Source organism: Flavobacterium sp. HSC-61S13 (genome assembly GCF_024171535.1).
Lineage (GTDB): Bacteria > Bacteroidota > Bacteroidia > Flavobacteriales > Flavobacteriaceae > Flavobacterium.
Genome location: NZ_JALJZV010000013.1, coordinates 1 through 57,671 on the forward strand (window position 1 = coordinate 1; position 57,671 = coordinate 57,671).

Here is a 57,671-nt window from a genome sequence, read left to right on the forward strand (position 1 = left end):
TTGTAGACAATGATTTATTGTTATCGTATAACCCTATAGGGGTGATATAATTGTAGATGATATATCGTTTTCGTAAAACCCCGTAGGGGTGACATAATTGTAGACAATGATTTATTGTTATCGTATAACCCTATAGGGGTGATATAATTGTAGATGATATATCGTTTTCGTAAAACCCCGTAGGGGTGACATGATTAAAGAATCCCGATTTTCGAACAACGACTCACGAACAACGATATTTATCTAATTACGTAGATCCATCCAGTAATTTTATCACCATTATCGACAAGCAGGGAATAGAAATATGTGGACGAAGGTAAGGCTGTGCCGCTGTTGGACTGTCCGTACCACTCTTGTTTGTAATTCTTCTTAGAATATACTAAGGTTCCATAACGGTTGTAAATTTTTATCTCAGCAATATTGAAGTGTTGTAAGTCTAGAAAATCATTGACGTTGTCGCCATTAGGAGAAATTCCTTTTGGTATATAGATTCTTTGCATATCATTATCGATGCATTCCAGACAGATCGGATTCGGGTCATGTACGTCGCTAGTTACATGAACTATGTTGGTCAAATTGCCTTTTCTCTCTGCAGGGATGTCTATTTTAGCTTTAATAGTTATGGTTTCGGATACTCGTAAGTAAGGCAGAATAATGTTTACTGGTCCAGTTCCTTCGTGTCCTCGGTCGCTACTCCAGTGCATGACTTCAATTTCACGGGGAAGTGGATCTGTTATTTTTACATTTAGGGCAGTGGTTGGACCTTTATTAATCACGATTATGGTGTATTCGGTTTGCGTTCCAGGGGTATAATAGATCTGGTTATTGGTCTTTTCAGCATTGAGATCTGCCAAACGTTTTATTTTTACGATGGTGGGATCGTCTTTTTCCGCTGTAGAGGGGTCGTCAGATACTTGTACAATGTTTCCGCTGTGAGTATCCGCATGGACTGTCGCTTGGTTTACGACCTGCCCTGAAATATAATCATCAAAGGTGACGGTATGTTGGGCGCTGATAACAACTTCTTCTCTTGGTGCTAAGACGTCTACAACTGCTGGTACAATACTACCTGGATCTGCATTGTCGTCGAGTATCTGGATATTTCTTAGAATACCGTTTCCTTTATTGCGAATACGGATTTCGTATTGTATTTGATCGCCAATGTCGATAAAGGTGTGTTCGAAAGCTGTTTTTGTAACTTGTAGATCACCAAGAGCGATTCGAATCTGTGCAGTGTTGTTGTCTAAATCTGGGTCAATATTATCTCCTGTTATATTAACAACATTGAGGTATTCACCTTCCGGTAGTATGCTTGCATGGATAGTTAGGCGTGCAGTAGAGTTCTTAGCTAGTAAGGGGATGTTCCATTGACTTGTTACGGGATTAAATGTACCTAGGGTTGCAGTGGCGTTTACAAAGGTATATCCCGAGGGTAGAAACTCGTTGATAATAACATTGGTATCGTCGTGTTGAGTACTGTGGTTGATGGCGGTAATGATAAAGGTAACAACGCCATTCTCTATTTTATCGATTTCTTTTGTGATCGCGAGATCACTACAAGGAGGGATTTCGACATACAATGGTGATGAGAAATTGGTTTCCCCGCAATCTCTTGTTCCCTTTACTGTGTAGTTCCCCGATAATAAGGCTTCATAGCTGTCGTTATTTGCTCCTGCTATGGGTTGCCCGTCTCGATACCATTGATATGGAGATAAGCCCGATGTAGTCTGTAATGTCGCTGAACAGGGATTTTGGTTGTCTATTTTAGTTGGCGGTTCTGGGCTGTCGCCATGAGAGGAGAAGAATCCTGACATAGAATAGCCATCACCTTGTTGAATCAAACAAGTAGTCATTCGAGCGGTTGAAGTTAGTAGAATGTTTTGAGGAGAATTAAGGCTTAAATTGGTAAAGTTCAACATGTAAAATCCGGTATTGCCAATGGGGATTCTACTGTTTCCAGTAACGGTCTCGAGATCTTGACCGTTAATGAATACTGGTGTTGTGGCATTTTCAACGATGGTATATCCGAAATAGGGTAAGTTGTTATTAAAGTAGTCAATGAATTTGGTAGTTTGAATATTGGTGGCTCCCGCGCAACCACCTATGGGTAATACGGTGGATATGTCGGTTTCACAAGCTACAGCTGTTCCAGAATATACAACTATGGGCTTGTTTGACGTTATAAGTGAAGAAGATAACATATTGGTAGCGTCGCCGTGATGTATTGAAGCAAAGCTACCCGCTGTAATCAAGTTATAATTGTTTTGATTGATTAGCACTCCTAGTGGACTGTAGTTTTTTACGGTAACCACAGTACTATCTTGTGCCGCGATAAAAGTGCTTTGTTCTGGATGGGTCGGTCCCGTTCCAGTGGCTCCATTGCCGCGTACAACCAGATATTGCTGGCCTAGTGCTGTAACTGGAGCGACTTGGTCGACCGTGCCATCTTCCCCGTTTCCACCACAAGCTTGTGGTGTGTCTCCATAACTCCCAACATTAGAAACAACCGGTTTATTAGCGACTAATAAAGATCCTGTTGGAGCATTAAATAGCATACTTTGTCCGGCATTTAATACAGTGAGTTGTGATCCGTTCAAATGGACGGTTGTATTGTCTTCAATGGCCATTACGGAATATACGGGGTTTTGCAAGTATAAACCGGTAAAGTTTGTTCGGTAATATCCCAAACGGAATTCTAATCCCATACCTTCATTTCCAAAACTGACCAAAGAAGCATTTCCTTTGATGGTGGTATTGTCTAGTCCATTGGCATCGGAAGCGATATTTCTGAGGTTAACCAAAACTGGCGCTGTAGCTTCAACAATAAGTCCGCGATCGCTATACGTCGTGTTCGTTAGGTTGCGTGGTAGTGCGCTACCAGACCCTGCAAAGCGATGGGATATCGGATTATTCGCAGTGACGGTAAGTGTAGTTAATGAGGTTTTATCGCTCTTATATAGTTTTACAGTGACTGGGCTTGGCGATAATGTTGAAAGTACAATTTCATTGGCTGTGCTCCAATACTGCCAGGGAGAAGGGGCTATGTGGTGTGCTACTGAATACTGTGAAAATGCAGTCTGTTGACTGAAGAAAAGACATAGTATCAATAAGATTTTTAAGAAGTATAGTTGTTTCATAATACGGTTTTTAAGGATATAGAAAATATTAGATATCCTTATAAAACGCAGAAATAAAAAATTATTATTCTAAAATAACATATTTAACATTGTTTTTCTTAGTTATTAAACGTTTTTAGTATTTTAAATTGAAGTGACACTGTTTTAATTAGAGCTGAGATCTTGTATTTGTTGGTAAATCAATTCTGATTCATAACCTTTGCGAAAGAGGAAATCCATTACCTTTTTTTTCTTACTCATCAGGTTGGAGTCTGTTGTAGATTCCCATTTTGACACGCTGATTCTTTCGAATGTGGATAAATACAATTCATCGGGAAGCTCCTGCATGGCTTTTTTAATGTTATAGGACGAAATTCCCCGGAATTTTAATTCGGAGAGAATTCGATTTTTTCCCCAAAAACTCATACGATGTTTGCCTCTTGCAAAACTACATGCAAAACGTTCTTCGTTGAGATAATTTTCTTGGATCAGATGTACGACAATCTCATCTCGATGATGTGGGGATATACCTAAATTATCGAGTTTATTAATGACTTCTGAATGGCAACGCTCTTGATAACTGCAATAATATTCAAGTTTTTTTTTAGCGTCTTCCGTAGAAATAAATAATTTTGATGTGTTTTTCAAATGACTTATTATTTTTGTTGTCTATTTTTAATGTCTATTACGGCCTTTTTGTTTTTATAATCAATCCATTTTTGGCCTCTCAGTCGTCTCATACAATTGTCATAATGACGCATGATAAAGATATTGTAAACCGCTTTAATGATATGCGTTGGTTTTCTGGGTAAAGAGCGTAAGCTCATTGAAAAACCAGGCGTTATATATTTCATATAGTGCCAATAGCCCTCGGGCATATAAAGCATTTCGCCGTGATTTAATTCGGTAATATATCCCTGTGCATTTCTAAGGGCCGGCCATTGTTCAAAATTGGGGTGATCAAAATCAATGTCTTCTCGAACTATTAGAGAGTGCGGTATTTTGTAAAGGTAAGGAGTTTGGTCGGGATCGAAAAGCATACACTGTTTTTTACCGTGAAAGTGAAAGTGTAATATATTAGAAAGATCAATATCATAATGCATAAAGACTTTTGAATTCTCACCTCCAAAAAATAACATCGGTAATTGTTTGACTAATTTAAGGCCTAATTGTGGCCAGCGGAAATCATTTTGGAGGGAGGGAACTTCCTTCATTAAATTATAAAGAAAGATTCGGTAGTTGGTCGGTTTTTGTTGCAATAAATCGATGTAGTCAGACATTTTCATTTGAGCATGAGCTTCATTGAACCCGTCCTTGTGGGTGACGGGTCTATCGTCATACAAAGGGACTGTTTTTTCTCCAGCGATACTCTTTATATAATTTAGGTGCCACTTTTCATTAGCAGACCAATCTTCAGTTAGTTTTTCTATGACTAAGGGTTTTTGCTTTTTTAAATAATTTTCAATAAAATCTTCTTTCGAAATTGTGGAAACACGATCAATCGGTTTTAGTTTTAAAGCATCCATATAAACAAAAAATTGAGGGTTCGATTGTTATAAAGCTTAAAATAGAGGTAGAATAATCAGTACTATTTATAAAACCTTGTAATAAATTTACTTAAAAATAATGAATTGATCATATATTTTCTTTTGTTGTTTAAAAAGGAGATTTTTAGTTCATCGGATTGTGTGTTTTTTTTTGGATAAGGATCGGGAATCTTAATGTTTTTTTCTTAGGTTGTTTGGATTTTGTATTGACAAGTTAATGTGACATAAAAAAGATAGCCCAAGATTTCTAATCTCGGGCTATCATCACCAGTCTTTAGATGGTGTTCAACAGGGTTTTACACTATAAAATTTACATGGAGAATTAATGACGCATGTGCTGAACTTTGCTTGGCTCGTTCTCGTATATTTCTGAAAGTAATTTTTTTAGTTCATGGGTGTCTTGCGGACCAAGTTGCTGCAAAGGTGTTCTTAGTTCTCCTCCTTGTTGTCCTAAGATATTTAGGCCTGTCTTAATTGCCCTTGGTAAACCTTTGTCTACTATGAATTTTAAAAGATCAAATTGTTTGTAAAACAGTTGTTGTGCTTTGCTTAATTCATTGTTTTGAATCGCCTCATAAAGTGCTATGTTCAAGTCTGGTATTAAATTGGGCGCAGCAGTACACCATCCTTGTGCACCTGCTGCAAAGGCGGCGAGGGCTAAGGGGTTTGATCCGTTGTAAAAGGCTACTTCTTCGCCTAGTGTCTTTCTAAGGAAATGCATCCTTTGGATATCGCCAGTGCTTTCTTTGATCATGGTGACATTTGGAATTCTGAGTAAACGCTGAAGTAAGGCAGGTGACATATCAATTCCACTCGTCGCGGGATTGTTGTAGGCCATAATCGGGATTGAAATTTTGGATGCAACGCGATCATAATGATCAAATATTTCATCATCGGTTAACTTCCAATAGCTCATAGGGATAATCATTACCGCTGTTGCTCCTGCTTTTTCGGCAAATTGCGCATGATAGATGGTTTTTTCAGTGGTCAGGTTAGAAACCCCAACCAAAGTAGGTACTCTATCGGCAACCTGATCGATGGTGGCTTCGGTAATCGATTCCTTTTCTTCATCTGATAGATAAGGTAAAACTCCAGTGCTTCCCAGTGGTGCAATGGCGTGAGTTCCACTTTCAACCAAGCGTTCAACCAAGGTTTTAAAGAGTTTAATGTTGACTCTTTCTTCTGTATCAAAAGGAGTAATTGGGTAAGCAATCACTCCTTTTAGAGGAGTATGTTTCATATTTGGAAAATGATTTGGATTTATAGATCTCTACCTTCTTCTTCTCGAAGTGCTACACCAAGATTTTGCAATTGTGGTGCATTTTCACAAGCGACGTACTTGGCAGGCTCACTGTCGCTCATATTTTGATGTCTATGCCATGCCCATGACGGTATATATACCGCGTCGCCAGCTTCCCATTCAATGCGTTGATCTTCGACCTCGGTCCAGCCTTTGCCTTCAATGACATAAAGAACCGTTTCGTAGGTATGTCTGTGGCGATTGGTCAGCTGGCCTGGTAGTAAGCCCCCAATGGTCATGCTAACGTTTTTGCTGGGTAGATCGACAAAAAATACCGGATGCTTGCGCTCTGTTGAGAATTGATTGTGTACGCCTGCATCCTCGACATTTTTATGGATTAAATGTGTGGGTTTTACAAAAACCGGTCTAGCAAAAGTTTGATGAAAATCTTTGGAGCTGAATGTAGTGGTCTCTTTTTGATCCACTTTTTTTTCTTTTAGTGTTTTCATAATATAAATGTATTTAGTGTTTGGTGCATTATTGCAAGACAAAAATAGCGTAACTTAGGACCAGTAAACTGATACAGATTTTATAAAAACAGCTAGTCCAGATGTTGAGACCGTGGAAATTAGAGATTAGAATAGATAAGCATTCGGATAAAGCGATTTATATGCAGATTGCCGATGCAATTATTGCTGACATACAAATTGGACGATTAGCTACAGGAAGTGTTTTGCCTGGAAGTAGAAGTATGGCTGAGTATTTAGGAGTTAATAGAAATACCGTTGTAGAGGCTTTACATGTTTTAATCAACGAAGGATGGTTGGTTACCAAAGAGCGAAAAGGCAGCTTTGTCAGCGATGTTTTGCCGGTTTTAAGCAAACAATCAATTGGATTGACTGGTGTAAAAGTACCAATAATCGAGAGAGAACATTATCAGGTTTCTTTTGATGATGGGCATCCAGACAGTCAAATAGCACCTGTAGCTGCTTTGGCTCGAGCGTATCGACAAATATTTAATCGAAAGAGTAAGTGGCAGATGATGGGGTATGCAAATGAATTTGGTGATGAGTCATTTCGAAAGGCTATAGCGAATATGTTAAACCATCAACGCGGCATGCAGGTCGACGAGCAGGAAATGTGTGTGACACGCGGTAGTCAAATGGCGATGTATCTGACCGCTCAATGCCTTTTGGGGTCAAATGATTATGTGATGATAGAGGATCCGGGATATAAGCCGGCTTGGAAAGCTTTTGAGAGTGCTGGAGCGACACTATTGCCGTTGCGTATAGATCAGGATGGTTTGTTGATAGAAGACGTTGTGCGCTACTTGGAAATCTATGATACCATCAAAGCTATTTATATCACGCCTCATCATCAATATCCGACTACGGTGCCTTTGAGTTTACAACGTCGTTTAGAGTTGATTCGGTTGTCCAATATGTATGGTTTCACGATAATTGAAGACGATTATGACAATGAGTTTCATTTTGGATATCGACCGATACTGCCTTTGTCTAGCTATAGGGAGTTGGAAAATTACGTATATATAGGAACGATGAGTAAGGTCGTTGCTCCAGCTTTGCGTATAGGCTATTTAGTTACTAAAAATGTGTCGTTAATCGAAAAAATAGGTGCGTTGCGAAAAATTATTGATGTTCAAGGGGATAGTATTATGGAGCAGGCCGTTTTGCAGTTGATTGAAGATGGTACGATAAAGCGGCATTTAAAAAAGGCGCAAGCTTATTATAAAGACAAACGAAATTTTACCAACGGCTTGCTGGAGAAATACTTGACAGAAAAAGTCGATTATCTGATTCCAGAGGGGGGTATGGCATTTTGGATCGTTCCGAAACGGGAAGTAAATTGGGCGGTTGTTGATAAGCAGTTGCGATCGAAGTCCGTTAAGATTATTTTACCCGACGCCTATAGTTTTGATCGACCGGTAAAAGGACTGCGATTGAGTTACGGCTCTTTGACAGAAGAACAACTTGAATTGGGTGTATTACGGCTTGCGGAGGTACTGTCATGAGGTTATATGTTATTTTGTGCTTGAGTTGTGAGAGTAGCGGCGGTAAACGTCGTAGTTAAAAAAAATAAGCCACTCGATAGGAGTGACTTATTTAATTCAGATTTTATATCGATTTTAAACCTCTAAAGCATCTGCGCGAGCGGCTTCCTCGTTTTCGGCCCATTGCTCTGTTTCGGGTTTAGAGTTTTTTAGGGTATTGAATCTTTCTAATTTTTCAACATCGCCTTCTTCTCCGCTAAAATAGGGGAATACATCCATAATCGGTGATTCAGATACCGCGGGTATGTTGTATTCACCCATGGTGTTTTTCATCACTACGATCGTATTGTCGTATGCTTCTTTTACATCGTTGGCTTGTACTAGTAGGGATAAGGTCGTTTTGCGTTCTTTACCGCTCTCTTCGTCGTAGGCCAATAGGGAAACTTTGGATTTAAACCAGCGATCAGCATTTTCAAAGGGATGTATTTCTGCATAATTGGCTATATTAATGGCTGTGATTTTAAATTCCTCACTAATATAGGCTGTCATTTCTTCATTAATTCTTTTTTCAGCTTCAGTATAGGATAAAGCATCTACTAAATACGGTTCAGTGACCACTTTTTGTTTGCCCGTATCATCTAATTTCCTGTATTTTACTTTGCATTCATACCATGTTGCGCTCATCTCTATTTTTTTTAAGACGCCAAAGATAGTTTTAAAAGGGAAGAGATTAGGCGGTTTTCCAATATAGATATCCACAATTTTAAAGGCGATTTTCAAAATGGTCTCGTTTTTCTATTGACGAATGCCTTGTTGATCTGTAATGATACTGTGGTCTACATCTTAAAACTCAACGGATCATTATGGTCAATGCGGTCGCTTTACTATTGGAATAATGATAAAATAACGTAAGCCTAAGTCGGATTTACGAGAAACCTATAGTCGGTTGATATAGCGATGTGGATTTGTTGTTTGAAATGATTTTGACAAAGAGGAAGTTGTGCTAAAAAAAAACAGGAAAATCGATATTTGCATATCTATTTTCCTGTCTAGTACCCGGAGTGGGAATCGAACCCACACTCCAAGGAACACGAGTTTGAGTCGTGCGCGTCTACCAATTCCGCCATCCGGGCCTCAGTGTTTCTCTGTATTGAGATTGCAAATTTAGACAAATATTTTTTAAAACAAATAAAAAATGTAAAAAAAATCACTTTCTAAAATATAATTTATAAATTTGCACCAGTACAAAAGGGACACGACAAACTAACTAACTACAAAACAACAAATTAAATGACACACCTCGAACCGGATGCAAAAATTTTTGCATGTTCACAAAGTGTACATCTTGCTGAGAAGATTGCAGAACATTACGGAGTAGCATTAGGTAAGGTTACTTTATCACATTATAGTGATGGGGAATTTCAACCTTCCTTTGAAGAATCGATTAGAGGAATGCGCGTTTTTTTGGTTTGCTCTACTTTTCCAACTTCAGATAATCTGATGGAATTGCTTTTGATGATTGATGCGGCTAAAAGAGCTTCAGCAAGACATATAACAGCAGTAATTCCTTATTTTGGATGGGCTAGACAAGACCGAAAAGACAAACCTAGAGTGCCGATTGGGGCAAAATTGGTAGCAAAATTATTGGAGTCCGCAGGAGCAACCCGTATTATGACTATGGACTTGCATGCTGATCAAATCCAAGGATTCTTTGAGAAACCGGTAGATCATTTGTTTGCATCGACTATTTTCCTTCCTTATGTGAAGAGTTTGAATTTAGAGAATTTGACGATCGCTTCTCCAGATATGGGAGGTTCCAAAAGAGCTTATGCGTATTCGAAGTTTTTAAATTCAGATGTAGTTATTTGTTACAAACAAAGAAAAGTGGCCAACGTCATAGATACGATGGAATTGATTGGCGAGGTTAAAGGGCGAAATGTGATTTTAGTCGATGATATGATTGACACAGGCGGTACTTTGGCTAAGGCAGCAGAGATGATGATGGAAAAAGGAGCTTTAAGTGTTAGAGCCATTTGTACACATGCTATTTTATCAGGTGGAGCGTACGAAAAAATAGAAAATTCTCAATTGGAGGAATTGATAGTAACCAACTCTATCCCATTGAAAAAACAAAGTCCAAAAATTAGAGTTATTGATTGTGCACCTTTGTTTGCAGATGTTATGCAAATGGTACAAAACAATAAATCGATTAGCGGCAAATTTATCGTTTAGGAATATTAATAATTAAATATAGTTCAATGAAATCAATTACAATTAAAGGATCAGAAAGAGAAAGCGTAGGTAAATCGGCAACGAAAGCGGTACGTAATGCTGGATTGGTTCCTTGCGTGTTATACGGAGGAGTTCAAGAAGCAGTTCATTTTACAGCAGAAGAAAAAGCATTCAAAGGCTTGGTTTACACTCCAAACGTACACACAGTTGTTATTGAATTGGAAGGTGGTAAATCTTTCAACGCAATTCTTCAAGACATCCAATTTCACCCAGTAAGCGGAAGCATCCTACATATGGATTTCTACCAATTGCATGAAGACAAAGAAATTACTATGGAAGTTCCAGTAAAACTTTTAGGTAATTCTAGAGGTGTTATGGCTGGTGGGGTTCTTAACCTTAACTTGCGTAAACTTAAAGTTAGAGCTTTGCCTGCAAATCTTCCTGATTTTGTTGAAGCAGAAATCACTAACTTAGAAATGGGTAACAAATTGTATGTAACGGATTTAGTTACAAGCAACTATAAAGTTTTGCATACAGATAATACTGTAGTAGCTCAGGTGAGAATTTCTCGTGCAGCAATGAAAGCAGCTCAAGAAGCAGCAAAAGCAGCAAAAACACCTGCAAAAGGAAAAAAATAATTCTATTCGTAGAATTTTTGATCAAGCACCAGTTTTACTGGTGCTTTTTTTTTGATGTAATTCCTTGTGGTGTAAATCGGTTTCGTCTATTTTTGTAGACATTGGAAAATTGTCCTATTTGTAATTCAAAGTAAAATGAAGAAGTTCCTTATCGTAGGTCTGGGCAATATCGGGCCGGAATATGTGAATACCAGACACAATATTGGTTTTAAAGTAGTTGATTTTATAGCACAAGAAGCAGGCGTTTCATTTGAAACCGTAAAACTTGGCGCTCTTGCTGAAGTCAAGATTAAAGGTAGAACGCTTTTGTTGTTAAAGCCCAACACTTATATGAATCTCAGTGGTAAAGCAGTCGCTTATTGGATGGAGAAAGAAAACATCCCTGTCGAAAATTTATTGGTGATTACCGATGATTTGAATTTACCTTTTGGTGCCTTGCGTATCAAAGCAAAGGGATCCGATGGAGGACATAATGGACTAAAGAGTATACAGGCTACCTTAGAATCTGCGAATTACTCGCGTTTTCGTTTTGGAATCAGTGATGAATTTAAGAAAGGACAGCAGGTTGATTATGTTTTGGGCAATTGGGATGAAGAGGAAAAGAAAGTGCTGCCAGAGCGTTTAAAAACAGCTTGTGAGGCTGTGAAGTCGTTTGCCTTAGCCGGATTAAACAATACGATGAATGAATTTAATGGTAAATAATAAAATATAAACCGGATCGCGCCGTTACTGTTGTGTTGACTAATGCGAATAATCTCAGTAAATAACGTGTTTGGTTGAAAAATAAATCTATTTCTTATATGAAAAAAATACTTATAGTGCCCTTGGTAATGTTGTTGATCTCTTGCACAACAGTGAAACGGACTTTAAAAGAAGACCAAGCCGAAGCAGCTTCAAATAAGTTTAAAATCACTTCCTATTGTCCAATAGAAGGGGATTGTAAGGTCAGTAGAATACCAAATGTGTCTTTGGTAGTTAAAAAGGATGTCGACGGAGGTGTTGCTGGTGGAATGTATTATGAATTGGTTGAAAATGCCGGTACAGAAGTTGTCATTTATACCTATGAAAAGGCAACAGACGACGTATTGCTAGATGGTTTTTACAGAGAGGAGATCATCTTTGAAATTCCTTCTGAATCCCAACGATTGATTTTAGAAAACCGCGTGCTTCAAGATGTAAAAATGCTTTTCGGGCGTTTTTGCTATTGTAAAGGCCAAGCGGGATACTTTCAAGTAAAACAGGGTAAATTGGATTTGAGAAGAACAGATAAAAAGATAAAAGCAGCTTTGACTTTTAAAGTACTTGAGGTGCCACAATTAATCAATACCGTTTCGTTTACAGTCGAATAATACTCAGGTATGTCAATATAAAAAGGGGAAATTAAAAGCTAAATACTTTTAATTTCCCCTTTTTTAATCTGTATTATTATTGAGAATTACGCTTTTAAAACAAGACTTAATTCGGTCAATTGCTGTGCGTCAATTGCAGCAGGAGCGTCGATCATCACGTCTCTTCCCGAATTGTTCTTAGGGAAGGCGATAAAATCGCGGATGGTTTCTTGACCTCCTAAAATCGCTACCAAACGATCCAATCCAAAAGCCAATCCACCGTGTGGGGGAGCGCCATATTGGAAGGCATTCATCAAGAAGCCAAATTGTTCTTCTGCTTGTTCTGGAGTAAATCCAAGATATTTAAACATCAATTCCTGCGTGGCTTTATCGTGAATACGAATCGATCCACCACCGATTTCATTTCCGTTTAATACCATATCATAGGCATTGGCACGAACCTTACCTGGATCTGTTGCTAAAAGCGCGATATCTTCTGGTTTCGGAGAGGTAAATGGATGGTGCATAGCGTGGAAACGTTGACTTTCTTCATCGTATTCAAACAACGGGAAATCCACGACCCACAACGGTGCAAATACATCCGATTTTCTCAATCCCAAACGCGTAGCCAATTCCATTCTCAAAGCGCTCAATTGAGCACGAGTTTTATTAGCCGGTCCCGAAAGTACCATAATCATATCGCCCGATTGAGCTCCGGTTGCAGTAGCCCAAGCTTTTAAATCGTCTTGGTCATAGAATTTATCTACAGAAGATTTGTATGTTCCGTCTGCTTCAACCTTACAATAAACCATCCCAGTTGCTCCAACCTGAGGGCGTTTTACCCATTCGATTAAAGCATCGATTTCTTTTCTGGAGTAGCTAGCCGCTCCAGGTACTGCAATACCAACCACCAATTCTGCCGAGTTGAATACCGCAAATTCTTTATGCTGTGTTACTGTATTTAATTCTGCAAATTCCATACCGAAACGGATGTCCGGTTTGTCGTTTCCGTATTTTCTCATGGCTTCGTCATAAGTCATTCTCGGAAAATCTGCAGCATCTATATTGTGAATCGATTTCAATAGGTGTTTGGTCATGCCTTCAAAGGTGTTCATTACATCTTCTTGGTTTACGAACGCCATTTCACAGTCGATTTGTGTAAATTCTGGTTGTCTGTCCGCGCGTAAATCCTCATCTCTAAAACACTTAACGATTTGGAAATAACGATCCATACCACCCACCATCAACAACTGTTTAAAGGTTTGTGGTGATTGTGGCAAAGCGTAAAATTGACCTGGGTTCATACGAGATGGAACCACAAAGTCACGAGCTCCTTCTGGAGTGGATTTGATCAAATAAGGCGTTTCTACCTCACAAAAATCTTGTGCCGATAAATAATTTCTAACCTCTTGTGCTACCTTATGACGAAACAATAAGTTGTTTCTAACCGGATTTCTACGGATGTCTAAGTAACGGTATTTCATACGAATATCTTCTCCACCATCCGTTTCGTCTTCAATGGTAAACGGCGGCGTTTTGGACTCGTTTAATATCGTAAGTGATGTAACTAAAAGCTCAATATCTCCCGTTGGGATGTGGTTGTTTTTTGCTTCGCGCTCAATAACTTTTCCCGTTACCTGAATCACAAATTCACGACCCAAGGACTGAGCCATTTTAAAAACCGCTTGCTCCGTGCGATCGGCATCAAAAATCAATTGCGTAATTCCGTAACGGTCGCGCAAATCGACCCAAATCATAAACCCTTTATCACGGTTTTTGGCAACCCAACCCGATAAGGTGACTTCTTGATTGATATCGGCAGCTCTTAAAGCTCCACAATTATGAGTTCTATACATTCTTATTATTTTTAGACAAATTTAATAACTTATAGCGAATACAAATAAAGTTTAGACAAATAGTTCCACAACATTTGTTTTTTTCTGCTATTTCTATGTTTTTTTGGGCAATACCTTCGGTCCGGGCTATCCATTCTATCTTTGGTTTCGCGCGCTCCACCAAAGGATGCCATTCCTATCCCTATTGCAATCGATGAACTTTCAACTCCTTTTTAAAGGACTTTTTAGGCTATTTTTGCTTTGGCGCTGCGTTGGGTAAGCAAAAGGGCAAATGCCATCAAAGCACCACAAGCAGCCATACCGGCACCAACTAATTCTGGGGAGTTATATCCGAATCCCATAGCGATTGGTAAACCGCCTAAATAAGCACCCAAGGCATTTCCGACGTTAAAACTCGCTTGTCCTGCCGATGCAGCTAACATCTCTGAACCCTTGGCAGAATTGATTAAAATCATCTGTAGCGGCGAACCTATCGTAAAAGCTACTAGTCCGGTGACAAACGACATCAGATACGCCATAAATTCAATGTGAACCGTAAAGTAAACGATAATCAAACAGATGGTCATAGCTGAAAAGGAATAAATTGCCGCTTTGGTCGGAGAAAAGGTATCGGCTACTTTTCCTCCGATCAAATTACCCAATACCATACCCAATCCTACTAATATCATGATAAAGGGAATCTTTCCACCTTCAATTTTGGCTACATTGGTCATCAACGGCGCAATATAACTCATCCAGGCAAACAAACCTCCGGTACCGATGGAGATTAAAGCTACGAGTAACCAGGCTTGCCAGGTTTTAAAGAAAGACAATTGACTTTTGATATTGGTATTTTCTTGAGGTGCGATTTTAGGAACCCAAAAATACAAGGCCAGTAAGGTGATCAATCCCATCAAACTGATGATCGCATAGGTGTATCTCCAATGGAAGTGATGTCCGATATAAGTTCCAATCGGGACACCAAGTAAATTGGCCACCGTAAGTCCGGTAAACATAATGGAGATCGCTTGAGCTTCCTTGCCCTTTTGGGCGAGTTGGCTGGCGACAACAGAACCGACTCCAAAAAATGCTCCGTGTGGTAATCCCGACATAAAACGCGTAATCAGTAAGCTATTGTATTCCGGTGCGATTACAAAAAAAGCATTAAATACAAAGAAGATCAACATCAAAAACATCAAAACGTTTTTGGGAGGATATTTACTGGAAAGTAGGACCAATAAGGGCGCACCGATGACTACACCTAGGGCGTAAGTCGATATAAAGTGTCCTGCAGTCGGAATGTCGATTTGAATGTCTTTGGCGATATCGGGTAAAATTCCCATCATCGTAAATTCGGTCATTCCAATGGCGAGTCCGCCTATGGCTAGGGCAACTAAGCTTTTATTCATAGTGTAGAAGTGGTTGTTTTGGGTTTATGGTAATCACCATAAAGTTTAAAAGCTTCATCGTTTATAGAGAAGCGGAATTATTTTTGTGCAATAAGTAGTACTATTAGAGTTGAGCGCGTTCGTATGGTTTTGGCCATTCGATGGCATAATTCAAAGTTTTGGCGGCATTTAAGACAAAATGCGGATCTCTTAAAAAAGCTCTAGCAATGAAAATCAAATCGGCTTGGTTACTTTGGAGTATGTCTTCGGCTTGTTGTGCCTCGGCTATTAGACCAACGCAACCCGTAGTCATTTCCGTTTGTTCCTTGATGGCTGCGGCAAAGGGCACTTGATAGTTTGGACCGGTCGTTATCTTCTGATGCGCAACCCCTCCGCCAGTAGATACGTCAATTACTTCAACACCGCGTTCTTTTAAGGTACGAGCTAATCGAATCGACGATTCTAAATCCCAACCACCTTCAGCCCAATCCGTTGCAGAAATGCGAACCCATAAGGAGGTTTCGTCGGTCATTTTCGGTTTTACGGCGTCAATGATTTCTAATAAAAAACGAATTCTATTTTCAAAACTGCCTCCGTATTCGTCCGTTCTATTGTTGATGAGTGGTGAAAAAAATTGGTGAATCAAATAACCGTGTGCTGCGTGCAACTCTATAATTTGATAACCTGCTCGTATCGCTCTGTTTGCTGCTTTTTGAAATGAAACTACCAAAGCTTTGATTTCGGTTACACTCAAAGGTAGAGGAGGATGTTCGGATTCTCGAAACGGAATTTCCGATACCCCACGGGTTTGCCATCCGTTTTCGTGATCCGGGGCTATTTGTTCGCGACCCAACCACGGTTTATCACTACTAGCTTTTCGTCCAGCATGTGACAATTGAATACCCGGTATACTGCCTTGCGATTTGACAAAGGCGGTAATTTCCGCTAATTTTGAAATATGATCGTCTTTCCAAATTCCCAAATCACCATAAGAAATACGGCCATCAGCCGTTATAGCTGCTGCTTCCTGTATGATAGCTGCTGCTTGTCCAATTGCAAATTGTCCGGTGTGAACCAAGTGCCAAGAAGTAGCAAAACCGTCTTCAGAGGAATACTGACACATCGGACTGACAACAAATCGGTTTTTAAGTTCTAGATTTTTAAGACTTAAAGGTTTGAATACTAAGGGTGTGCTCATAAATAAGATGCTCCAAAATTAGATTACAAAGGTACATGCTATTTTTTTGAAAAGGTAAAAAGGATTCATAATTTAAATAATACGAAACTTAGTTACTTAAAAGTTTTTGGGTTTGCGACCAAGTTCTTTGTGTTTTTAATTCAATTGGTAGGGATAAAGCTCATAAACGGCATTGGCTTCATTGATGGTATAGCCTTTTTTATGCCATTTTAATGCCACTTCGTACAGGGTGAGATAGGTGTCGGGAGACTTTCCTTGTTTTTGCAGAATCAGGGCTTTATAGTACATCGCCTCGGAAAATTCTGGATATTGTATCAATGCTTGATCAAATAGGGTTATGGCTTCATCGTATTTTAGTTGTTCCATTTTGGTTATCCCTAAATAAAATAAATCGATATGGTGGGTATCCTTAAAGAATTTGGATTGAGTACGAATCGCTTCGTTAAAACTGCTTACAGCCATGTCGAACTGATTCAATTGCAATTGTGATAATCCAATATAAAAAGAGTAGGTATGATCCATTTCAAAGTTATCACCCCATTTTTCCTTACAGTCAGTAAAATCGGCTATGGCATCTTGGTAGGTTTTGAGAAATACACATTTTATAAAGGCTCTATAGGGTTGGTATCGTTTGGGATTATACAAAACTGCTTGGTCTAAATAGGCCATTCCTACCTCATACTTTCTCGCTTTAAAATAGGGCATAGCTTTTTGTTGCCATAAATAAGCTATAGTACTGTCTTGTTTTAAACCCTCATCTAGGCAGTTTTGCCACTCGTTCATGTGAGTATTATAGTTATAATTATGAGCGCAATTCGTTGCATATACAGTTATAAGAGAGTCTTGTTTGGCGGTGTTTGCCGTAAAGTCTCGGAATTGATCTTTTGTATGACTACAACCGTAGAGGGTTAAGGATAGTAGTAGGGTATATAAAATCGTTTTTAGCATTATCAATTTGTTTTTTGTCAGAAATGCTAATATAAAGATATAAGATGATTTGTGTAAGAATGAATAAAAGTGGTTTCACTTACATAAGTACAATTTGAACCGGTGTAAAAAGGAATCTTACTATTATCGTTTTATGCGATAAATCTACGATTGAAGATCTTTTGTGTTCGAATTATGCAGTTAAAGTGGTATTGCAGCTACTGGGCTAAGACTTTGTAAGTTGTTCTTTGAGGTAAGAGATAAGCTCGTCTTTTTCCTTTATTTGATTTTCGAGGTTTTGAATTAAAGCATGCAGCACCTTGTCAATAGCTTTGTGGTCTCTATGATAAGAAGGCAGTTCGTCTGAAAACCGCAATAAGTCTTGGGGTTGTATTTGATAGATTTTACAAAAACTTGTGATGTGGTTGACCCAAGAATTGCTTCTGCCATTTTCTATACGGGCATAGGTTGATTGTGATATGTGCAACATATCAGCGACAACTTCCTGTGTTAGGCATCGCCTCATACGTAAGGCCTTTAATTTTTGACCTATCAGCTTGTTCATAAGTAAATATTTTTTTGGATGATACTTAAGTGCTTGATAGAAGTGTTTATAATCAAGGAGTTAATATAGTTAATGAGCGGTGATTTTCCAATTTTTGAGTGGGTTTTTATGTGTTAAATTTCTGTGTAGTATAAATCCTTGTGTGGTCAACTAGAGTTGTTCTGGTAATTCACAATCTTAGAGGTCTTTAAACTTCAGGTAAAACCGACCTTCAATTTTCTCAAGTCCGACGATTCGCTCGGCGATTTGCTGTTGATTAAATTGGATAGTCATGGACTCTAATATATCGAAGTTTTCGAGAGAGAATCGTTTTTCTAACAGAAGCTGTGTCATAGCGGGGTCGTATTGCTGGAAGATCAATTGATTATTGGTGTAGTCGGCAATCAATACACAAAGCTGTTGATTGGCATCAATTTTAGCATCCCATATAGCGCTTGCTGTTATGATGGGATTGTATGCTGTGAGTTGGTTTATCTTGGGGTCTTCAGCATTTAATTGGGGCTCATAATCATCGATTTGTGTCAGTTTCTCTGGAAAAAGCTGGACAATTGTGAAGTTTTTTTCTTTGTTTTCTATTGTATTTTTGTCAAAAATCTGTACCTCTCCTAAATATTTGTCTAAGACGTATAGTTTGTCCGTTGAAGCGGAGTAAAGGGAAATTTTAAAGTAGTAACCCAATTTATTTTTTTTGAGGGCGATGGGTAAACTGCCAATATCGGTGTATTCCTCGTTGTTTTTATATACGCGTAGGACTTGAGCATCTCGATAGAATTTGGGGTCAAAGGGATTGTTGTCAAAATCACTTTGATCGAGTTCATAGCCTCGGGTTGGCCAACCCTTATACAGTGGGAAAGCAAAATAGTTTTTAAAAAACGGTTTATAAAAACTGTGAGAAACAAAAAACGGTGAAAGGGGTTGTAGTGTATCTTTAAAGTCTACTTTGGACTCAAAACGAATAAGGTCTGAAGGGCTATTGGTACCAAGTTTTTTTTCGATGAATAGGGGTGCATTGGCATAAAACGATGCTTTGCCCTCATACCAGATATCGGGAATGGATGCTGGTATACGCGTATTCCCGCTTTCGTCTACATAGGCATCTAAGTAGATTACTTTAGCAATACCCGTATCTATAAAGTCGCGCTGTATTTTTTTTCGATATTCGTTATCTGCGTCCACATCGATAAAAAGTTCTTCTTCTTCGGGATAATATTGCTGGATTAATAGTCCCTGACGATCATAAATCAGCACGTGATTCGTCGTTGCGTCTGTAAAATAAATCAGCTTAGTATTGGCATTGACATGGCGTGGACTGACAATTTTTTCAGCGCTTAAAAGCCATTGGTCATCCCAAAACGTATTGGTTGTGGTAGTATCTGTTTTTTTTATCTGATCCACTTCTTTGCAAGCGTGTTCGTCCTTATTATCAATAATAGATTGTATCCATTCGGAGGTGATAGCAGTTCCGGCAAGGGTGTTGATACTATAAAAGGTGCCTTTCGCAAGATCGATTTTATACAATTGCGGATAAGCGAGTTCAAAGGAAGCTTTGTAGTCGATGATTGTGTGATAAAAGCCGTCGGTATCGTATATAATGTGGGTATAATCGCTGATTGTGATTCCCTTGATTTGGTTGATATATTCAATACTCTTTTCATGGTTGTCTCCATCGACTACGAGTATTATCTCTTTGTTTTGTTGTTTGAGTAGGGTAGTGGTTGCCCAAATAGCAGTTTCACATCGCGGGCACGCACTGGGACGAAAGTGTAAGACATAGACCTCTTTTTGCTTTAAATCCAATGAGGAGAAGAGTTGTTTGATATGGCTTTCTTGTCCACAGCGAGGAGCAACCTGAATAATATGATCTTGGGCTGCAAGCGATTTGTGAATTAACAAGAAGACTACAAAGAGAAGTATTCGTATCATCAAGTGTTTTGTTAATTGATTAAAGTATAGCTGAATAGCTTGTAGTTCTGCTTTTTTAGATTATTGTTTAACTCTTATGAATTCAATATCAGCACCTTGTATGTTTCCATCTTTATCAAATGGTCCTTTAATGGCAGATACTTGTAAAACGTATGTTTCGGAATTCCTGGGTGTCGTTATTTGTACGATGGACCCTACGGCTAATTGAGGTTCCTTTGGAATAGTAAAGTCCGTACAATCGCTCCGGTCTCGATTGGGACAGTCTGTCATTTTTGGTGGAGAGATTAGCGTTTCTTGAGCCTTATATATTCTTGTTGTTTCGCTTGCAAACAATGTCAGGCTCATCAAAAGTGTTGTTAAAACAACGGTCATTCTTGTTTTCATAATATATATAATTTAAGGTTACAATCCTTTAAATTATCGGTTATGAGTCTATATTATAAAAATAGGAAGTGGCGTAGTTGATTGTTATCTAATAATTAGATAATTTAAGTCGTTTTTTGAATAAGTAGCTGAGGTACAAAATTTAGAAAAAAAAAGACCGTCTCTTTCGAAACGGTCCTTTTCAGTTGTTAATCTGTTTTTGTTTATTTTATCATATCTAAAATAATCGAAGGATAAATTCCTATAACGATATTGATAGTTATGGATATAATTCCGACGGCGTAATAAGCCATTGGAACTTTGATCGGTTCTGTTTGTTCGGTTTCCTCGTTTTTAGAGTAAAGTACTGCGATTACTTTAAAGTAGTAATAGATACTGATGAAAGAGTTGATCGCTCCAAAAATCACTAAGGTCAATTGGTTGTTTTCAAGCGCTTGAGAGAACAAGAAGAATTTACCAAAGAAACCGGCAAAGATTGGAATACCTCCCATAGAAAGTAGTGAGGCAGTTAAAATACCAGCCAATAGTGGGTTGGTTTTACCCAATCCTTTAAACAACGACAACAATTCTTCGTCTTTGTTTTTGGTAACCAAAATGACTACGGAAAATGCAGCAATACCCGCGATAGCATACGCTACTGCATAGTAGAATAAACTCGGAGCAGAGTTGCCCAGGTTTACCAAAGCCATCATCATAAAACCAGCATGTGAAATACCTGAATACGCCAATAAGCGTTTGATGTTATCTTGACGTAGCGCCATGATATTACCAACGGTCATGGTCAGTATGGCGATAACAACTATGGCAGTCATATAATTGCTAGGCATCGTAACCGTAAGGCTTACGCTTAGCTTGTATAAGGTGGCAACAGCTACTACTTTAGCCAAAGTACTCATCATCGCTGTCGTTAAGCTTGGAGCGCCTTGATACACGTCTGGAGCCCAGAAGTGGAAAGGAACGGCAGCAATTTTAAACAACATTCCGATGATCATCATCAGTACGCCAATTTTATACCATGCAGGAATAGCTCCTGTCGCAATAATGCGGAATATTTCGTGTAGATCAAAAGAACCAGTTGCACCGTAAATCAATGCGATACCGAATAGAATTACCCCTGAGGCAAACGAGCCCAAAAGAAAGTATTTCATACCCGCTTCATTGCTCTTGATGTGGGTTCTGTTACTACCAGCTAGAATGTATAAGGTTATTGATAGAATTTCTAATCCCAAGAAAAACATGGCCATATTACCAAAACTCACCATAGAAACAGCGCCTAAGAGCAGGAATAGTTTTAGGGATACATAATCGGAAATCTTTAAGGCGTCTTCATTTTCGTAGAAATCCGTACTTAAGGCAACCAAAAAGGTGGTTAGTACAATAAACAAACTAGAAAAAGCTACCGAAAATGAATCTACAACAATCATGTTGTTGTAAAAAGATTCGGTGACGTTTAGGTTATTTAGCGTGATACCCAGTATGGCTAAAAGCCCGATGACGGTCATAGGGACTATTAATTTTCTCAAATTAACAATCTCTACTACCAGTACTAAAACCGCTAATGCTGCAATCGCTATTATTGTGTTCATTGGTGTTATTTAGGATTTATGATATTCGGATTTTATCCGAGTTCCATTATACTGTTACTTAATTTGTGATACGATTTCTATCAAACTCGGCGTGATTAAATCAGTGATTGGTTTTGGATATATACCCAAGAACAACACTACTCCTGCTAAGATTACCAATACAAATCCTTCATTAAAGTTTAGATCTGCAAAAGGTTTGCTGTTGGTTTCACCCAACATCACTTTTTGGAACATTCTCAACATATAAAAAGCACCAAAAATGATACTACTACCTCCGATTACCGCATACCAAATATTGATTTGAGATAGACCGAATAACAAAGAGAATTCACCTACAAAACTAAAAGTTCCCGGTAGACCCACAGATGCAAACATCAAAATCATAAACAGTGATGATAAAACAATTGCTTGCTGACGAATACCGCCCAACTCACCTATATTTCTAGTTTGGTATCTTCTGTATATGATTTCTGCAATAAAGAACAAACCTACTATAACAAATCCGTGAGCCAACATTTGGTAAACGGCACCGCGCAAACCGTCTAGTGTCAGTGTATAAGTTCCCGCAGCGATTAAACCAACGTGGGATAACGAAGAGTAAGCAAAGAAACGTTTGATGTTCGATTGTCTTAAGGCTACGATAGCACCGTAAACCACACCGATCAAACTCAAGACGATGATGGTACTCATCAAATCTTTAGCCGCTTGTGGAGCGATTGGAATTTGCCAACGTATAATCGAATACAATCCCATTTTTAGCATAATACCCGACAAAAGCATGGTTCCTACAGTAGGAGCTTTTTCATAAGTAGATGCCTGCCAAGTATGGAAAGGAAAAATAGGAATCTTGATGGCGTAAGCCAAGAAGAAGGCTAAGAAAATCCAATACTGTTCGTTGGCAGTAAGCGATACATTATATAAATCTTGTAATAAGAAACTGCCGGCTTTTTGGTATAAGTAGATAAAAGCTACCAACATAAATATCGAACCTGCAAAGGTATAGATGAAAAACTTAAGTATAGCTTTTTTGCGTTCTTCAAAAGTATCATTACCCCAAAGTAAGGCGATGAAATAGATCGGAATCAAGGCCAATTCCCAGAAGATATAATATAAGAAACCATCGGAAGCCAAGAATGTTCCGGTCATGGCAAAGGACATAAAAACAACCAAACCGTAAAACGATTTTGATTTTTCAATAGCAGTACCAAATGAAGAAAGAACAATAAGTGGCGTCAATAGCGTCGTTAGTAAAACCAAAGCCAAAGCCAATCCATCTGCTTTTAAAGCAAAGAAGATGTTGGGTTTATTCATCCATTGCACTACATATCCAGCATCAACCCCTTGAAGGTGTTGATTGATCAATAGTAAAGTTTCTGCAAAAGCGATAACTCCAACAAGAAGTGCTACTTTCGGAGCCATTTTGTTACCGGAGAGATAAGTTGCCAATGCGCCAACTAGTAAAGTGATTAATAGTATCGTTACGTTCATTTTTATAAATTAACTTGCAATGAATAAATAGTAAAATAAGAAACAAATCCCGAATACAAAGGCAAATAAATATAAGCCAATATTTCCGTTTTGCGCTCTTTTTCCTTGTAGGGATAGTCCGTCTGCAATTTTAGCTAAGCCAAATACCGTTTGTGAAATACCCACTTCAACAAAATCTTTAAAGAAAGTCGCCAAACCGTAAATAGGGGCAACAATCACTTTCATATAGATTTCATCGATATAATACTTGTTGTAAAGTGTTTTGTGGAAACCGCTGATTTGCTCATCGGCAACGGGCACTTCTGATTTTTTGATATACTTGTTGTAAGCAATACCCAATCCGATTAAAGCACCGATGATCGCTAAAGCCATTAAGATATATTCGGTCATTCCCATTACGTGAGGATGTGCCGCTGCATTGTTTTTAATCACTGGAGCTAAGAACCCGTTTAACCAACTGTTTCCAGGTAAACTGATCGCACCCCCAACTACAGACAATACTCCCAATACAATAAGCGGAATCGTCATCGAAGAAGGACTTTCGTGTAAGTGATCTTTTTGCGCTGCTGTTCCTCTAAAATCTTTAAAGAAAGTAAGGTACAACAAGCGGAACATATAAAATGCAGTGAATATAGAGGCAACAGCTCCTAATACCCAAAGGATGATGTTTTCATGAAAAGCCACCATTAAAATTTCGTCTTTAGAGAAGAAACCTGCAAATGGAGGTATACCTGAAATAGCCAAAGTAGCCAATAAGAAAGTGATATAAGTTACTTTCATATATTTTCTTAAACCACCCATTTGTCTCATATCCTGTTCGCCACCCATAGCATGAATAACCGAACCAGAGCCCAAGAACAAACAAGCTTTAAAGAAAGCATGCGTAATTACGTGGAATACAGCAATTTCATAAGCACCAAAACCGATAGCCATAAACATCAATCCCAATTGAGAAACGGTAGAATAGGCCAATACCTTTTTTATGTCGTTTTGAACCAAACCAATTGAAGCGGCAAAAATAGCGGTACAAGCACCAACGATGGCGATGATGTTTTGAACTTGAGGAGCTAAGTCGAATAAGAAGTTTAAACGGGTAATCATAAAGATACCTGCGGTAACCATGGTAGCCGCGTGAATTAATGCGGATACTGGAGTTGGTCCGGCCATCGCGTCTGGCAACCAAGTGTATAGTGGAATCTGCGCACTTTTACCTGCAGCTCCAATAAATAGAGCCAAGGTAGCATAGCCGATCCAAGTGTTTACGTGATGTGTAGTTCCGTTAACCAAAGCTTCTTTAATGGTCATATAATCCAAAGTTTGGAACAAATAACCTAAGATAAAAACTCCGATCAAAAAGCCCAAATCCCCAATACGGTTCATGATAAAAGCTTTTTTTGCAGCGTCGTTATACGATTGGTTTTTATGCCAAAACCCGATTAGTAGGTAAGAACAAAGTCCAACACCTTCCCATCCAATAAACATGATTAATAAGTTGCTTCCCATGACCAACAGAATCATAAAGAAGATAAATAGGTTTAGATAAGCGAAAAACTTATGGAAGTTCTCGTCTCCCTTCATATAGCTTGTAGAGTATAGGTGAATCAAAGTACCGATTCCCGTTACGAATAACAGCCATAAAATAGACAATTGATCGATTAAAAAACCAAAGGAAATAGAGAATTTCTCTAAGGCCATCCAGTCAAATAAATGAATTTGTATTGCTTGCTGTGTTTGGTTGATTTGAAAAAACAACATCACACTGATGATAAAGGAAACGAATACCGAAGCCGTTCCTATAATTCCCGAAGCACTACCTAATTTTTTTCCGAAGAAAAAGGTCGTTAGAAACCCCAGTAAAGGGACTATTAATAAGAGTAAAATTACGTTTGTATCCATTCGGGATTATCCTTTTAAGTTTTTTAAATTGTCAATGTCGATAGATCCGATATTTCTGTATATCGATACCAAAATGGCTAAACCTACAGCAACTTCCGCCGCCGCTACAGCCATAGTGAAAAATACAAAAACCTGCCCCGAGGCATCTTGATGTAAGGTTGAAAAGGCAACCAATAATAAATTGGCAGAGTTCAACATGATTTCTATAGACATAAACATGACTATGGCATTTCTTCTATATAAGATTCCAAATACGCCTACGCAAAACAGTATAACTGATAAGTAGATATACGATTCAATTCCGATTATTTCTAAAACTCTTTCCATAATTAAGTGGTTTTATTATCTTTTTTAGAAATTAATACAGCCCCAATCATTGATAATAACAACAAGACTGCTGCCATTTCAAATGGAACTACATATTCATTAAGTAGTACTTGTCCCAAAACTTTAATCGATTGAAAGTCGTCACCGGAGTTTTGATAGGTTTCAACAATTGGATTGGCTTTCATTATAGCCGCAACAAACACCAAACCGATTAAGCAGAATGCTACGGTAGCGGTTAATTTTACGACGATTGGTTTTTGAATTTCCGTACTGATGTTGAGGTTCATTAACATGATGGTAAACAACATCAAGATCATGATAGCACCTGAATAAACCATAATGTGTACCATACCCAAAAACTGAGCATTTAATAAAATATAATGACCAGCTATAGAGAAAAAACTTACCACTAACCAAATAGCGCTGTGGATTGGGTTTTTACTCAAGATGGTTAAAGCTGCACTTCCGATGGTTAGGGTCGAAAGAATATAAAATAGAATTTCTATCATAATTACGCTTGATTCTGTTTAGTGTTTTGAATGGCTGCATCTAAAGGCATCACCAACTTATCTTTTCCATAGATAAAATCTTCGCGATTCATGCTTGATTTTACGATGGTTTGTGATTTCGTCAAGTAAATCGCTTGTTTTGGACAGGCTTCTTCACACAAACCACAAAATATACAACGCAACATGTTGATCTCGTAGATCTCAGCATATTTTTCTTCGCGGTATAAGTGTTTTTCTTCTGCAGTACGCTCAGCAGATTTCATAGAAATGGCTTCTGCTGGACAAGATAGGGCACATAGGCCACAAGCCGTACAGCGTTCACGTCCTTCTTCGTCGCGCATCAAGGTATGGCGTCCTCTGTAAACAGGACTAAATGGACGCGTCATTTCTGGATAACTGATCGTTACTTTCTTTTTGAATAAATGTTTAAAAGTAACCATCATCCCTTTGATAATCGCCACAAGGTAAATTTTCTCCGACCAGGTCATGGTCGTGTTGGTTACCTGTTTTTTTCTGCCTGATAATGAAATAGTATCTAAAGCCATGTTTTTTATTTTAAGAGTAAGATAACTACTGCTGTAATAATAATATTAAATAGTGCCAATGGAATCAGGTTTTTCCAACCTAAATTCATCAATTGATCGTAACGGAAACGCGGTATAGTCCAACGTACCCACATATATACAAAGATGAAAAAACAGATCTTGATAAACAAGACGATGATTCCAATGATATTAGCTGGATTTACTCCCCAGTTGGTCACTGCCCAATCCATACCCGGATAGTTGTATCCACCGAAATATAAAACAGCTATGATCGTTGACGAGATAAACATACTGGCGTATTCCGCAAATAGGAAGAATCCCATTCTCATCGAAGAATATTCAGTATGGTATCCACCGATTAACTCTTGCTCACATTCTGCAAGGTCAAAAGGAGTTCTATTGGTTTCTGCAAACGAACATACCAAGAATATTAGGAAACCTAAAGGTTGGTAAAATACGTTCCAGTTCATGCCCGATTGTTGTAGGGAAATTTCTCTTAAACTCAAGGTTTGCGTCATCATCAATAAAGCGATGATCGAAAGTCCCATAGCTACCTCATACGAAATCATTTGCGAAGCGGCACGCATGGCGCTCATCAAAGAGAACTTATTGTTGGAAGCCCATCCACCAATCATAATTCCGTATACACTAACTGATAATACGGCAAATACATAAAGCATGGCCACATTGATATCGGTTACTTGTAGGAGAATATCTCTGCCGAAAAGGTGTAAACGGTCTCCCCATGGAATAACAGCACTAGTCATCAGTGCGACAGTCATAGAAATAGTTGGTCCTAAAATAAATAAAAATTTATTAGGAGTGTCTGGAGCATACTCCTCTTTGGAGAAAAGTTTAAGTCCGTCAGCAAGAGGTTGTAGAATCCCGCCTTTACCAGCTCTGTTAGGGCCGATACGATCCTGAATCCAAGCGGCGATTTTACGTTCCGCTAAGGTCGAATACATAGCCATAACCATAGTGATGGCAAAAACGATAAGGATAATCACACCCTTTTCAATGATGATAGTATTGTCCATTTTTGAATGAAATTATTTTTTAGATTCCTCTGCTTTATAAGGGATGTTTTTCATACTAATCTTATAACGATCTTGATCACGTCCTTTTAAGATTTGCGCTTCTGTATTGATCACGACTTTTTGTAAAGGTTGTGTATAGTTATTTTGGTTGATGACAGAGAATTTTTCGAATTTTCTCGGTCCTTCAATAACCCAATCTTTAGTGTCTTTATGGTCGAAGCGACATTCGTTACAGATGAACTCTTCGACTTCGTGATAGATGTCTTTTCGGGCAGTAACTCTTTGAATTTCGTCACCAAACATCCAAAGCGTTGTTTTACCACAACATTTATCACAATCTCTGTGGGCATTAAATGGTTTGTTAAACCAAACACGTGATTTGAAACGAAATGTTTTATCAGTCAAAGCTCCAACAGGACAAACGTCAATCATGTTTCCAGAAAACTCATTGTCTATCGCTGCCGACACACAAGTTGAAATTTGGGAATGATCTCCGCGATTTAATACCCCGTGTACACGTCCATCGGTGATTTGGTCTGCTGTCATTACACAACGGTAGCACAAAATACAACGATTCATATGCAGTTGAATCTTGTCGCCGATGTTCTCGGGTTCAAAGGTTCTTTTTTCCTCTTTAAATCGAGTCGCTTCTTTTCCGTTGTTGTAACTGAGGTTTTGTAAATCACATTCCCCTGCTTGATCGCATACTGGGCAATCCAGCGGGTGGTTGATCAACAAAAATTCAGTAACCGACTTTCTGGCTTCGACAACTCTCGGTGAAGAAATGCTTTTTACTTCCATACCGTCCATAACTCCTGTTACACAAGAAGCCATTAACTTAGGCATCGGACGAGGATCTGCCTCGCTTCCTTTGGCCACTTCGACCAAACAGCAACGACATTTTCCGCCACTTCCCTTTAATTTGGAATAGTAACACATAGCAGGAGGAACTGATTCTCCTCCAATCATTCTGGCTGCTTGTAGAATAGTTGTTCCTGGTTCTACCTCAATTTCATGTCCGTCTATTGTAACTTTCATAACTATATGTTTTAGGTTCAAAGTTTGCGAACAAACCTTTAAACGTAGGCTTAAATTTATATGGTTTGTTTCGAAATCAGGTGCTTCACACTTTCAAAGGGTTCTGCAACATAATGATCTCTGTTTTTAATCTTTTCAGGGAATAAAATATGGTATTCAAATTCTTCTCTGAAATGACGTATAGCCGCTGCTACTGGCCAAGCTGCAGCATCACCTAGAGGACAGATGGTGTTTCCTTCAATCTTACCTTGGATGTCCCATAGTAGATCGATATCCTCCATGTTTCCTGTTCCCGTTTCGATACGGTGCAATACTTTTTCCATCCAGCCGGTTCCTTCTCTACACGGCGAACATTGTCCACAGCTTTCGTGAGCATAGAAACGAGCAAAATTCCAAGTATTTCTAACGATACAAGCCGTGTCGTTGTATACGATAAATCCACCAGAACCCATAGATGACCCCGTTGCAAATCCACCATCGGCTAACGATTCGTAAGTCATCAAACGATCTTCTCCCGTTGCGGTTTTGTATATCAAATGCGCGGGAAGTATCGGTACGGATGAGCCTCCTGGAATTAGGGCCTTGATGGGTCTGTCGTCAATCATACCTCCAAGATATTCGTCGGAGTTGATAAACTCTTCTACTGTAATTCCCATTTCAATTTCATATACTCCAGGATTTTTAACATGACCAGAAGCAGAAATTAATTTAGTTCCCGTTGAACGACCTACACCTATTTTAGCGTATTCCTCACCGGAATTCATAACAATCCAAGGCACATTGGCAATGGATTCCACGTTGTTTACCACCGTAGGGTTTTTCCATAAACCACTAACAGCAGGGAAAGGAGGTTTAATACGTGGATTTCCTCTTTTTCCTTCTAACGATTCAATCAACGCGGTCTCTTCACCACAGATATATGCACCCGCTCCACAATGTACATGTAGGTCTAAGTGATAATCGGTTCCCAAGATGTTTTGACCCAACCAACCCGCGTCATAAGCTTCCTTAATCGCGCGTTCTAATATTTTATAAACCCACATATATTCCCCTCTGATATAGATATAAGAGAGATGTGCGCCTAGAGCATAACTCGAGGTTATCATTCCTTCAATCAATAGGTGAGGAATGTATTCCATTAAAAAACGGTCTTTAAAAGTTCCCGGTTCAGACTCATCAGCATTGCAAACCAAATGTCTCGGGTTGCCCGATTTTTTGTCGATAAAACTCCATTTTAATCCTACGGGAAATCCTGCTCCACCACGACCTCGCAATCCAGAAGTTTTGACCTCTTCCGTAATTTCGTCGGGTTGCATGGTTTTTAAAGCCTTCTCTACAGAGGCATAACCTCCATTTTGACGGTAAACTTCATAAGTTTTTATACCCGGAATATTGATCTTATCTAATAATATTTTCTTTCCCATGATACTATTTGTCGTGAAGAATTATTTTACCTGCTTTGCAGTCCTCTATAATTTGATCGATTTTTTCTTTGGTAAGGTGCTCTTGGTAGAAATCTCCCAATTGCATCATTGGTGCATATCCACAAGCGCCCAAGCATTGAACACCAACAACGGAAAACAGACCGTCAGCTGTGGTTTCTCCTGGGGCAATTTGTAGTTTTTCACAAGCATACTCCAGCATATCGTCTGCACCACGCAAACCACAGCAGGAAGTAAGGCAAAATTCAAACATATACTTACCCATTGGTTTTTGATTGTACATGGAGTAGAATGTAACTACTTCATATACTTCAATAGGGCGGATGTGTAGGATTTCGGCTACAGTATCCATCAATTCGGTACTCAACCAATTGTCGTGAGCATCTTGTACTTCGTGTAAAACGGGAAGTAGGGCAGATTTTCTCTTATCGGCTGGGTAATGGCTGATCAATTCGTCTAAACGCGCTTGAAGAGCCGGTGTGATATTTATAGTTTGTTTGTAAGCTGTCTTTTCCATATTCTTAAGCGTCTAATTCTCCTGCGATAACATTCATACTCGATAAGGTGATGATGGCATCGGACAACATCTGTCCTTGAACCATATCGTTATACGCTTGATAATATATAAAACAAGGTCTTCTAAAGTGAAGTCTATAAGGCGTTCTACTTCCATTGGTAATCAGGTAATACCCCAACTCACCGTTTCCTCCTTCTACGGGTTGGTACACTTCTGTATTTGGAACGGGTATCTCTCCCATCACAATTTTAAAGTGGTAAATCAAGGCTTCCATGTTTTGGTAAACATCTTCTTTTGGAGGTAGGTAATATTCTGGAACATCTGCGTGATAAGGGCCTTCTGGCATTTTGTCCAACGCCTGTCTGATGATCTTTAAACTTTCCCATACTTCGGCATTACGAACGGTAAAACGGTCGTAACAGTCTCCGTTTTGTCCAACAGGTATATCAAATTCGAAATCTTCGTAGGAGCAATACGGTTGCATAACTCTGATGTCGTAATCTACACCTGCAGCACGTAAGTTTGGACCAGTAAAACCGTAGCTAATCGCTTTTTCGGCAGTAATGCCCCCAACGCCTATGGTACGATCCATAAATATCCTATTTCTTTCGAGTAGGCCTTCAAACTCTTTCCAAATCGCTGGGAATTCCGCTAAGAATTCATCGATTTTACGGAAAGCAGCAGGGCTCCATTCTCTTTCAAATCCACCTATACGTCCCATATTTGTAGTTAATCGGGCACCACAGATTTCTTCGTAAATTTCATATATTTTTTCGCGGTATTGGAATACGTATAAGAAACCGGTTAAAGCTCCGGTATCTACGCCCATTACCGAACTACATATAATGTGATCGGCAATACGAGCCAATTCCATAATGATGACACGTAAATATTGTACGCGTTTAGGGATTTCGATTCCCAATGCTTTCTCCACAGTCATCCACCAACCGGTATTGTTGATTGGAGAAGAACAATAGTTTAAGCGGTCTGTTAAAACATTGACTTGATAAAAAGGTCTGTTTTCTGCAATTTTCTCAAATGCACGGTGTATATAACCTACGGTTCCTTCTCCATCGATGATTTTTTCTCCATCCATCAATAGGATGTTTTGAAAAATACCGTGGGTAGCGGGATGCGTAGGGCCTAGATTAAGAATAGATAGTTCCGTTCCGTCCTCTTTTAAACGTTGTTCGATGAGCTTCGCATATCGATGCTCTGGTGGTAATAATAGGTCTGACATAGTTTGGTTGCAGTCTTATTTCAGGTTTCTATTAACAGTTGTGTACAGTTCTTCCGAAGAATCGATCGTCTTTGTCGGTTCTTCCTCCGTCTTCTAAAGGATATTCTTTTCTCAGTGGAAAAGAAACCATTTCATCCATGTTTAAAATTCGTTTTAATTGTGGATGGTTTTTAAATATAATACCGTAGAAATCGTAGGTTTCTCTTTCTTGCCAATTGGCACTTAGAAATAGATCAGAAACCGTGTTTACTTCGGGTTTTTTTATGTTTAAATAAGTCTTGATTCTGATTCGAACATTGTCAAGCCAGTTGTGCATATGATATACGACAGCCAATTGTCTGTCTTCGGTATAGTCTGGATAGTGAATTCCACAAACGTCGGTTAAGAAGTTAAAGCGTAAAGTCTCATCATCTTTTAAAAAGGCCATTACATCATGCAAAGCATCCGGTGCCACTTCAAAAGTAAAAATATCGTGTTGCTGATAAAATTCAGTAACCGATAGCCCGAAGTTTTCAATCAACATATTTTGAATAACAGCAGTCTCTAAAGCCATTTTATTTGATTTTATAAGAATTTAATAAATCTGTATATTCTTCCGAACTTCTTCTTCTAACGGATTCTGATTTTACGATATCTTGTAATTTCAAAATTCCATCTAGAATTTGTTCTGGTCTTGGAGGGCATCCAGGTACATAAACGTCAACAGGGATTACCTTATCGATACCTTGCAGTACTGAATAAGTGTCAAAAATCCCTCCTGAAGAGGCACAAGCACCAACGGCAATTACCCATTTTGGTTCAGCCATTTGTTCGTAAACCTGTCTTAAGATCGGAGCCATTTTTTTAGCGATGGTTCCCATGACCAATAACATATCTGCTTGTCGAGGCGAGAAACTCATACGTTCCGAACCAAAACGAGCCACGTCATAATGCGCAGCCATAGTAGCCATAAACTCAATACCACAACATGAAGTAGCAAAGGGAAGTGGCCACATCGAATTGGCTCTAGCCAATCCAACAACCGTATCTAGTTTAGTAGCAAAAAATCCTTCTCCAGAATATCCATCCGGTGCATCGGCCATTTTATATTTAGATTTATCGTCCATAACTTGCCTGTTTTAGTCCCATTCGAGACCTTTTTTCTTAAATTCATATAGAAGACCAATGATCAATAGGAACATGAATATCCCCATTTTCCAAAAACCTTCCCAGCCCATTTCCTGAAAATTGACGGCCCAGGGGTACAAAAAGATTACTTCAACATCAAACAATACAAAAAGTATTGCGACAAGAAAGTATTTTACATTAAAAGGAATTCTCGCGTTTCCTACCGATTCGATTCCACACTCAAAATTGATATCTTTGTTATGAGATTTTCTTTTAGGCCCTAATAGACCTGATATATATACAGTTAATACAACAAAACCAGCTGCTAAGCCAAGCTGCATTAAAATCGGTATAAAATCTAATTGGGTTGATTGCATAAAAAAACATTTTTAATATAAATTACACAAATATACTCTGAAGGGAGATTATATCAAATTATATAGAGATACACTTCTCCTTTTCTAGGTAAGTAGGGCTAATAAATAATTAGACTAATTATAAATAACAAGATGTTAGAACAAAAAAAACCGCTCTTAAAGTAAGAACGGTTTATAAGCCAATGGAAAATAATATATAATTAATCTTCTATTACCTCTACTTGTGCGGCTACTTTGCCTTTTCTTCCTTCTTCTTCAACATAAGAAACGCGGAAACCTTCTTGAAGTTCACTTCCGTTTAATCCAGTAGCATGTACAAAAATATCATTCCCTGTTTGATCGTCTGTGATGAATCCGTAACCCTTTTCTTCGTTGAAGAATTTAACTTTGCCTGTTCGCATTTTAAAAAAAAAAATATTAATAATGCTCAAAGATATTATAATTATTGACATCTACAATTTTTAAGATAAAAAATGTAGGTTTTTTTTAAGGTGATTTTAGAGCAAAAAAAAACCGCTAAAATAGCGGTTTTTGGTTTATTCTTGTGGTGCTTTCATCGTGAAATCTTCCATAAATGCTGTGGTATAATTACCAGCAACATAATTTGGATCGTCCATTAATTGTCTGTGAAAGGGTATCGTTGTTTTGATTCCTTCAATAACGAATTCGTCTAATGCGCGTTTCATTTTGTTAATTGCTTCTTCTCTGGTTTGAGCCGTGGTAATTAACTTAGCGATCATCGAATCGTAATTTGGTGGAATCGTGTAGCCTGAGTATACGTGAGTGTCTAAACGAACTCCGTGGCCTCCTGGTGCGTGTAGGGTAGTGATTTTACCCGGTGAAGGTCTAAAACCATTATAAGGATCTTCCGCATTGATTCTGCATTCGATAGAGTGCAATTGAGGAAGGTAGTTCTTTCCGGAAATAGGTACTCCTGCTGCAACCAGTATCTGTTCGCGAATCAAATCGTAATCGATGACTTGTTCGGTAATAGGGTGTTCTACTTGGATGCGAGTATTCATTTCCATAAAGTAGAAATTTCGGTGCTTGTCTACCAAAAATTCAATAGTTCCTGCTCCTTCGTATTTGATGAATTCAGCGGCTTTAACCGCAGCTTCTCCCATTTTGTCACGAAGTTCATCGGTCATAAATGGCGATGGAGTTTCTTCGGTTAATTTCTGATGTCTTCTTTGGATGGAGCAGTCACGTTCTGATAAGTGACAAGCTTTTCCGTAAGAATCTCCGATGATTTGGATTTCGATATGTCTTGGCTCTTCAATCAGTTTTTCCATGTACATACCGTCGTTTCCAAAGGCCGCAAGGGCTTCTTGACGAGCATCTTCCCATCCTTTTTGAAGATCTTCTTCTTTCCAGATCGCGCGCATCCCTTTTCCTCCACCACCTGCAGTGGCTTTGATCATTACGGGATATCCGGTTTCTTTGGCTATAATTCTAGCGTCTTCTAAGCTTTCAATGATTCCATCAGATCCAGGTACCGTCGGTACACCAGCTAATTTCATAGTCGCTTTAGCGCTTGATTTATCTCCCATCTTGTCTATCATATCTGGTGAAGCTCCGATGAATTTGATTCCATGTTCTTCACAGATTCTTGAAAACTTAGCGTTTTCTGAAAGAAATCCGTACCCAGGGTGAATAGCATCTGCATTGGTGATTTCTGCCGCTGCAATAATGTTTGATATTTTTAAATACGATAGGTTGCTTGGAGGTGGACCGATACAAACCGCTTCATCTGCAAATCTTACGTGTAAACTTTCGGCATCGGCAGTCGAGTATACGGCTACGGTTTTGATACCCATCTCGCGACATGTTCTAATAATTCTTAGAGCAATCTCACCTCGGTTTGCGATTAATATTTTTTTAAACATCTTTTGAAATTTTAAATTTTACTTGGGTTTAAATCCTTGTTCTAAAGGTTTTTAGAAATGATTTAAATTTCTTAAGATGGATCAACTAAGAATAAAGGTTGGTCAAATTCAACTGGTGAAGCGTCGTCAACCAATACTTTTACGATTTTTCCTGAAACTTCTGATTCAATTTCGTTGAAAAGTTTCATAGCCTCAATAACACAGACAACATCTCCGGTTTTGATGGTAGTTCCAACTTCTGCAAATGCCGGTTTATCTGGCGATGGCTTTCTGTAGAACGTACCGATGATTGGAGATTTAACAGTGATGTATTTAGAATCTTGATCAGCAACTTTGGCAGCCTCAGTAGCAGCAGCTGACTCAGCCGTTGGAGCGGTAGGAGCTGTTGGTTGAGCGGCAGCAGCTTGAGGAAGCGCAGAGTTAACGGGAACTTGTTGGATATAAGTTGTTTCTGTGCTTCCAGCATCGGTGGTTTTGATGGTGATTTTAAAATCATCCATTTCTAATTTTACTTCAGTAGCACCTGACTTTGCTACGAATTTAATTAAGTTTTGAATTTCTTTAATGTCCATACTTTTGGTATTGGTTAGTTGTTTTATTTGTTATATGCCCACTTGAGGTAAATGGCACCCCAAGTAAATCCTCCGCCAAATGAGGCGAATATGATGTTGTCACCTTTTTTTAATTGGTTTTCGAAATCACAAAGTAATAGTGGAAGTGTAGCGGAAGTGGTGTTTCCGTATTTTTCAATATTGATTAGTACTTTGGACTCGTCTAAATTCATTCGATGTGCTGTAGCATCTATAATGCGTTTATTCGCTTGATGAGCTGCTAACCAGTTAACGTCGTTATGTGTTAGATTGTTGCGCTGCATGATTTTCTCGCTGACATCAGCCATGTTGGAAACGGCATATTTGAAAACGGTTTTACCATCTTGGAAAACATAGTGTTGTTTGTTGGCAACGGTTTCTGCTGATGCGGGAAGTATTGATCCGCCAGCTTCGATTTTTAAGTAATCCCGTCCAACGGCATCGCTTTTTAATATTTCATCTTGAAGACCATAACCCTCATGGTTGGGTTCAAAAAGAACAGCGCCTGCTGCGTCACCAAAAATGATGCAGGTGGCGCGGTCGGTATAATCAATTATGGAAGACATTTTGTCGCTTCCAATAAGTAATACTTTTTTGTATTTGCCGGATTCGATATACGCAGAGGCAACCGACATCCCGTATAAGAAACTTGAACAAGCCGCTTGAAGGTCAAAAGCAAAAGCATTAGTAGCGCCAATTTGAGTCGCTACAAAAACAGCAGTGCTTGCAACGGGCATGTCTGCAGTAGCCGTAGCTACAATAACTAAATCGATTTCCTTAGGATCAAGACCCCTTTTTTCGATTAGGTTTTCAGAGGCTTTGATAGCCATGTAAGAAGAGCCTTTTCCTTCTCCTTTGAGAATTCTTCTTTCTTTTATTCCAGTTCTTGTCGTGATCCATTCGTCGTTGGTATCAACCATTTTCTCTAACTCTTTGTTGGTTAGTACATATTCTGGTAAATAGCATCCTACGGCGGTAATGGCAGCGTTTATTTTTGTCATATGGGGGTGCTTTGTATTAAAAACATTCCAAAAAGTGGTGGAAATTACAAAAAAAAAATGAAAGCAACTGTTATTTTCAGTTCGGAATCAAATCGCGATTTTAAATAACAAAAAAAACTCTCACACATTGTGAGAGTTTTCCCTTATTTTTCTTGATAATTATGCTACAGCTACGGCTTTGTCTACGACAACTTGCCCTCTGTAATATAATTTTCCTTCATGCCAGTAAGCTCTGTGGTAAAGGTGAGCTTCACCTGTGATTGGACATGTAGCAATTTGAGGAGCAACCGCTTTATAATGCGTTCTTCTTTTATCTCTTCTTGTTTTCGAGGTTTTTCTCTTAGGATGTGCCATCTTACTGTATTATTTATCCGTTAATAGTTTTTTTAATTGATCCCATCGAGGATCAGTATCATTATCTTTGTTACTTTCAATTTCTTCGTTCTCTTCTTCTTCCTCTTTTTCCTTGCTATAACCTAAATAGTCTAAAGCTTCAGAATCTAAACTCCCGTCTAAAACTCCAGGGTGAACCCTTTTGTGCGGAATAGATAAGGCAATCATTTCATAAACATATTGAGCCACATCAATTTTGTGTTCATTAAAAGGAATGACAATGTATTTGTCGTGATCCTCATTAAATTTGTCGCCAAACTTAACGATGATCTCTAATTTTCCTTTTAAGGGCATATCAAAATCCTGAGCTGTAACGTCACATGGAACATTTACATGGCCTTCAAACGAGAAGGAAAACTCAAGATGTGTACTTTTTTTATTTAAAAGAACGACAACGTCTGCTTTAATATCGTTGAAATCATCAAAATTATAAAGTTCAAAGAACGATTTATCTATTTGATTTTCAAACTGGTGTTTTCCTAATTTTAGCCCTATAAAAGGAATCAAGAATTGTTTTTCATTACTCATGAGAACATGATTTGAGCGTGCAAAGATATAAAATAATTATAATTACAAGCAGGTTATCAATATTTTTTTGATGTAAAATCTTTTTGTCGTGTAACTAACGGCTCTTTAATGAGTTCTGCATTGATTTTTCGGTTCTTAAAAACATCTATAGCTAAATATATCGCTTCTCTGAATGAGCTAGGATCAGCCAAGCCTTTTCCGGCTATTTCATACGCAGTTCCATGATCTGGCGAGGTGCGTATTTTATTAAGTCCTGCGGTGTAATTTACTCCAGTTCCAAACGCGAGTGTTTTAAATGGTGTTAGGCCTTGGTCGTGGTAACAAGCCAGGATGGCATCAAATTTTTCGTACTGATTGGAGCCGAAAAAACTATCAGCAGCAAAAGGTCCTGTTATTAAAATGCCTTCGCCAAAGAGCTTTTTAACAGTTGGGTTGATGGTTTTTAGTTCTTCCTGCCCAATAACGCCGTTATCTCCACTATGCGGATTTAATCCCAAAAGGGCAATACGCGGTTTTAAGATGTTAAAATCTTCTTTCAAACACTTATTCAGTGTTTTTACTTTGCGTATAATCAGTTCTGCTGTGATTTCTTTGGCAACGTCTTTTAATGGAACGTGATCTGTTAACAAACCGATGCGTAGTGAATCGCTAACCATCAACATCATCGCATCACCTTCTAGCTCTTGATTGAGGTAATCTGTGTGGCCAGGATGTTTAAAGTCTTCATCCTGAATGTTGTACTTATTGATGGGGGCGGTCACTAAAACATCAATCAAATCGGCTTTTAACGCCGCAGTAGCTTCGGTAAATGATTTAATCGCGTATTTTCCGATCAAAGGATCGTTGGTCCCAAAGCTTACATTGACAGTCTCTTTCCAGAGGTTTAATACGTTTATTTTTCCTTTAACGGCTTGTTCTAAATGGTCTATTCCGTGTATGGCAGCATTGTTGCCTAATATTTTCTTTACAAAAGAGAAAGGCTTTGAATTGGCAAAAATTATTGGGGTACACAATTCGAGCATGCGGTTGTCTTCGAAAGTTTTAAGGATGATCTCGCTTCCGATTCCGTTCATGTCTCCGATTGAAATGCCAAGCTTTATGTTTTCTTCTTGATGGTTCATAATAAGCTGTAATTTATTGCTAATTTTGTAAGCAAATTTAATGAAAATAAATCGAGTTATGTTTACAGGAATTGTGGAATCCTTCGGGATCGTCGAAAAAATCATCAAAGAGGGAGAGAATTTACATCTTACTATGACGGCTGCCATGGCGGGTGAATTAAAAATTGATCAAAGTGTTAGTCATAATGGGATTTGTCTAACCGTAGTGGATTTGACCGATTCATCGTATACGGTGACAGCGATTAAAGAGACCATAGAGAAAACGGCTATCGGAAATTGGAAAGTAGGGGATCGGGTCAATTTAGAACGTGCGATGATTTTGGGAGCGCGATTAGACGGGCATTTGGTTCAAGGACATGTTGATCAAACGGCGCGCTGTGTATCGATAGAAGATTCAGAGGGTAGTACCTATTTCGGTTTTGAGTACGATGAAAAACTTGCAAATTTAACCATTGAGAAAGGATCGATAACCGTAGATGGTACGAGTTTAACCGTAGTGGATTCAGGTCGAAATACTTTTAAAGTAGCTATTATACCATATACTCTGGCGCATACTTTGTTCGGTACTTACCAAGTAGGGAGTTTAGTAAATTTGGAATTTGATGTCATCGGCAAGTATGTTTCTAAAATGATGTCCTTGCGCTAAAATCTGCTGAAGAAATCCAACGGATATTAAAATTTTAACTGTTATAACGGGTGGAATATCGATGTGTTTTTTGTCTAACTCCTTAGAATACATTATATTTACTAGGTTGTGCAATCGTAAAAATATAATATTATGGAATATGCTTCAGAAACTTCAGGATGGAAAGACGATTTTTATCGCAAATATAGATTAACTACAGTACCAGAGCATTTATTGATTATAGGTAGTTTTTTAATCGAGGCCAATTACAAAAGCGACAGCAGTACTTTGAGGTCGAGGTTGGATCCGGCAAAGATTGAAAACATCTTGAATCAGGCTTGGTGCGTAGTAAGTTCTAGAAATGCCAAACAGCTTATCGAGAGTCTTTTAAACCTTCCGAGCGTTCACAATTACAAAGACGTTGCTGAGTCGGTCTTGATTCAACAAAAATCACATCCCAAATATCCCGTAGCCTCAGTCTTACTTGCAGAGCAGGGTAAGTTGTACCATTTTATTGATAAAAAATGCGAGACGAGGTTTTTTGATTGTGGCTACTCATTTAATCTAGAATCCTATGCTAAGATTACGAATATAGCAAGCTGGGACATTGAAAGAGCTGGGCTGATTATCCGATATGCTTTTACCATTGGCTGGCTTACCGAAGAAGAATCTGTTAATTATCTTAAAAGAGCCTATGCCGTTGCGGAACTGAATTATTCGAATTGGTGTCAATATTTCATCGGTTATCTAAAAGGTCGCGCCTTATTATTTGATACTTCAGAGGACGAATCCAGTAATTATATCTTGGTTTTAAATGAAATCATGCAACAGCCGGAAATTTATTTCCACCATTATCCCTTAACTCAAAGGAATTAATAATGGTAGTTTAGGTTAGATGGATGTTAAAATTCGTATAATGTGTGACTTTTACTTAAATCTGGTGTCTAAATTCTATTTGACCATTAGATAACGTAGTTATGGAGTTAGATTCGATAGGACATATTAATATTGAAGATGAAGAACTGGTGGCCTTGGTCATAGAGACTGGTGATACGTCCTATTTCGGGATCTTATACGACAGATATTCAAATTTAGTTTACAATAAGTGCAGGAGTTTTTCTGGATCTGATGCGATGGCTCAAGACTTGACACACGACATCTTTATACAATTGTTTGTTAAGTTGGATACTTTTAAGGGGAATTCAAAGTTTTCGACATGGCTGTTTTCTTTTACTTATAATCATTGTGTCAATTTTTATAACCGCGATTTAAAAAAGAAAAACCTAGAGACCGATTTAATAGACGAATATAATTACAGTATTCCCGTAGGGGAAACCGATATAGCGGATGAGGAAATTCTCGCTATGAATGCGGAAAAGTTGCAACGCGCACTAAAAATTGCTGAACCCGAAGAAAAAGTGGTGTTGCTTATGAAGTACCAAGATGACCTGTCTATAAAAACCATTGCTGAACAAGTTGGTATCGGTGAAAGTGCCGTAAAGATGCGGTTACATAGGGCAAAGAAAAGGGTTTTGGAAATCTATAATTCGTTGTAAAAATGGCAAATCCTTTTAAAAAAATTTTACATGATAAAAAGTTGCCCGAAATCATTAAAGTTCGGGTCACAGATAATGTTGCACTTATAAAATTATCTTTAGAAGTGGCGGAATTATTTGCGATAAAATTGCCAAATGTTATGGCAAGTTTACTTAAAGACACTCATACGGAAGACACAAAAACGGATAATTTTAACAAAACAACAAATGAATAGTTTCTCACAAACTTTAAACATAGACGACCCTTCTCAATTTATTGGTTCTTTGATTAATACCTTAGCTACCGGAGTATTAAAAGCTTTGGTTATTTTTCTTTACATTTTCCTGTGTTGGGGCAGTATTAAGTTGATTTCACTACTGACGAAGAAATTGTTCGTTTGGACTAGAATCGAAAAAATACAACATAATTTTAACGATAATGAGTTTTTAAACAAAGCTAAAATCAAGTTGAACTTGATGATGATTATTGATGCTTTTATAAAAGTTTTCTTCGCATTAGTTTTTATGGTTATCGGTGCGGATATGTTTGGATTAGAAATCGTTTCTGCGCAGGTAGGGAACTTTGTAGCATTAATTCCTCAATTCTTTATTTCCTTGCTGATTTTTATTTCGGGTTTATATTTGGCTTCTTGGCTAAAAAGAGCCATGATAAATTTTTTAGCTGTAGTAGGTTTTCGGGGAGCCAAGTTGTTAGGTCAGCTAGTTTTTTACGTGATGTTTCTCTTTGTTACTATTGTTGCGTTAAATCAAGCCGGAATAAATACCGATATAATTACTCATAATATATCAATCATTATAGGGGCTGTTTTTGTAGCAATCGCTTTATCACTTGGTATGGGATCCAAAGAATTGGTAACATTATTATTATATTCATTCTATGCGCGTAAGAACCTTAAAGTGGGTAAGCGAATTAGAATTAATGAGTTGGAAGGGATAATACTTTCCATTGATAATATATACCTATGTTTGGATATTTCAGGAAAAAACACCCTGATTCCGATAAAAAATGTTTCCTATAGTGTGATTGAATTTCTAGATAATTAGACTCGAATTCTTGAGTATGCATGGACTCTTAACGAAACAGTAGATTGATTACTGAAGTTACTGTCAAATCCTGATTTTTGTTGCTTGATGCCTCTGTAACGGTGGCTGTTTTAATTCTTGGTAGTGGTGTTTTTTTTTTTAGAACGGTGACTTTTTAAAGCTATAGTGTCTAAATAAATACAAACTAACTGTAAAGAAAAGCAAAGCCGTCTCTTGTAATATCTTTTAAGGGGATATGGCTAGGTAATTAAGAATCACAATACTATGAGCAAAATAACTTTTATCTACTGTGTTTTATTAATGGGATGTCCGATGTTGATTTTTTCTCAAACAGGACTGTATACTGTGACGCCTAAGGCAACTCTAGATGTCTCAAAAAACGAGAAAGTTTCGTCAGAGAGAGGAGTGATTATTCCTCGTTTATCTGGAGAAGAATTAGCAGAGAACGACGCCTTTTATGGAAGTGACCAAGAAGGTACTTTGATCTTTGTCACCGAAGGGGTTTCAAAAGAGAAGTCTACTCACAAGACTGTAGAAGTTACTAAAAAAGGAATGTATGTTTATCATCACGAGCCACATAGACAATGGAAACCTACAATTCGTGGTAAATCGCAGATGACTGATAATAAAGTCTTCGTCATTATTAATAGTGCGGGAACAAGACTAATGACGTCAGATACAGAGGCCATTAGATGGAGTTCGAGTTTTGATGGAGCTAATTCACATTTAATTTCCCTCCAAAATAATGCGACAGATATTGTTTTACCTCCTTTTAAAACCTTGAAAATACATGGGAGTATTCCTATTGGATTTGGCAGTGGCTCTGAAAGTCAGAAAAAAATAGCCTCTAGCCTGAGAAGTGATTTGATTTTAATAAATCAGCAGCCGGGTGTTGAGTTGTATAGCTCAAGCCCGGGTTTTGCCCGCTCATCCAATTATACAGCAACTAACCAAGGTGGGGCAACGCCAGCCGTGATGATTTTGTATACTGGAATAACTGGAGCTACCCTTAGAGCAAATGCAACGAGAGAAGGAAATAAACGGACTAATATAGCAGGTGGTGCCGCACATAACACCATAGGCACATATTTAATTATTGAGGAAATTTAAACTGAATTGTTTTCGTGTTCACGATAGTTCTTTACATGAAGTCATTAAAAAATAAATATTATAGATATATGAAAAATGTATTTATCGCATTTCTACTATTATGTTGTTGTAATCTCAATGCACAAATCGGAATAAATGAAAGAGAACCTAAAGTATCTCTACATATTAATAAACAGACTTCTGATGATCAGGCGGTGGGAGTTCTTTTTCCTAGACTGCCCGCAGATCAATTATCAACCAGATTAGCCGGGGAATTAGATGGGGTCTTGGTTTACGTTACGGAACCCGCTTCCAATCTGACCGGTGCTTTAAGAGAAGTTGTTCAAAGGGGGTATTATTATTACGATGCAAACTCTAATATATGGTCTTTATTAGGAAGACGTAACACTAATATTATAGAAGAGGACGGACTTATTTATGCTAAAATTTCGAGAAATGGTAGATATGCTTTAAAATATCCATCAAACAATAATAATACTAATTTCGTTGATAATTTTTTGACATGGCACGCTATCCAAGGAACCCCAAAATCCAATCTGATAAGCATCGATGCCGATCAAACTACTATCCGGTTTCCCAAAGGTCATTTGTTTAAAATTACGGCGATGATTAGTATTGTCTCAGCTAATAAGCCGGGATATGTAGTTACCCGATTTGAATCTCAAAGTTCGAAACCCCTTGAGGTGTCGTCATGGGGCTATCTTGAAACAAATAATGAAGCCTATCAAGACGGCGGAGTTGCGCACGCTACAACGGTGATTGATACGCATAGTCAGGAAATGGCTATACGATTAAATGCGCCAGTATATGGACATCGGTCAGGAAATCGTTTTCTGGAAATTGCAGGTAATGAAAACGAAGATCCATATTATTATACACATCTTATCATAGAAGAATTGTAATGGTTAAAACCCTAAAAAATGATAAAAACTACTATTCAGATTTTATGCTTATCTCTTTCATGGAGTGGATTTGCTCAAAATGTCGGGATGTATACTCATCAACCCAATGTTGATTTAGAAATTGCCACAAATGTTGACGACTTAATTCCGAATGGACTTATGGTGCCTAAGATTAGTGGAATGGACTTAAAAAACAAAGATCTTCTCTATAATAGCGATCAAGACGGAATCATGGTTTTTGTATTTGATCCATTATTAATCCCAGATATCGGTGGAAAAACAGAAAAAGTAACAGAACAAGGTTACTTTTACTACGATGCAATGAGAACCAAATGGGAAAAATTGGATCGATATACTAATGTGGTTGCAGAAAAAACAATTCTAAAAATTGATAAAAACGTGCAGCAGCAGGTCATGAATACCGGTACAGCAGTAAGCTGGAATGCAATCTCAGGAAAAAAGAATAGTGATAATGATGTTCTGCTCACAGGTGTGAATCAGTCGGTTATATCTATTGCGCCTGGTAAATCTTACAAATTGATGGCGATGGTTGGAATCGGATCAAATTCGGAAAGCACTTATTTAAAAACCCAATTTAAATTAGTAGAACCCTTAACTGCCAATGCACAACTTTACTTCAGTAGCCCTGGAACTAGTGAATCGAGCTCCTTAGCAAATTCCAAGGGAGCGGGAACGTATGCCGTGTGTTATTTGTATTCTGGTGATCTAGGCATTAAGTTAATGTTAGAAGCCCGCGGTCCAGTAGGTGGAACTGTAACCTATGTTGCTGGTCAATCAACTGGACAGCAAGAAGGAACACTAATAGTAATTCAAGAATTGTAGAGATAGGGAAATAGTGAGCGTCAGGTAATCTATAGTTGTTGTTCCTATTGTCTAAAGAAAGTTGATTAAGGTTTTACAACTGTTGAGCCTTTCCATAAAAAACAGGATTTAGTTATAAAAAATAACTAAATCCTGTTTTTTATTAAGTTAGATATCTGCCTTTTAGTGGAATAAAAGCGCCTCTGATTTAAAAACTCTCATATTTTTATTCTTTTAGTATTTTTAATTTTGGTGCGCTAAGTGTTTAATTGTTTTTTTTGAATTTACCTTATGTTTTTTAATAAAAAAACAGCAAGATAAGATCGTTTTTTGGCTTTTTTAGGCCTTTTTTTGTGACTTATTCTATATGACGTGTCTAAACGATTGAAAGAACGTTAAAAATAGATATTATGAAAAAAAAATTACTTTCAGTAGTTTTCTTATTAGGTATTGTAGCAACCGGGTATTCCCAAGTAGGGGTCGGAACGCAAATACCTAATGAATCATCACAATTGGATGTTGTAGCTTCGAATAAAGGGGTTTTAATACCGAGAGTTTCTCTAGTAAGTACTACAGATGAAACTACAATTAGTGCTGGGAATGTTAATAGTTTGTTGGTGTTCAATACCAATACTAACCTAGGGGCGGGCTACTACTATTGGATGAATAGTAAGTGGTTGCGACTGGTAAGTTTAGAAGACATCGAGGCTTTGCCTGCTCATAACACGGTAAATACAAAGTTATCCGTAAATCATACGGATAGTAAATTGGTTTTGGAAGATAGTGATGGAAATCAGGTAGAGGTGCTTCTAAGTGAGATTTTTAACCATGCTGATTTTGTTACGGCTATTACAGAAACGCACCTTACTGAGATTTTCAACAATCAAAACGTGATTAATGAGATCATCACCAATCTCAATAAAAAGTACGGATATGTGACTTACAATCCTGTGACCAAAAAATTTCAATATTATAATGATGATGGTTTACCGATCGATATAGATTGGAGTGATTTTAATACGACCAACGAATCGTTTACTATAGTTGGATCGGATTTGGTGATTACAGACACAGAAGGAAATACGGTAGCCGTAGCTCTAAAGGATATCTTCAGTCATGCTGATTTTGTTACAGCTATTACAGAAACGCACCGTACTGAGATTTTCAACAATCAAAACGTGATTAATGAGATCATCACCAATCTCAATAAAAAGTACGGATATGTGACTTACAATCCTGTGACCAAAAAATTTCAATATTATAATGATGATGGTTTACCGATCGATATAGATTGGAGTGATTTTAATACGACCAACGAATCGTTTACTATAGTTGGATCGGATTTGGTGATTACAGACACAGAAGGAAATACGGTAGCCGTAGCTCTAAAGGATATCTTCAGTCATGCTGATTTTGTTACAGCTATTACAGAAACCCACCTTACTGAGATTTTCAACAATCAAAACGTGATTAATGAGATCATCACCAATCTCAATAAAAAGTACGGATATGTGATTTACAATCCTGTGACCAAAAAATTTCAATATCACGACCCTTCAACTGGTTTAACCGATATCGATTGGAGTGATTTTAATACGACCAATAGAGATTTTGACGTCGATGATACGGGAACGCAGTTGGTGATTACAGATACTGATGGGGCTACAGTTCAGGTGGATTTAGAGGATATTTTTAGACATATTGATTTTGTTACGGCTATTACAGAAACGCACCTTACTGAGATTTTCAACAATCAAAACGTAATTAATCAGATCATCACCAATCTACATGAAAAGTACGGATATGTGGTTTACAACCCTGTAACCAACCAATTCCAATATTATAACGATGCGGGTGTATTGACCGATATTGATTGGAGCGATTTGAATACGACCAACCAATCGTTTACTATAGATGGATCGGATTTGGTGATTACAGATACAGCTGGCAATACGGTAGCGGTTGCGCTAAAAGAAATCTTTAATCATGCTGATTTTGTTACGGCTATTACAGAAACGCACCTTACTGAGATTTTCAACAATCAAAACGTGATTAATGAGATCATCACCAATCTCAATAAAAAGTACGGATATGTGGTTTACAACCCTGTGACCAAAAAATTCCAATATTATAATGATGATGGTTTACCGATCGATATCGATTGGAGTGATTTTAATACGACCAACCAATCGTTTACTATAGTTGGATCGGATTTGGTGATTACAGACACAGAAGGAAATACGGTAGCCGTAGCTCTAAAGGATATCTTCAGTCATGCTGATTTTGTTACAGCTATTACAGAGACGCACCTTACTGAGATTTTCAACAATCAAAACGTGATTAATGAGATCATCACCAATCTCAATAAAAAGTACGGATATGTGATTTACAACCCTGTAACCAACAAATTACAATATTATAATGATGATGGTTTACCAACCGATATAGATTGGTCGAGTATAAATACCACCAACGTTTCTCTTACTGTTGATTCCACAGGAGAATTCTTGACACTGAAGGATTCCGATGGGAATAATGTAGATGTTGCCTTAGCAAGCCTTCAAGCATCAAGACCATGGAATAAGCAAAATAATACCACTCCGGCTGTAAGTTACTTAGAGGACATTTACCAGCAAGGTAGTGTAGCGGTGGGAACGTCTGTAATTCCTAGCCTAAATATAGGCGGTGTTGAACAAGATGTGAAATTCCACGTAGCAGGAAATATCAGTACAACGGGTAAGTTGTATACGACAAACAGTGTCTATGCGGATTATGTTTTCGAGAATTATTTTAATGGGTATTCCGATATAAATAATAATTACGAATTTAAGTCTTTGGATTATGTTAAGTCTTTTATTGCAGAAAACAATCACCTTCCAGGTGTAACTAAAATATCAGATTTGAACAAGACTGATGCCGGTTATTCATTTGATATGACGGAATTGAGCATTCAGCAATTGGAAAAAATTGAAGAGTTATTTTTGCACAGCATTGAGCAACAAGATTTAATTGACAGACAAGAAGCGGAAATCAATCAATTAAAATCAGAATCTGAGTTGATGAAGGAAAGATTAACACGCTTGGAAAATCAGTTATTCAATTCAATATAGAGTGCTATTGATGCCGTTATTGTATCATTTACAAGTAGAAAAACCCTGCCCGCTAAGAATCGGTAAACAGGGTTTTTTACCACAAACTTGGTGAACACAAAATAACGTCTATTTCGGTGCATCTAAAGCATTTATTTGATCTAGCACACAGCATTAATGTTGGCTGTACTGTTTTAAAATAAATATAAAATCAATGAATATATGTATAAATATATAGCGTTTTTGATAGGAAGTGGAGCGGTAGCGCAGCATGTACCAATCGTCGCTAATGAAGGTATACTGACAATATCCTCTCAAACGGAGGTCTCTACGTTATTCAAATTCGAAAACAAGAAGGATGCTTCGGTATCTAATGATGGGAGTGTTTTTTTTTATTCTGATTTTCAGAATGAAGGTCTATACACTTTTAATGATAAGAAAAAGACTTCTTATGCTGTTTTTCAACCCTATCAAGACGAAGCTAAAAGTCAAAAAATAACGGGAACAGCTCCTAGTTATTTCTACGATGTTTTGTTTAACAACAGGTCTGTAACGAATGGTTTTGTTTTGGAAAACGACATGAGTATTGAGGGTACTGCTAATTTTACTGCAGGTATTGTTCAAGTGGATGCTTTGTCTGGAGCTCTGGTTTTTGAGAAGCAAGCAAAGCACATCAATACATCTGATAAAAGCCATGTTCATGGAGCGGTGGAGAAGGTAGAACAACGCAAAGAAGCTTTTGTTTTTCCAATTGGCGATGGAAACTACTTTAGACCGGCCCACATTAGTGCGACAAAGGATATTAAAGATGCTTTTTTAAGTCAATATCACTTTGATAACCCGACTATATCTCATCCATATCACAATATGGCAACGGAGATGATTGATGTAGTCAACGATAAGGAATATTGGACCATCGAAAGAGCAGGTCCAGGAGCTAATAATATCGTCCTGACGTTAAGTTGGCACGATCGCACCACTGCTGAAAGCATTTTAAAACAAGAAAATGACGCGCTGAACTTGCATATAGTGCGATGGGATGAGGCTCAAAAGAAATGGATCGATGAAGGAGGTATTGTCGATAGGGATTTAAAGACTGTTACCACGCCCACGGTTGTTGATCAATATGGAATATTTACCCTTGCCCGTCTTAAGGCTATGGATAATAATCAACTAGAGATTTACAATGCCGTAGCGACCAATAGTACAAATGGAAACGACTTTTTTCGTATAGAAAATATAAATAATTTCCCGAACAATACGGTTGAAATTTACAACAGATGGGGAGTTAAAGTTTATGGAACCCAAAACTATAACAGCAAGGGTAATGTATTTCGCGGTATTTCCGAGGGAAGGGGTACTCTCAATAAATCGGATAAGTTACCTTCCGGTACTTACTACTATATAATCAATTACGAATATGATGATGGTACCGGTAAGCGAATGATTAAAAAAGCGGGTTACCTTCATTTGGAAAATAACTAAAAGATCAAAAAAATGAAATTAGATAGTATAGGAAAAGGGGTTTTGATTAGTTTTTTGACGTGGATTGGAACTCTTAATATACAGGCACAAAGTGATGCTCAATACACCCAGTATATGTATAATACGATCAATGTAAACCCAGCGTATGCTGGCTCACGTGGCGTGATGAGCGTTTTTGGACTTCATCGTGCACAATGGGTTGGACTTGAAGGGGCTCCAAACACGACCGCACTTTCGGTAAATACGCCTTTGGGTGATTCGAAATTAGGCCTTGGAGTTTCATTTCTCAACGATAATATCGGGGCTATGAATGAGAATAATATTGCGATAGATCTTTCTTATACCCTACAACTCCAAGGACAATTAAAATTGTCTTTTGGACTAAAAGGTACTGTAAATTTGTTAAATGTGGATTATACCAAACTGAACATATATCATCCCAATGATGATATGTTTAGCAATAATATCAACAATCAATTCACTCCCAATATTGGGGCTGGATTATATTTGTATTCAGACAAATCGTATCTCGGAGTTTCGGTGCCTAATTTTTTAGAGAGCGATCGCTACAATGATAACGCCTACGTGCTGATGAAGCAGAAAATGAATTTTTACTTGATTGGAGGACATGTTTTTGACTTAAGTCCGAATCTGAAGTTTAAACCCGCTTTTTTAGCTAAGGCGGTCTCGGGAGCACCTCTTCAAGTAGATTTTTCAACCAATTTTATGATCTCAGAAGTGTTTGTAATAGGAGGGGCATACCGTTGGGACGCCGCTTTGAGCGGATTAGTTGGGGTTCAAATTAGCGATGGGCTATTTGTTGGATACAGCTATGATGCTGAAACCACCAAACTAGCTCGTTATAATTCTGGCTCACACGAGATTTTTTTGCGATTTGAATTGATCAGACGTTTCAACCGAATCACTTCACCACGATTCTTTTAAATGTGCCATTTATGAAAAAAACATTACATAAATATATATATGCCTTCTATTTGTTATTTGCTATAACCGCGTTTTCTCAAGACAGAAAACAGCTTAGAGCAGATAAAGACTATGAACATTTTGCTTATATAGATGCGATTAAACTGTACGAACGCTTGGCTGAAAAAGGACATGAAAACCCCAAATTATACCAACGTTTGGGGAATGCTAATTACTTTAACGGACAGTTGAAAGAAGCGAACAGCTGGTATCATAAGCTGTTTGAATTAACCAAGGAACTGCCTTCGGAATATTTCTTTCGATATGCGCAAACTCTTAAGGCCGTCGAGGATTATCAAAAGGCAGATAAAATTCTTGAGATTTTCGCAGCAAAAGAATTAGCCGATCAACGATCTAAATTAATACTTGAAAATAGAGACTATCTTGAACAGATTACCGCTAACTCAGGTAGATATGATTTGACAATCCTGAATATCAATTCCGCCTATGCTGATTTTGGTAGTATGGTTTATGACGATAAATTGATTTTTGCTTCTGCTCGAGACACAGGAAGCGTGGTTAAGCGAATTCATCGTTGGACCAATCAACCGTTTACGAGTTTATATCAGGCTGAAATCAAAGGGGATGGGCACTATGGAAAGGTGAAGAAATTCGCAACTTCTACCCAAAGCAAGTTTAACGAATCGACGCCAACCTTTACAGCTGATGGAAACACGATGTTCTTTACTAGAAATAACTACAATAAAGGGGTGCGGGGTAGAGATGCAGACGGTACAACTTTGTTGAAAATATATCGCTCGGATAAAAAGGGAAATCAATGGAGCAAAGCTGTGGAATTGCCTTTCAATGGAGATCATTTTAGTACAGCCCATCCAGCATTGACTTCCGATGACAAATGGCTGTATTTTGCTTCCGATCGACAAGGTGGCCAGGGGCAGTCTGATTTGTATAAAGTGGCCATCTTAAACGATGGAAAATTCGGGCCGCCCATTAATTTAGGGTCTGAAATTAATACCGGCGGGCGAGAGAGTTTCCCTTTTATCACAGCAGAAAACGAACTGTACTTTTCCTCTGACGGACATCCGGGATTAGGAGGCCTTGACATTTTTGCAGTTAAAATTTTGACAGATGGAACTTTCGGGAAGGTAAAAAATATTGGAGCACCTGCAAATACGGCCGCAGACGATTTTGGCTTTATGATAAACAACACTACTAAAAGAGGTTTTTTAAGCTCGAATAGAAGTAAAGGTTATGGCAATGATGATATCTATGCCGTTTATGAAACGCGCAGCTTGGTGTTAGACTGTCTACAAACTATTAAAGGGATGGTTTATGAAAAGAAAAGCACGGAAAGGGTTGCTCAAGTTAAGGTGAGGTTGCTCGATCGAGATTTCAAAGTGTTGGCAGAGGTTTTTACCGATGAAAAGGGCTTATATCAATTTGATGATTTGACCTGTGGAACTCGATATAGAGTTAACGCCAGTATTGAGGAGTATAATACTGCAGAAGTTACCGTGGACCTTCCCAATCAAGAAGGCATTACCCAAGTAGATTTCGGTTTAGAAAAAACGAAAATCAAGGTAGTCAAAGGAGATGATTTATTTAATGTATTAGAATTATTGCCGATTTATTTTGATTTTAATAAGTTTGATATTCGAGCTGATGCTACTGTGGAACTGGTTAAAATTGTTGAGGTACTAGAGCAATACCCTTTGATGAAAATCGATATTCGCTCCCATACAGACAGTAGAGGAAATGATGCATATAATTATAAACTTTCTGGCCAAAGAGCCCATGCTACGCGGGATTGGATTGTTAAACAAGGGATTGACCCTTCTCGAGTTACGGCGAAAGGATATGGGGAAACTCAATTGATTAATCATTGTTCAAATGGCGTAAAGTGTTCAGATGAACAACATCAAGAGAATAGACGTAGTGAATTTATTGTTACAGAATTGTAATTTTATATAGTTGTAGTTTTAAGACCCCTAGCTTTGGCTTGGGGTTTTTTTTGAATAGCTCAGTTTGAAAAATACGGACTTTATTTGTGTGGAAAATAAAAGGTAAATCTTATAAAGATTTTTAGATTTGTAAAAAAAAGATCCATGATAAAACCTGATTACTTAAAAGAAGGTGATACTGTTGCGATTGTGTGCACAGCAAGAAAGTTTTCATTAATTGAAGCAGAGCCAGCAATAGCATTATTAGAAAGCTGGGGACTTAAAGTAAGGCTGGGAACGACTATTGGTTTGGATAATTTTCAATTGGGGGGCAACGACCAGCAGCGAATTGCTGATGTTCAAAATCAGCTTGATGACGTAAATGTAAAAGCTATTTGGTGCGCTAGAGGCGGATACGGTACCGTGCGTATTATCGATCATTTGAATTTTGATCAATTTCTGAAAGCACCCAAATGGATTATTGGTTTTAGCGATGTAACCGTACTTCATAGTCATATACACAATATAGGCGTAGAAACCTTACATGCAATTATGGCCTTTAGCGTAGTAAATACCGCGGTAGAGTCTATAAAATCACTTCAAGACATGGTGTTTGGTAAGAAGGTGTCTTATCAAATTGAAGCCCGTCCATGGAACCGTGTAGGAACTGTTACGGGACAATTGATCGGAGGTAATTTATCCATACTTTATAGTTTAACTGGATCGCCGTCCGCAATGAATACAGCCGGTAAAATTTTATTTATCGAAGATCTCGATGAGTACATATACCACATCGATCGTATGATGTATAATCTGGATCGAAATTATTTTTTCAAAAACCTCAAGGGTCTTATTGTTGGAGGAATGACCGAAATGAAAGACAACTCCATTCCATTTGGAATGCAGGCACACGAAATTATTTTAGCGATTAGTGAGAAATATGATTTTCCCATTTGTTTCGATTTTCCTGCCGGGCATTTAAAGGAGAATTTGGCACTAAAGTTTGGACATGAAGTGGTTTTAGATATACAGCAAGAAAAGGTCACTTTGGGATTTTTATAACCGACTATTATGGCAGATCACAATGACTTGGGAAGATTGGGAGAGAAAAAAGCCGTTGAGTTCTTAGTGAATAAGGGATATGTCATATTGGAGTGTAATTGGCGTTATAGAAAGTTGGAAATTGATGTTATAGCCCTTAAAGATAATATTCTCGTTGTCGTAGAAGTGAAAACCCGTTCTTCTTCAGGTTTCGGTTTGCCGCAAGACTCCATAACTAAAGCCAAAATTCGTCACTTGATTCAAGCGATCAATCAATATGTAAAGATGCAGTCACGTCAGGAGGAAATTCGATTTGATATACTCGCGATAATTAAACGGAATGATGACTATACGATAGAACATTTAGAAGATGCTTTTTATCCTTTTTAAATTTCACTTGCAGTAGTACAGAAACAATTTTATATTTGCGCTGTTCTTATTCAGTCTAAATATTTTTATCGCCATTTTATAGGTCGTAATTATAATGCGCTATTTAATAAGAATTACATATTAAATCGCCGTTTTATTTTTGTGGTTTGCAAATATTCACGAAAATAGATAAAACGATGAGATATGGACTTAATGTAAAAATAAGCAGTATATATGAAAAATCCTAAGAAATACGGGTTTAGGAAGTTGATGAATGATCTTCATCTTTGGTTGGGCGTTGCTAGTGCTTTGGTGCTTTTTGTTGTTTGTTTATCCGGAACGATCTATACGTTTAGGTCGGAAGTAGAGCAATGGCTAGAGCCAGAGAAATATTCCATAGCTGAGGTGTTACCATCGAAATACAGTGTTGAAGACCTTATGGTATTTGTAGAAGCTGAGACTAAGGGAAAAGTCACCAGGGTGGTTACTGAGTCAGAAGCCGATAAGCCTTATGTGTTTTCTGTAAGTGCTGGTGAAAAAGGTAAACGAGATGATAGTTTTTCGGTCAACCCCTATACTAAAGAAATTTTAGGGTCAGGAAAAAGTGTTGCCGCCCCGTTTTTTGGAGAGGTTATGAAATTGCACCGTTGGTTGTTGTTTGACTCTTCGATCGGTAGACCCATAGTGGGAATCGCAACGCTGATTTTTGTCGTATTGTCTATCACGGGATTATTTTTGTGGTTTCCCAAAAAAATCAAGGGTTGGAAAAGTATGAAGCCGGGTTTTAAAATAAAATTTAAGGCAAAATGGAAGCGGGTCAATCACGATCTTCACAATACTTTAGGCTTCTATACCTTGCTCGTCGTATTGATTATGGCAGTGACTGGTTTATGTTGGTCATTTGAATGGTATAGAGCGGGGTTAAGTCAGCTGTTGGGGGTAAAAGTGTTTGGAGGAAGAGATGAGGTTAAGCCAGAGTCTGTTTGGAAAGAAGATGCTAAATCGTTGACTTATTCGCAAGCCATAGCTTTAGCCGATGAAAACTTCCCATATCAAGGACAAACGACCGTTTCTTTTCCTAAAGGAGAGAAAGGGGCTTTTGAAATTCAGAAAAAAGACCGTAATCGATTTAACAAAACCGCCTATGATAGGATGTTTGTAGATCAGTTTTCGGGTGAAATCATAAAGAAGGAGCTGTTTGATGATAAAAAAATGGGTGATAAAGTCGCCTCGCAGATTAAGGCCATTCACTTAGGAGATATCTATGGGCTGTTTTCAAAAATCCTTTATTTTATTGTCTGTCTTATTGCTACCAGTCTGCCTATTACAGGGGTTTTTATTTGGATCAACAAGATGAAAAAAAAGCCATCCAAGAAAACGGTTCAAGTATAACAATACTTTGTGAAAGACGAACATAGCGAGTAAAGTAAAAAAATCGTAACTTTGTTGAATAACTTATTTTTAAAGAGTATGTATCCAGAAGAAATTGTAAAACCTATGCGTGCGGAACTAGTTGAAGCAGGCTTTCAAGAATTATATACAGCTGAAGATGTAGAAAACGCTTTGGCTCAAAAAGGAACAACATTTGTTGTCGTAAACTCTGTTTGTGGGTGTGCTGCACGTAATGCTAGACCTGCGGCGAAGATGAGTTTGATGGGAGATAAAAAACCAAATCAAATTGTAACGGTTTTTGCTGGAGTAGATAAAGAAGCAGTTGATGCTGCTCGTTTACACATGTTCCCTTTTCCTCCTTCTTCACCGTCTATGGCGTTGTTTAGAGATGGAGAATTAGTTCATGTATTAGAAAGACATCATATAGAAGGACATCCCGCGGAGACCATCGCAGAGAATCTTAAGGATGCTTTTAACGAATACTGTTAATATAAAGACCACCTTTTAGGTGGTTTTTTTATTAAAAACGTATATTTGCTCCATTCAATCTATATATAGCGACGTGCAAAAACTCATTTCATACCCGATAAGCATCATTTTTTTATGTTGCTTCTTAATTTGCTTACTGGTATTTCATCCTATTCAATGGCTTTGTTTAAAGCTATCTGGATACCAAGCGCATAAAAAGAGTGTGGATTATTTGAATTTTTTATTGTTGAGGTGTACAAATATTTTGGGTACAACCTATACGGTTAAGAATCTCGATTTAGTTCCTGATAATGTGCCGATCATATTCGTTGCCAATCATCAAAGTATGTTTGATATTCCTTGTATAATTTGGAATTATAGAAGGTCTCATCCTAAATTTGTCAGTAAAAAAGAATTGGGTAGAGGAATACCGAGTATTTCATATAATTTAAGACATGGTGGTTCCGTTCTAATTGATAGGAAAGACTCGAAACAGGCATTGACGGCAATTAAAGAGTTGGGGGTTTATATACAAAAGAACAAGAGAGCTGCGGTGATATTTCCGGAAGGAACGCGTAGCAGAGATGGGAAACCGAAGCGTTTTTCGGAGAATGGAATGAAAATTTTGTGTAAATACGCTCCTGATGCGGTGGTAGTACCGATCACCATCAATAATTCTTGGAAATTATTGCGATTTGGGAAATTTCCCTTGGGATTAGGTAATCGCGTTGAGGTGATAACTCACGCGCCCTTAGTGGTAAAAGAATTTGATTTTGAGTCCCTTTTTATAGAGACCGAAAATAGGATAAAGACAGCAGTAAAATAAATATACATACACCACTTGATGCTCAAACAAACCAGATCAGCAAAAGTATTTAAGCTTGGTGAAATAAATAGAAATTATGTCAATTAAAAATGTTCGCCTAGAAGTAATGCAATTTCTAGAAAAAAATATTGATAGTTTCGTTGAGAACTATTTAATACCAGTTGAGAAAATTTGGCAACCGTCCGATTTGTTACCGGATTCTCAAAGCGAGACCTTCTTTGAAGATGTGAAGGAGCTCAGAGAGTTTGCTAAGGAGCTGCCTTATGACTTTTGGGTTGTTTTGGTAGGAGATACCATCACGGAGGAGGCTTTGCCTACTTATGAGTCTTGGTTGATGGATGTGGAAGGGATTGATCAGAAAACGGATAACGGTTGGGGAAAATGGATCAGACAATGGACCGGTGAGGAAAATCGTCATGGAGATCTATTGAATAAATACTTGTACTTATCTGGAAGGGTAAATATGAAAGAAGTTGAAATCACAACGCATCATTTATTAAATGATGGTTTTGATCCGGGAACGGATCGCGATCCTTATAAGAACTTTGTATTTACTAGTTTTCAAGAATTGGCTACTTATGTTTCTCACAACAGAGTTGCGCAATTGGCTAAGAAATATGGAGATCACAAATTATCGAAAATCTGTAGGTTAATTGCTGGTGACGAAATGAGACACCATCATGCATATACAGAATTTGTTGATCGTATTTTTAAAGTGGATCCTAGTGAAATGATGTTGGCTTTTCATTATATGATGAAGAGAAAGATCACCATGCCTGCCAACTTGATTAGAGAATCGGGTGGGAAGATCGGTGATGCTTTTGAGCAATTCTCCGATTCAGCACAGCGTATTGGAGTGTATACTGCTATGGACTATGTCGATATCATGCAGAAATTAATAGATAAATGGCAAATTGATAAAGTGAACAATTTGACAGATGAAGCAGAAAAAGCGAGAGATTACTTGATGAAATTACCAGGGCGTATGACGAAAATTGCAGAGAGAATGGTGATTACACGAGAGCCTCATGTGTTTAAATGGGTTCAACCAGCAATTATTAAATAAAAGTATTTCATGGAAGAGTTGGTTGAGAAAA

At 38.0% G+C, this 57,671-nt stretch carries 58 protein-coding genes and 1 tRNA gene (1 of these 59 running past the window's edge); 24 read left to right on the forward strand and 35 right to left on the reverse strand.

Going from position 1 to position 57,671, the window contains the following annotated elements; all coding sequences use genetic code 11:
- Window positions 1–239 precede the first annotated feature (239 nt).
- From L1275_RS12155 to L1275_RS12175, 5 genes are all read right to left on the reverse strand, one after another.
- A complete protein-coding gene (locus L1275_RS12155; RefSeq protein WP_253473527.1) occupies window positions 240–3,137 on the reverse strand; it encodes a gliding motility-associated C-terminal domain-containing protein in 2,898 nt (965 codons plus the stop codon).
- 144 nt (window positions 3,138–3,281) lie between these two features.
- Entirely contained in the window at window positions 3,282–3,764 is a 483-nt protein-coding gene (locus tag L1275_RS12160; RefSeq protein ID WP_253473530.1) for a regulatory protein RecX, read from the reverse strand.
- 8 nt (window positions 3,765–3,772) lie between these two features.
- Window positions 3,773–4,642: a cupin-like domain-containing protein gene (locus L1275_RS12165; RefSeq protein ID WP_253473533.1), complete on the reverse strand. Its 870-nt coding sequence runs from the start codon at window positions 4,640–4,642 to the stop codon at window positions 3,773–3,775.
- Window positions 4,643–4,985: 343 nt separating this feature from the next.
- Window positions 4,986–5,903: a dihydrodipicolinate synthase family protein gene (locus tag L1275_RS12170; protein ID WP_253473536.1), complete on the reverse strand. Its 918-nt coding sequence runs from the start codon at window positions 5,901–5,903 to the stop codon at window positions 4,986–4,988.
- Between the two features lie 20 nt (window positions 5,904–5,923).
- On the reverse strand, window positions 5,924–6,412 hold the full coding sequence (locus tag L1275_RS12175; protein WP_253473539.1) for a cupin domain-containing protein: 489 nt from the start codon (window positions 6,410–6,412) through the stop codon (window positions 5,924–5,926).
- A 101-nt stretch (window positions 6,413–6,513) separates the two neighbouring features.
- Here L1275_RS12175 and L1275_RS12180 point away from each other — a divergent pair, with 101 nt between their 5' ends.
- On the forward strand, window positions 6,514–7,935 hold the full coding sequence (locus L1275_RS12180; RefSeq protein WP_253473542.1) for a PLP-dependent aminotransferase family protein: 1,422 nt from the start codon (window positions 6,514–6,516) through the stop codon (window positions 7,933–7,935).
- Between the two features lie 114 nt (window positions 7,936–8,049).
- Here L1275_RS12180 and L1275_RS12185 read toward each other — a convergent pair whose 3' ends face one another.
- Both L1275_RS12185 and L1275_RS12190 read right to left on the reverse strand, forming a co-directional pair.
- On the reverse strand, window positions 8,050–8,598 hold the full coding sequence (locus L1275_RS12185) for a DUF4494 domain-containing protein (protein WP_253473544.1): 549 nt from the start codon (window positions 8,596–8,598) through the stop codon (window positions 8,050–8,052).
- 369 nt (window positions 8,599–8,967) lie between these two features.
- A tRNA-Leu gene (locus tag L1275_RS12190) sits at window positions 8,968–9,047 on the reverse strand.
- Window positions 9,048–9,204: 157 nt separating this feature from the next.
- On the opposite strand from L1275_RS12190, the gene L1275_RS12195 reads away from it, so the two are divergent.
- From L1275_RS12195 to L1275_RS12210, 4 genes are all read left to right on the forward strand, one after another.
- Entirely contained in the window at window positions 9,205–10,146 is a 942-nt protein-coding gene (locus L1275_RS12195) for a ribose-phosphate pyrophosphokinase (RefSeq protein ID WP_219294889.1), read from the forward strand.
- A 26-nt stretch (window positions 10,147–10,172) separates the two neighbouring features.
- Window positions 10,173–10,784, forward strand: coding sequence for a 50S ribosomal protein L25/general stress protein Ctc (locus tag L1275_RS12200; protein ID WP_253473547.1), 612 nt, complete (start codon window positions 10,173–10,175; stop codon window positions 10,782–10,784).
- A 135-nt stretch (window positions 10,785–10,919) separates the two neighbouring features.
- On the forward strand, window positions 10,920–11,486 hold the full coding sequence (gene pth, locus L1275_RS12205; RefSeq protein ID WP_253473550.1) for an aminoacyl-tRNA hydrolase: 567 nt from the start codon (window positions 10,920–10,922) through the stop codon (window positions 11,484–11,486).
- 98 nt (window positions 11,487–11,584) lie between these two features.
- Window positions 11,585–12,133, forward strand: coding sequence for a hypothetical protein (locus L1275_RS12210; RefSeq protein WP_253473553.1), 549 nt, complete (start codon window positions 11,585–11,587; stop codon window positions 12,131–12,133).
- A gap of 86 nt (window positions 12,134–12,219) precedes the next feature.
- Here L1275_RS12210 and aspS read toward each other — a convergent pair whose 3' ends face one another.
- The 28 genes from aspS to pdxA form a co-directional block, all read right to left on the reverse strand.
- A complete protein-coding gene (gene aspS, locus L1275_RS12215) occupies window positions 12,220–13,968 on the reverse strand; it encodes an aspartate--tRNA ligase (RefSeq protein ID WP_253473556.1) in 1,749 nt (582 codons plus the stop codon).
- A gap of 224 nt (window positions 13,969–14,192) precedes the next feature.
- A complete protein-coding gene (locus L1275_RS12220) occupies window positions 14,193–15,356 on the reverse strand; it encodes an MFS transporter (protein ID WP_253473559.1) in 1,164 nt (387 codons plus the stop codon).
- Between the two features lie 103 nt (window positions 15,357–15,459).
- Window positions 15,460–16,533 carry an NADH:flavin oxidoreductase/NADH oxidase gene (locus L1275_RS12225; protein WP_253473562.1) on the reverse strand — a complete coding sequence of 358 codons (1,074 nt, stop codon included), beginning with the start codon at window positions 16,531–16,533 and terminating at the stop codon, window positions 15,460–15,462.
- 135 nt (window positions 16,534–16,668) lie between these two features.
- The gene (locus tag L1275_RS12230) at window positions 16,669–17,481 is read right to left on the reverse strand and encodes a tetratricopeptide repeat protein (RefSeq protein WP_253473565.1); all 813 of its coding nucleotides are present in this window, start codon (window positions 17,479–17,481) and stop codon (window positions 16,669–16,671) included.
- A gap of 205 nt (window positions 17,482–17,686) precedes the next feature.
- Window positions 17,687–18,025: a helix-turn-helix domain-containing protein gene (locus L1275_RS12235; RefSeq protein ID WP_256499884.1), complete on the reverse strand. Its 339-nt coding sequence runs from the start codon at window positions 18,023–18,025 to the stop codon at window positions 17,687–17,689.
- A gap of 177 nt (window positions 18,026–18,202) precedes the next feature.
- Window positions 18,203–19,948, reverse strand: a complete 1,746-nt coding sequence (locus L1275_RS12240) for a hypothetical protein (protein ID WP_253473571.1) — start codon at window positions 19,946–19,948, stop codon at window positions 18,203–18,205.
- A 60-nt stretch (window positions 19,949–20,008) separates the two neighbouring features.
- Entirely contained in the window at window positions 20,009–20,293 is a 285-nt protein-coding gene (locus L1275_RS12245; RefSeq protein WP_253473573.1) for a hypothetical protein, read from the reverse strand.
- 242 nt (window positions 20,294–20,535) lie between these two features.
- Window positions 20,536–21,918: an NADH-quinone oxidoreductase subunit N gene (locus L1275_RS12250; RefSeq protein ID WP_253473576.1), complete on the reverse strand. Its 1,383-nt coding sequence runs from the start codon at window positions 21,916–21,918 to the stop codon at window positions 20,536–20,538.
- 54 nt (window positions 21,919–21,972) lie between these two features.
- A complete protein-coding gene (locus tag L1275_RS12255) occupies window positions 21,973–23,406 on the reverse strand; it encodes a NuoM family protein (RefSeq protein WP_253473579.1) in 1,434 nt (477 codons plus the stop codon).
- Window positions 23,407–23,415: 9 nt separating this feature from the next.
- Window positions 23,416–25,302, reverse strand: coding sequence for an NADH-quinone oxidoreductase subunit L (gene nuoL / locus L1275_RS12260; RefSeq protein WP_253473582.1), 1,887 nt, complete (start codon window positions 25,300–25,302; stop codon window positions 23,416–23,418).
- Between the two features lie 6 nt (window positions 25,303–25,308).
- Window positions 25,309–25,629 (reverse strand): NADH-quinone oxidoreductase subunit NuoK, encoded by a 321-nt coding sequence (nuoK, locus tag L1275_RS12265; RefSeq protein WP_219294875.1) that lies wholly within the window; start codon window positions 25,627–25,629, stop codon window positions 25,309–25,311.
- 2 nt (window positions 25,630–25,631) lie between these two features.
- Complete coding sequence (locus tag L1275_RS12270) at window positions 25,632–26,138, reverse strand: NADH-quinone oxidoreductase subunit J (protein WP_253473585.1); 507 nt, start codon at window positions 26,136–26,138, stop codon at window positions 25,632–25,634.
- Between the two features lie 2 nt (window positions 26,139–26,140).
- Complete coding sequence (locus L1275_RS12275) at window positions 26,141–26,683, reverse strand: NADH-quinone oxidoreductase subunit I (RefSeq protein ID WP_219294873.1); 543 nt, start codon at window positions 26,681–26,683, stop codon at window positions 26,141–26,143.
- A gap of 5 nt (window positions 26,684–26,688) precedes the next feature.
- Window positions 26,689–27,720: an NADH-quinone oxidoreductase subunit NuoH gene (nuoH, locus tag L1275_RS12280; protein ID WP_219294872.1), complete on the reverse strand. Its 1,032-nt coding sequence runs from the start codon at window positions 27,718–27,720 to the stop codon at window positions 26,689–26,691.
- Window positions 27,721–27,732: 12 nt separating this feature from the next.
- A complete protein-coding gene (locus L1275_RS12285; RefSeq protein ID WP_253473588.1) occupies window positions 27,733–28,758 on the reverse strand; it encodes a 2Fe-2S iron-sulfur cluster-binding protein in 1,026 nt (341 codons plus the stop codon).
- Between the two features lie 56 nt (window positions 28,759–28,814).
- Complete coding sequence (nuoF, locus tag L1275_RS12290; protein ID WP_253473591.1) at window positions 28,815–30,182, reverse strand: NADH-quinone oxidoreductase subunit NuoF; 1,368 nt, start codon at window positions 30,180–30,182, stop codon at window positions 28,815–28,817.
- A gap of 4 nt (window positions 30,183–30,186) precedes the next feature.
- Window positions 30,187–30,717: an NAD(P)H-dependent oxidoreductase subunit E gene (gene nuoE, locus L1275_RS12295; protein ID WP_253473594.1), complete on the reverse strand. Its 531-nt coding sequence runs from the start codon at window positions 30,715–30,717 to the stop codon at window positions 30,187–30,189.
- Window positions 30,718–30,721: 4 nt separating this feature from the next.
- Entirely contained in the window at window positions 30,722–31,957 is a 1,236-nt protein-coding gene (locus tag L1275_RS12300) for an NADH-quinone oxidoreductase subunit D (protein WP_253473597.1), read from the reverse strand.
- A 31-nt stretch (window positions 31,958–31,988) separates the two neighbouring features.
- On the reverse strand, window positions 31,989–32,510 hold the full coding sequence (locus tag L1275_RS12305) for an NADH-quinone oxidoreductase subunit C (protein WP_253473600.1): 522 nt from the start codon (window positions 32,508–32,510) through the stop codon (window positions 31,989–31,991).
- Window position 32,511: 1 nt separating this feature from the next.
- Complete coding sequence (locus L1275_RS12310) at window positions 32,512–33,063, reverse strand: NADH-quinone oxidoreductase subunit B (protein ID WP_253473603.1); 552 nt, start codon at window positions 33,061–33,063, stop codon at window positions 32,512–32,514.
- A 12-nt stretch (window positions 33,064–33,075) separates the two neighbouring features.
- Window positions 33,076–33,441, reverse strand: a complete 366-nt coding sequence (locus L1275_RS12315; RefSeq protein ID WP_253473606.1) for an NADH-quinone oxidoreductase subunit A — start codon at window positions 33,439–33,441, stop codon at window positions 33,076–33,078.
- Between the two features lie 200 nt (window positions 33,442–33,641).
- Window positions 33,642–33,842, reverse strand: coding sequence for a cold-shock protein (locus L1275_RS12320; RefSeq protein WP_219294864.1), 201 nt, complete (start codon window positions 33,840–33,842; stop codon window positions 33,642–33,644).
- A gap of 135 nt (window positions 33,843–33,977) precedes the next feature.
- Window positions 33,978–35,327 carry an acetyl-CoA carboxylase biotin carboxylase subunit gene (gene accC / locus L1275_RS12325; protein ID WP_253473609.1) on the reverse strand — a complete coding sequence of 450 codons (1,350 nt, stop codon included), beginning with the start codon at window positions 35,325–35,327 and terminating at the stop codon, window positions 33,978–33,980.
- A gap of 71 nt (window positions 35,328–35,398) precedes the next feature.
- On the reverse strand, window positions 35,399–35,899 hold the full coding sequence (gene accB / locus L1275_RS12330) for an acetyl-CoA carboxylase biotin carboxyl carrier protein (protein ID WP_253473612.1): 501 nt from the start codon (window positions 35,897–35,899) through the stop codon (window positions 35,399–35,401).
- A gap of 23 nt (window positions 35,900–35,922) precedes the next feature.
- The gene (locus tag L1275_RS12335; protein WP_253473615.1) at window positions 35,923–36,918 is read right to left on the reverse strand and encodes a beta-ketoacyl-ACP synthase III; all 996 of its coding nucleotides are present in this window, start codon (window positions 36,916–36,918) and stop codon (window positions 35,923–35,925) included.
- A 159-nt stretch (window positions 36,919–37,077) separates the two neighbouring features.
- A complete protein-coding gene (gene rpmF, locus L1275_RS12340; protein WP_219294860.1) occupies window positions 37,078–37,272 on the reverse strand; it encodes a 50S ribosomal protein L32 in 195 nt (64 codons plus the stop codon).
- Window positions 37,273–37,281: 9 nt separating this feature from the next.
- A complete protein-coding gene (locus L1275_RS12345) occupies window positions 37,282–37,839 on the reverse strand; it encodes a DUF177 domain-containing protein (protein ID WP_253473618.1) in 558 nt (185 codons plus the stop codon).
- Window positions 37,840–37,895: 56 nt separating this feature from the next.
- Window positions 37,896–38,960, reverse strand: coding sequence for a 4-hydroxythreonine-4-phosphate dehydrogenase PdxA (pdxA, locus tag L1275_RS12350; protein WP_253473621.1), 1,065 nt, complete (start codon window positions 38,958–38,960; stop codon window positions 37,896–37,898).
- A 58-nt stretch (window positions 38,961–39,018) separates the two neighbouring features.
- Between pdxA and L1275_RS12355 the strand changes: the two genes are divergently transcribed.
- The 19 genes from L1275_RS12355 to L1275_RS12445 form a co-directional block, all read left to right on the forward strand.
- Window positions 39,019–39,606, forward strand: a complete 588-nt coding sequence (locus tag L1275_RS12355) for a riboflavin synthase (protein WP_253473624.1) — start codon at window positions 39,019–39,021, stop codon at window positions 39,604–39,606.
- Between the two features lie 132 nt (window positions 39,607–39,738).
- Window positions 39,739–40,461, forward strand: coding sequence for a DUF1266 domain-containing protein (locus L1275_RS12360; protein ID WP_253473627.1), 723 nt, complete (start codon window positions 39,739–39,741; stop codon window positions 40,459–40,461).
- Between the two features lie 101 nt (window positions 40,462–40,562).
- On the forward strand, window positions 40,563–41,141 hold the full coding sequence (locus L1275_RS12365; protein WP_253473630.1) for an RNA polymerase sigma factor: 579 nt from the start codon (window positions 40,563–40,565) through the stop codon (window positions 41,139–41,141).
- Between the two features lie 2 nt (window positions 41,142–41,143).
- Window positions 41,144–41,356 carry a hypothetical protein gene (locus L1275_RS12370; RefSeq protein ID WP_253473633.1) on the forward strand — a complete coding sequence of 71 codons (213 nt, stop codon included), beginning with the start codon at window positions 41,144–41,146 and terminating at the stop codon, window positions 41,354–41,356.
- On the forward strand, window positions 41,349–42,185 hold the full coding sequence (locus tag L1275_RS12375) for a hypothetical protein (protein WP_253473636.1): 837 nt from the start codon (window positions 41,349–41,351) through the stop codon (window positions 42,183–42,185). Before L1275_RS12370 ends, L1275_RS12375 begins: the two co-directional genes overlap by 8 nt.
- 264 nt (window positions 42,186–42,449) lie before the next feature.
- The gene (locus L1275_RS12380; protein WP_253473639.1) at window positions 42,450–43,295 is read left to right on the forward strand and encodes a hypothetical protein; all 846 of its coding nucleotides are present in this window, start codon (window positions 42,450–42,452) and stop codon (window positions 43,293–43,295) included.
- 68 nt (window positions 43,296–43,363) lie between these two features.
- Window positions 43,364–44,197, forward strand: a complete 834-nt coding sequence (locus L1275_RS12385) for a hypothetical protein (protein ID WP_253473642.1) — start codon at window positions 43,364–43,366, stop codon at window positions 44,195–44,197.
- Window positions 44,198–44,215: 18 nt separating this feature from the next.
- The gene (locus L1275_RS12390; RefSeq protein WP_253473645.1) at window positions 44,216–45,040 is read left to right on the forward strand and encodes a hypothetical protein; all 825 of its coding nucleotides are present in this window, start codon (window positions 44,216–44,218) and stop codon (window positions 45,038–45,040) included.
- A 389-nt stretch (window positions 45,041–45,429) separates the two neighbouring features.
- Window positions 45,430–48,129 carry a hypothetical protein gene (locus L1275_RS12395; protein WP_253473648.1) on the forward strand — a complete coding sequence of 900 codons (2,700 nt, stop codon included), beginning with the start codon at window positions 45,430–45,432 and terminating at the stop codon, window positions 48,127–48,129.
- A gap of 201 nt (window positions 48,130–48,330) precedes the next feature.
- Window positions 48,331–49,593 (forward strand): gliding motility-associated C-terminal domain-containing protein, encoded by a 1,263-nt coding sequence (locus L1275_RS12400; protein ID WP_253473651.1) that lies wholly within the window; start codon window positions 48,331–48,333, stop codon window positions 49,591–49,593.
- A 12-nt stretch (window positions 49,594–49,605) separates the two neighbouring features.
- Window positions 49,606–50,538 carry a type IX secretion system membrane protein PorP/SprF gene (locus L1275_RS12405; RefSeq protein WP_253473654.1) on the forward strand — a complete coding sequence of 311 codons (933 nt, stop codon included), beginning with the start codon at window positions 49,606–49,608 and terminating at the stop codon, window positions 50,536–50,538.
- 11 nt (window positions 50,539–50,549) lie between these two features.
- On the forward strand, window positions 50,550–52,499 hold the full coding sequence (locus L1275_RS12410; protein ID WP_253473657.1) for an OmpA family protein: 1,950 nt from the start codon (window positions 50,550–50,552) through the stop codon (window positions 52,497–52,499).
- A gap of 144 nt (window positions 52,500–52,643) precedes the next feature.
- A complete protein-coding gene (locus L1275_RS12415; protein ID WP_253473660.1) occupies window positions 52,644–53,540 on the forward strand; it encodes an LD-carboxypeptidase in 897 nt (298 codons plus the stop codon).
- A gap of 9 nt (window positions 53,541–53,549) precedes the next feature.
- Window positions 53,550–53,909: a YraN family protein gene (locus L1275_RS12420; protein ID WP_253473663.1), complete on the forward strand. Its 360-nt coding sequence runs from the start codon at window positions 53,550–53,552 to the stop codon at window positions 53,907–53,909.
- 213 nt (window positions 53,910–54,122) lie between these two features.
- A complete protein-coding gene (locus L1275_RS12425; RefSeq protein WP_253473666.1) occupies window positions 54,123–55,280 on the forward strand; it encodes a PepSY domain-containing protein in 1,158 nt (385 codons plus the stop codon).
- Window positions 55,281–55,358: 78 nt separating this feature from the next.
- On the forward strand, window positions 55,359–55,769 hold the full coding sequence (locus L1275_RS12430; RefSeq protein WP_253473813.1) for a BrxA/BrxB family bacilliredoxin: 411 nt from the start codon (window positions 55,359–55,361) through the stop codon (window positions 55,767–55,769).
- 73 nt (window positions 55,770–55,842) lie between these two features.
- Window positions 55,843–56,574, forward strand: a complete 732-nt coding sequence (locus tag L1275_RS12435) for a 1-acyl-sn-glycerol-3-phosphate acyltransferase (protein ID WP_253473668.1) — start codon at window positions 55,843–55,845, stop codon at window positions 56,572–56,574.
- Between the two features lie 76 nt (window positions 56,575–56,650).
- Window positions 56,651–57,640 (forward strand): acyl-ACP desaturase, encoded by a 990-nt coding sequence (locus L1275_RS12440; RefSeq protein ID WP_253473671.1) that lies wholly within the window; start codon window positions 56,651–56,653, stop codon window positions 57,638–57,640.
- A 9-nt stretch (window positions 57,641–57,649) separates the two neighbouring features.
- Window positions 57,650–57,671, forward strand: partial view of an HD domain-containing protein gene (locus L1275_RS12445; RefSeq protein WP_253473674.1) — the beginning only. The gene runs 629 nt beyond the window's last position; 22 of the gene's 651 nt are visible here — the first part of the coding sequence; its start codon is at window positions 57,650–57,652; its stop codon lies off the right edge, out of view.

Coding starts and splice junctions, on each gene's coding strand:
- L1275_RS12155 (WP_253473527.1), bottom strand. CDS start 3,137: ATGAAACAACTATACTTCTTAAAAATCTTATTGATACTATGTCTTTTC.
- L1275_RS12165 (WP_253473533.1), bottom strand. CDS start 4,642: ATGGATGCTTTAAAACTAAAACCGATTGATCGTGTTTCCACAATTTCG.
- L1275_RS12170 (WP_253473536.1), bottom strand. CDS start 5,903: ATGAAACATACTCCTCTAAAAGGAGTGATTGCTTACCCAATTACTCCT.
- L1275_RS12175 (WP_253473539.1), bottom strand. CDS start 6,412: ATGAAAACACTAAAAGAAAAAAAAGTGGATCAAAAAGAGACCACTACA.
- L1275_RS12180 (WP_253473542.1), top strand. CDS start 6,514: ATGTTGAGACCGTGGAAATTAGAGATTAGAATAGATAAGCATTCGGAT.
- L1275_RS12185 (WP_253473544.1), bottom strand. CDS start 8,598: ATGAGCGCAACATGGTATGAATGCAAAGTAAAATACAGGAAATTAGAT.
- L1275_RS12195 (WP_219294889.1), top strand. CDS start 9,205: ATGACACACCTCGAACCGGATGCAAAAATTTTTGCATGTTCACAAAGT.
- L1275_RS12200 (WP_253473547.1), top strand. CDS start 10,173: ATGAAATCAATTACAATTAAAGGATCAGAAAGAGAAAGCGTAGGTAAA.
- pth (WP_253473550.1), top strand. CDS start 10,920: ATGAAGAAGTTCCTTATCGTAGGTCTGGGCAATATCGGGCCGGAATAT.
- L1275_RS12210 (WP_253473553.1), top strand. CDS start 11,585: ATGAAAAAAATACTTATAGTGCCCTTGGTAATGTTGTTGATCTCTTGC.
- aspS (WP_253473556.1), bottom strand. CDS start 13,968: ATGTATAGAACTCATAATTGTGGAGCTTTAAGAGCTGCCGATATCAAT.
- L1275_RS12220 (WP_253473559.1), bottom strand. CDS start 15,356: ATGAATAAAAGCTTAGTTGCCCTAGCCATAGGCGGACTCGCCATTGGA.
- L1275_RS12225 (WP_253473562.1), bottom strand. CDS start 16,533: ATGAGCACACCCTTAGTATTCAAACCTTTAAGTCTTAAAAATCTAGAA.
- L1275_RS12230 (WP_253473565.1), bottom strand. CDS start 17,481: ATGCTAAAAACGATTTTATATACCCTACTACTATCCTTAACCCTCTAC.
- L1275_RS12235 (WP_256499884.1), bottom strand. CDS start 18,025: ATGAACAAGCTGATAGGTCAAAAATTAAAGGCCTTACGTATGAGGCGA.
- L1275_RS12240 (WP_253473571.1), bottom strand. CDS start 19,948: ATGATACGAATACTTCTCTTTGTAGTCTTCTTGTTAATTCACAAATCG.
- L1275_RS12245 (WP_253473573.1), bottom strand. CDS start 20,293: ATGAGCCTGACATTGTTTGCAAGCGAAACAACAAGAATATATAAGGCT.
- L1275_RS12250 (WP_253473576.1), bottom strand. CDS start 21,918: ATGAACACAATAATAGCGATTGCAGCATTAGCGGTTTTAGTACTGGTA.
- L1275_RS12255 (WP_253473579.1), bottom strand. CDS start 23,406: ATGAACGTAACGATACTATTAATCACTTTACTAGTTGGCGCATTGGCA.
- nuoL (WP_253473582.1), bottom strand. CDS start 25,302: ATGGATACAAACGTAATTTTACTCTTATTAATAGTCCCTTTACTGGGG.
- nuoK (WP_219294875.1), bottom strand. CDS start 25,629: ATGGAAAGAGTTTTAGAAATAATCGGAATTGAATCGTATATCTACTTA.
- L1275_RS12270 (WP_253473585.1), bottom strand. CDS start 26,138: ATGATAGAAATTCTATTTTATATTCTTTCGACCCTAACCATCGGAAGT.
- L1275_RS12275 (WP_219294873.1), bottom strand. CDS start 26,683: ATGGCTTTAGATACTATTTCATTATCAGGCAGAAAAAAACAGGTAACC.
- nuoH (WP_219294872.1), bottom strand. CDS start 27,720: ATGGACAATACTATCATCATTGAAAAGGGTGTGATTATCCTTATCGTT.
- L1275_RS12285 (WP_253473588.1), bottom strand. CDS start 28,758: ATGAAAGTTACAATAGACGGACATGAAATTGAGGTAGAACCAGGAACA.
- nuoF (WP_253473591.1), bottom strand. CDS start 30,182: ATGGGAAAGAAAATATTATTAGATAAGATCAATATTCCGGGTATAAAA.
- nuoE (WP_253473594.1), bottom strand. CDS start 30,717: ATGGAAAAGACAGCTTACAAACAAACTATAAATATCACACCGGCTCTT.
- L1275_RS12300 (WP_253473597.1), bottom strand. CDS start 31,957: ATGTCAGACCTATTATTACCACCAGAGCATCGATATGCGAAGCTCATC.
- L1275_RS12305 (WP_253473600.1), bottom strand. CDS start 32,510: ATGGCTTTAGAGACTGCTGTTATTCAAAATATGTTGATTGAAAACTTC.
- L1275_RS12310 (WP_253473603.1), bottom strand. CDS start 33,063: ATGGACGATAAATCTAAATATAAAATGGCCGATGCACCGGATGGATAT.
- L1275_RS12315 (WP_253473606.1), bottom strand. CDS start 33,441: ATGCAATCAACCCAATTAGATTTTATACCGATTTTAATGCAGCTTGGC.
- L1275_RS12320 (WP_219294864.1), bottom strand. CDS start 33,842: ATGCGAACAGGCAAAGTTAAATTCTTCAACGAAGAAAAGGGTTACGGA.
- accC (WP_253473609.1), bottom strand. CDS start 35,327: ATGTTTAAAAAAATATTAATCGCAAACCGAGGTGAGATTGCTCTAAGA.
- accB (WP_253473612.1), bottom strand. CDS start 35,899: ATGGACATTAAAGAAATTCAAAACTTAATTAAATTCGTAGCAAAGTCA.
- L1275_RS12335 (WP_253473615.1), bottom strand. CDS start 36,918: ATGACAAAAATAAACGCTGCCATTACCGCCGTAGGATGCTATTTACCA.
- rpmF (WP_219294860.1), bottom strand. CDS start 37,272: ATGGCACATCCTAAGAGAAAAACCTCGAAAACAAGAAGAGATAAAAGA.
- L1275_RS12345 (WP_253473618.1), bottom strand. CDS start 37,839: ATGAGTAATGAAAAACAATTCTTGATTCCTTTTATAGGGCTAAAATTA.
- pdxA (WP_253473621.1), bottom strand. CDS start 38,960: ATGAACCATCAAGAAGAAAACATAAAGCTTGGCATTTCAATCGGAGAC.
- L1275_RS12355 (WP_253473624.1), top strand. CDS start 39,019: ATGTTTACAGGAATTGTGGAATCCTTCGGGATCGTCGAAAAAATCATC.
- L1275_RS12360 (WP_253473627.1), top strand. CDS start 39,739: ATGGAATATGCTTCAGAAACTTCAGGATGGAAAGACGATTTTTATCGC.
- L1275_RS12365 (WP_253473630.1), top strand. CDS start 40,563: ATGGAGTTAGATTCGATAGGACATATTAATATTGAAGATGAAGAACTG.
- L1275_RS12370 (WP_253473633.1), top strand. CDS start 41,144: ATGGCAAATCCTTTTAAAAAAATTTTACATGATAAAAAGTTGCCCGAA.
- L1275_RS12375 (WP_253473636.1), top strand. CDS start 41,349: ATGAATAGTTTCTCACAAACTTTAAACATAGACGACCCTTCTCAATTT.
- L1275_RS12380 (WP_253473639.1), top strand. CDS start 42,450: ATGAGCAAAATAACTTTTATCTACTGTGTTTTATTAATGGGATGTCCG.
- L1275_RS12385 (WP_253473642.1), top strand. CDS start 43,364: ATGAAAAATGTATTTATCGCATTTCTACTATTATGTTGTTGTAATCTC.
- L1275_RS12390 (WP_253473645.1), top strand. CDS start 44,216: ATGATAAAAACTACTATTCAGATTTTATGCTTATCTCTTTCATGGAGT.
- L1275_RS12395 (WP_253473648.1), top strand. CDS start 45,430: ATGAAAAAAAAATTACTTTCAGTAGTTTTCTTATTAGGTATTGTAGCA.
- L1275_RS12400 (WP_253473651.1), top strand. CDS start 48,331: ATGTATAAATATATAGCGTTTTTGATAGGAAGTGGAGCGGTAGCGCAG.
- L1275_RS12405 (WP_253473654.1), top strand. CDS start 49,606: ATGAAATTAGATAGTATAGGAAAAGGGGTTTTGATTAGTTTTTTGACG.
- L1275_RS12410 (WP_253473657.1), top strand. CDS start 50,550: ATGAAAAAAACATTACATAAATATATATATGCCTTCTATTTGTTATTT.
- L1275_RS12415 (WP_253473660.1), top strand. CDS start 52,644: ATGATAAAACCTGATTACTTAAAAGAAGGTGATACTGTTGCGATTGTG.
- L1275_RS12420 (WP_253473663.1), top strand. CDS start 53,550: ATGGCAGATCACAATGACTTGGGAAGATTGGGAGAGAAAAAAGCCGTT.
- L1275_RS12425 (WP_253473666.1), top strand. CDS start 54,123: ATGAAAAATCCTAAGAAATACGGGTTTAGGAAGTTGATGAATGATCTT.
- L1275_RS12430 (WP_253473813.1), top strand. CDS start 55,359: ATGTATCCAGAAGAAATTGTAAAACCTATGCGTGCGGAACTAGTTGAA.
- L1275_RS12440 (WP_253473671.1), top strand. CDS start 56,651: ATGTCAATTAAAAATGTTCGCCTAGAAGTAATGCAATTTCTAGAAAAA.